The sequence below is a fragment of the Silvimonas terrae genome (assembly GCF_014202765.1).
GTDB classification, from domain to species: domain Bacteria; phylum Pseudomonadota; class Gammaproteobacteria; order Burkholderiales; family Chitinibacteraceae; genus Silvimonas; species Silvimonas terrae.
The window spans coordinates 1-56,783 of sequence record NZ_JACHHN010000002.1; the positions used below are offsets into that span (position 1 = coordinate 1).

Consider the following 56,783-nt stretch of genomic DNA (forward strand, 5'->3'; position numbering starts at 1 on the left):
CCCACGCCTTCCCATCCCGAACAGGACCGTGAAACGACTTAGCGCCGATGATAGTGCGGATTACCCGTGTGAAAGTAGGACATTGCCAGACACCCCATTAGAACGCCCGTACAGACAACTGTACGGGCGTTTTGCTTTGTGCCGTGCGAGCGCAATGCACTCTCCCTGCGCGTTCCACTCTGCCGGTCATCGATATTTCATTGCTTTCGTCAAATAAAATTTCCTTTTAAAACAATGGCTAATCAAAATTACAGCCAGAAACTGGTTTTGTTTGTCGATTTGTCAGACATAGATTCGTCGTACTCTTGAGCGCAGCAATTGAAGTGCTTGAATGCCGATGATCTTGAAGAACCAATGATGAAGGAGCTGAAGTATGGATTTCACGCCTTATCTGAACTTTGATGGCACTTGTGAAGAGGCTTTCCATTTTTACGCCAAAGTATTTAATGGCAAGATTCTGATGATGATGAAACATGGCGACATGCCGCCGGGTAACGAACCGCCGCCGGAGTGGGGCGAGAAGATTGTGCATGCCCGGCTTGAAGCCAACGGTCGTATCTTGATGGGTTCGGATGCACCACCGCAGTATGCAAAGAAGCCGCAAGGCTTTGCCGTATCGGTTTTGCTTGATACACCGGAAGAGGCCGATCGGGTTTATGCAGCGCTGTCCGCTAATGCCGAAGCTATTGATATGCCGATCCAGGAAACATTCTGGGCACAACGCTTTGCCATGTTGACCGACCGGTTTGGTATCCCCTGGATGATCAACTGTGAGAAGCGCGGTTAAGTGAACCGGTTGAAGGTTTGAGTCAATAAAAATGCCGGCAGTGCTGCCGGCATTTTTATTGGGCGCCCGGATTTACCAGGTTTGGCGGGTAAAGCTGTAGCCAAAGCGCACGATATTGCTGTGCTGCTTGTAGTCCAGCATGTTCTCGCCATATCCGGAGAAAACATCCGCAAAGAAATAGCCGCCTACAGCCGGCCACAGGCGGGTGAGCGGGTAGGTAAATTGCAGTTCTGCACTACCGTAGTCGGAGCTTGTGCCCTTGCGCAACGTGGTGGCGAGTTGCCAGCCATCGGGTGTGCCATAGATGATATCCAGATCAACAAAGCCACGATAATCGCGCATATCGGGGTTGTCGCTGCCTGGCGGGTAGTAATAGAGCTTGGGAGCAACAACCCATTCGCCTTTCTGGGGATCACCAAAGTGCAGAATCGGGCGTACAAAGGCGTAATTGATGCTGCGAGAGTCATCGCCGGCTTTGCCGTTGGACTCATGCCGTAGCCCGGTTTCCAGGCCCAGGCGGTTATACCAGCTGGCTTTTACACCGGTATCTGACACGTAGTAGAACAGGCTGGGCATGTAGCTGCTGTCTTCGAACGGGTGTGAATCCTCCGAGAGATTCCACATTGAGCGTTCAGTGAAGCCAAAGTACAGGTTATCCAGAAAGCTGCGGGACGCCGGGTTTTCCGGCAAACCCAGGCGGTATTTGAAGCTGATCTGGAATTTGGACGTGACATCCCCATTCTTGCCAACCCCAAAATACATGGGTTCATACGCGGAAAGACGTGACTCCGCCGCCCGCAAGAGCGTGGGGGAGGCTGCCGTTTGCTGGCCAGGTGTGGCGACGGTGGCCGATGTCGCCGGTGTACCGTCATCTTGTGTGGTCTGTTGGGGCGCTGGGTTAGCGTCGGTGATAGAGGCGGGGGCGCTGTTTTGAGTATCTTTACCGGTAGGCATGACGCCCAACGAAATCAGCACGGGGGCGGTATCAAAGCCGCCTAGCTGCACGCGGATGGTGCCGCGCAGATTGGCGGGGAGTGCAGCCTCATAAGCCACTTTGCGATAGGCCCCAGGTGCCAACTTGATGGTCTCCGGGCTGTTTGCGGCGCGTTGCAGATCAAGGGGCACCACCGGAAAATCGGCGCTGCTGACCATGGCTTTCAGTGTGGCGGGCAGGGCGATGGTGGTGTCGTGTTGCCCGGGGTTATCCAGCAGCAGCGTAAACGAAAGCGGGCTGCCTGCTTTGAGTGTGCTGGCCGGGTGCAAAACGGTGATTTCGGCGTGGGCTGGCGTGTACAGCAGAGCCAGTGCCGCGGTAAGTGGGCTCAGTACCCACAGGCTGAGCGCGCGATTGCAGCAGGCATGCACGGCAGTTCTCCCTTGGTTGCTATTGCCTGCCGCTTCACCGCAATGCGCGAGTGTTACGCAGGTTGATGTTGCCCTGCGTCAATCTTCTGTCAGCCTGACCTACGGTGTAGTCAGTAAGCTGCGCAATGCCGTGAAGGAATATTCCTGCACGTCGCGGCGGATCAAGCCCTGGCCAGGATTGTCCAGGTCCAGCGTGACATACACCACCATCGCCGTTAACAGCGCAAACCCCAGATATCCCGCCCAACTGAAACGGCCATTGGCGCCATGCACGTACCCGCTGGTATAGGCGGTGGCGATGGCCATGATGAACAAAAGCCAGACGATGGCATGGGGCATGCGCGCCTGTGCGGCAATTTGGCGGCTGGCGGCCAGTGAAAAAGCCCGATCCAGCGCATTGGTGGTCTGGGTACTGGCAAAAGCATTGGCTGGTTCACGTGACCACGCGGCTACCTTTTGCCAGATTTGCGCCTGCAAGATATCGCTGCGCGCGGTGATGGCGTTTCTGGCAGCGGCATCGTGTTCCTGCTCATAAAAGGCAATCTGCGTTTCCAGGTAGGCACGCAGATCCGTCCGCAACGCATTGCGTTCGGCCGGTGGGTACAGGTCCGCCCGCAAGATCACACCGTGTAGCGCGTTGGCGGCGTCCACCAGCAGGCTGGCGCGATTGTCAAAGCGGGAGGCCGCACCAGAAAACGTAAACGCCAGCAGCAAGCCCAGCAGACCAAACAGGCCGGTCTCGACCGCAGATAAACCATTGGGTGAGGTGGTGTCGCCCTTGTTGCAGCGGGCGGACCATGTTGCACCGGCCACGGCGGCCAGAAGCATCAGGATGGCAAGGAGTAACGCGATGAGGGTGCTGCTCATGGACAAGACAAAGCGGAGTGTGTGGGCGCCAATGCGCGATACGGCCAGAGACGCGTCATTTACCAGGTGCTAAGAAAGTCGTTGATGGCTGTGTCAAAGTCTGCCTGGAGTGCCACAAATCTGGGATTGGCCAGTTCTGGGGGCTCCGCGATCTGCGGCGCATCCAGTTTTTGTGCTTCATTCAGACCACCCGCCCACAAATTGGCGACGTAGACGAGATCAGCCAGGGAACGCAGCTGGTCCACCGGCGTGGTCCGTGGAAAATCGTGGTCCGCCGCAGCTTCGACCACTTCTTCTGGCAAACCCAGCGCGTCGAGCAAGATCACGCCAATACTCTCATGCCATTGCGCCACAAGGTATTGCACGGTATCCGGCCGTTCTACCAGTTCCGGATAACGCACTGCGTGGTGCAGGATATAAAACGCGCCCAGATCATGCACCAGCCCGGCCAGCAGGGCTGTGTCGGCATTCAGGTGCGGTGCCAGTTTCTGCGCCAGCACCCGGGCAATGGCGGCTGCTTTCAGGCTGTGCGTCAGGATCTCTCGCGAGAATGCTTCAAACGGCGATACCGCTTTCGATTGCGACATTTGCTCCATGGCACAGGCCAGCGCCAAAGACCGCGTAGCCTGCATGCCAATACGCATCAGTGCCTGATTCAGGTCAGTGACGGTGCTGCCATTGGGGTTGTAGGTGACCGAATTGGCCAGCTTCAATACCTTGGTGGTGACGAGTGGGTCTTTCTGGATTTCGATGGCAATTTTTTGAATGGTGGGCGCCTTGCTGCGCATCACCAGGCTGATTTTGGCTGTGATTTCAAAGCAGACCGGGAAAACGATATTGCCGCCCATTTCCTGGGCAATCTGTTCCAGGATATGAAAGCGTTGCTCATTGAGTTTGGTGCCGGAAATATCGGGTGCTTGGTGTTCGGTCGTCATCTTTTGCAATCAGGCAGCTAACAAGACGTTTTATTCTAGTTCATAAGCTACAAAGCGTGCAGGCGACATGAAATCTGGTGTCAGGAACTGTACGCTGGCCGCAACGGTCGGGAACCCCGGCGGTTTTCTGGTATCACAACGCTGTTTGCGCCGGGCTTTTGCCGCTCCGGCGTGCCATGGTGGAAGGGGGATCATTATTTCTGCTCATACTCTGGCGCAAATCCAGCGCGCAGCGTTCGGTTACTTTGAACACGAAACCAACCCGCAAAATGGCCTGGTGCTCGACAAGACAGCGCCAGACTGGCCGGCCAGCATTGCCGCCGTGGGCATGGGCCTAAGCTGTTGGCCGGTGGCGGTATTGCGCGGCTTTGTGGCACGCCCCCAAGCCGCAGAAGCGGTGCTGACCACGCTGCAGTTTTTCTGGCATGCCCCCCACGGGCCAGAGCCAGATGCCACGGGGCACCATGGTTTCTATTACCACTTTCTGGATATGCAAAGCGGACGGCGGCATGGCGGGTGCGAGCTCTCTACCGTCGATACCGCGTTTTTGCTGGCCGGGGCGCTGACCTGTGCGCAATTTTTTGATGGCGATGATCCGGCCGAGGCGCAAATCCGCACCTTGGCCGACGCGTTATATCGGCGCGCAGACTGGGTCTGGGCGATGGGGCCGTATCCTGCGGTCTCGATGGCCTGGACGCCGGAGGCGGGGTTTTCTCCGTCGCTGTGGGAAGGCTACGACGAAGCTTTGCTGCTGTATGTGCTGGGGCTGGGCTCGCCAACGCACCCGCTGCCGCCAGACAGTTACCACACCTGGACCACGGGTTATCAGTGGCAACATAACTACGGGCAGGCGTATTTGTATTCCGGCTCCATGTTTACGCATCAGCTATCGCATGTCTGGGTGGATTTTCGGGGCATCCAGGACGAATTCATGCGGGGCAAAGGGATCGACTATTTTGAAAACAGCCGGCGTGCCACGCTGGTGCAACAACGCTACGCCATGGATAACCCGCGCGGTTTCAAGCATTACGGCCCATTGTGCTGGGGTATCACGGCCTCGGATGGCCCCGGCCCGGCACGTAAGGTGGTCGATGGTGTCATGCGCGAGTTCTACGACTATATTGCGCGGGGGGTGCCGCATGGCCCGGACGATGGCACCCTGGCGCCGTGGGTCGTGGTGGCCTCTTTACCTTTTGCGCCGGAGATAGTCCTGCCGTGCATTGATCATTTTGTGCATGAGCTGGATCTGCATAACGGCAATCCGTACGGTTTCAAGGCGAGCTTCAACCCTACCTGGCCTGAGCCCTGCAATGGCCCCTTCGGCTGGATTTCGCCCTGGCATTTCGGCATTGATCAGGGGCCGGTGGTACTGATGATCGAGAACCATCTGCACGGCACCGTATGGCAGTGGATGCGGCAGTGCCCATATATCGTTCAAGGGCTGCGCCGTGCCGGTTTTAGCGGCGGCTGGCTGGAGTCGGCGGAGCGAATTGCGTAAAACTTGTCATGCTGACGTCACAATCGGCCCTTAAGATGCACGCATTCCCAAGGGAATGACTTGAGCAAGGCTGAGTCCGAGATGCCTTGCACCAGATACCTGTACAAAGCCCCGCCAATGCGGGGCTTTGTGTTTTGGCGGCGTGTCAGCGTTTCAATTCACTGCAAACGTATGCTTGCCGCTTGCCTTGGCGCGGTACATTGCCGCATCGGCCACGGCCAGCAACTGTTCTGCTGTCAGCATGCAGGCACCCGTGCAGGTGGCGATGCCAATGCTGGAGCGCAAGGCCACTACTTTGCCGTCGATATGGCTAACCTCGGCAATCCGCGCCAGCACTTTGCTGGCAACGTGACTGGCGGCCCCTTCCGGGCTGTCCAGACCTTCCAGGATGATGGTGAATTCATCCCCGGCCAGCCGCGTGACTACATCGGTTTCCCGCACCGTATGGCTGAGGGTGGTGGCAAAGGTTTGCAGTACCTTGTCGCCAAACTCATGTCCCAGCGTATCGTTGATCTGCTTGAAGCCGTCCAGATCAAGAAACAGCAGCGCCACACCCAGGGCAGTACGACGGCTGCGGGCGATGGTGTCATGCAAAATGCGCATGAATGCACGCCGGTTGGGCAGGCCGGTCAGCGGGTCGTGTTCTGCCTCAAACGCCAGCCGGTTCTCCAGGTTTTTGCGCTCGGTAATGTCTTGCGAGAGTAAGTAAAACCCTTGCACGTAGCCATCACCCCGGATGTCTGGCACCAGCGTCGTGTGGGTATAGCGTGTGCCTTCAGCGCGGGTCACGCAATTTTCATAACTGACCTGCTTGCCCGCCAGCGCTTGTGCAATATAGGGGCCAGCCACGGTCATGGCGGTCTCATCGACCACCTCAAGCATGTGCTTGCCGATCAGACTGCCATTGCTGCCACCAAACCAGTTCTCGTAGGTGCGATTGGTAAACTGATAGTGCAGGTGTTCGTCTACATGGCAAATCAAGCCGGGCATGTTGTCGGTCAGCAAGCGCAGGCGCCAGCGGCTGGAGAGGATTTCTTGCTCATCGGCCTTGCGCTGGGAGATATCGCGCAAAAAGGCGTTGACGATACGCTGGCCTTCAATGGTGTTTTCCGCCAGCGTCAGTTCGGCCGGGAACTCGCTCCCATCTTTGCGTAACGCCGGAAACTGCATGTGCCGGTGATCGCTGGGCCGGGTGTCGATAAACTGATCGAACCCTTTGCGGCCAGAGACACGCAGGGCCGGTGGAATGATCAGATCGCGCACCGGCTGGTGCAGCACTTCATCCCGGGTCCAGCCCAGAACCTGTTCCGCGGCCTGGTTCCAGGCGGTGACATTGCCTTGCGGGTCCAGCTCGATAAACGCGTCAGTGGCGTTAGCCAGCGTCAGCCGGAAACGTTCTTTTTCCAGTTGCAGCGATTGCTGCATGGCCGAGCGCAACTCCATTTCTTCACGCAACTGTGCAACAGCGGTAGAGAGTTCCAGCGTGCGTGTCATGACGCGCTGCTCCAGTTCGCCTTGCAGCGTCAACAGCTCGCTTTCCATGATTTTGCGTTGCGAGATATCGTTGATGATGGCGATGAACGAGCGTGTTTTGTCGAACTCGTCATGCATCAAGGACACCGTCAGCAAAATCCAGACGACATGTCCATCGGCATGGAAATAGCGCTTTTCCAGCGTATAGGTCGAAATTTCGCCTGCCAGCACCTGACCCACCAGCGCCAGGTCCTTGGGTAGATCATCCGGGTGGGTGATGTCCTGGAAGGTTTTTGCCAGCAATTGCGCTTCGGTGTAACCCAGCATCTGGCTGAGTTGCTGGTTCACGCGCAGCCATTGGCCCTCTGTGGACACAATGGCAATCCCCACGCCGGCATGTTCAAAGGTTTTCTCGAACAGGGTTTGCGTATGCGCCAGTTCGCGCTCGGCGCGATGGGCCCGCATAAAGGATTCTTGCTGCTGGAAATACTGCTCCACAATGGCCGCCAGATCGCGCAGCGTCGCAGCGTCCGTGTCTGAAAATTCGCGCGGTTGCGGGCTGATCAGGCACAGCGTGCCGATGGGCTGGCCTTCCAGCGAGCGGATCGGCTGGCCAGCATAGAAGCGGATGTGGGGTTCGCCGGTGACTAGCGGATTATCGGCAAAGCGTACGTCACGCAGGGCATTGCGCACCACCAGAGCGCCGGGCGCCAGAATGGCGTGGCCACAAAACGAGATATCCCGCGGGGTTTGGGGCGCGTCCAGGCCCACTTTGGATTTGAACCACTGGCGATCGGCATCGACCAGAGAGACGAGCGCGATGGGCACGTCAAACAGACGGCCGGCCATGCGGGTGACGCGGTCCAGTTCGTGCACCGGCGGCGTATCGAGCACACACATGGTCTGGAGCGCTTCCAGCCGGGTTTTTTCCTCTGGGTGCAGGGCAGGGGCAATCAAGTCATGTCTCTCCCGAAAGTACAAGATCATGATAATCAATCCGTTGCAAATTCCCAGCTTTGCACGGCGTATAGCGGGACAAGTGTCCGGACCGCACCACCTTGCCAGACAATGACTGACGCAAGAAATCGTCGCGTGCTCACAGTCGGCCTTGCTTGCACCCCGTAGGATGGTTCACGTGCAGAACAGCCGCTGCAACGGATCTGGCGGTTGTAGCAGAACTGCATTTCCTGACGAACCATCCAAAGAGGAAAGCATCATGAACAAAGATCAAGTGAAAGGCCGCATCAACGAAGCCAAGGGCGCCGTCAAGGAAACCGTGGGTAAAGCCACTGGCAACCCGGGCACCCAACTGAAGGGCAACCTGCAAAAGAATGCTGGCAAGGTTCAAGCCGCCGTGGGTGATGCCCGCGAAGACGCAAAGCAGACAGTGCGCGGTACCAAGCACTGATATCGCTGCCATGACTGCACGGGGTGGCCCCAACAGGCTGCCCGACTTGCACCCGACCTGACCGCTTTGGCGGTTACCTCTCCTTTGTCCGGGTGCCGCCGCGCTGCAAGAGCCGCCATCTTGTAGCGCGGCTTCTTTTTGTCCGTCGATTTGTCTGCCCATGTCGTCCAGATAACGGGCTAACCATTTGAAGATATGAGCAAATGTAGGATGAGGACGACAAAAGAATGGATGGCGCAGTGACAGGCGCAGTGTGGGCGAGCAGTTACATTGGATTCACGCAAAGCGGTACGTCACGGACTACCGCCAGCCCCACACTACAAGGAGAGTTGTCATGAAACGCGCTTGCATCGTTGCCGCTTTGTTGGTCGTCGCAACCCTGTCTGCCTGCAACACCGTCAAGGGTGCAGGTCAGGATATCCAGAAGGGTGGCGAGAAAATCGAAAATTCCGCCGAGCAACATAGCTGATCACAGCGGCCGGCCAGATCAGGACAGCACCTTCGGGTGCTGTTTTTCTTTGGAGAATGTACGGGGCAGCAGCACACGGGTGAACAGCCCTTTACCGGGTTCGCTGCGAAACTCCACCTTGCCGCCTATGGCCGTTGCCCGATGGCGGATGCCCTGCAAACCGTGGGTATCGCCCGGCAGATTATCCAGGTCGCAACCGGCACCGTCGTCCTCGATCTCCAGCTTCATGTGTTCGTCATCGACCATCAGACCAATCGATACCTTGCCCGCTTTGGCGTACTTGGCCGCGTTGGACAGGCTCTCTTGCACAATGCGATAGATGATCAGCGCCAGTGTTTCGTCGATCGGGGTGTCATCATCCGGCAGGGCGAGTTCCATTTGCCAGTTGCTGCGCTGGCCCGCGTCTTCAGCCAAAGAGCGCACGGAGGCGATCAGGCCGAACGTCGACAACAGGGAGGGGTGCAGTTCCTGTACCACCCGACGCTTGAACTGAATGCCCTGGTCCAGATTGCGCAGCGTGCGCTTAAGCTTTTCAAAGATGGCCGGATACTGCTCCTTGATTTCTCGCTGGACCCAGGAGATATCCATTTTGGTGGCCGTCAAAATAGAACCCAGTTCATCATGCAGATCGCGCGCCAGCTTGGCACGCTCGCGCTCCACGCCCATCTGGTAATCCATGGACAACGCTTTGAGTTCGTCGGTTTTTTCGTTGATGCGGGCATCAAGCACGGCATGGCGTTGCGTCATGTCCCGCGCCTGACGGCTCTTTTGCGCCAGCAGGCTGGAGAACAGCAACAGCAAACCCAGATTCAGGATTAACACCAGCACCCAGGCGGTAGCCACGGCAAGGCGCACATACAGCACCACCCGCAGCCGCGCGCTGCGCTCGGCCTCCAGAATGGTGTGTTCATTGCTGAGCAGTTCGTCGATGTGCCGGCCGATCGACGCCGCCAGTTCAAACCCGCGGTTGGTGTTCACCAGTTCCCGCCCGCGCTCCAGGTCGCCATTGCGGGCATAACCGACACCGATGTCCATCTCGGATAGTTTTTCGCCAATCTCCACCGACAATTGCTGCACTTTGCGTGCGTCACGCGGCGGGCCATTGCGCGGTACTTCGGCATAACGATCGACCATTTGTCCGGCCAGCGCCCGGATTCTGGGCACGGTCTGGTCGTAGTTCATCTGGTATTGCAGGTCGCCGTTAACCAGAAAACCGCGCTGCGCAGACTCCGCCTCCAGCAAGAGGCTGCGCAAATCCTGGAACGCCAGAATGCGCTGGTGGGTCGCCACAATGCTGGCGTTGTCTTCCTCCGCCTGGCCGATCCAGGTATCGCACAGCACTGCCGCCACCACGGGCAGCAGTACGGCCAAGGCTAGCCCCGCCTGCAAACGCCAACCCAGCGTCATGAGGATGCCAGGCAGATTACGCAGCATTTTCTTCATGGGATCAATGAACTCCAGTACGCGAATCAGGCATGCATCATGCCCTGGCCAGCGCATTGCACCCGCCCGCGCGTTGCCGTTTGCCGTGTAGGAATAAGCCGACAGCACCTTCAGTGGCGTCCGCATACGGGGGGGCAGGCAAGGTGCCTATAGTGGGTTTCAACACCACTGATGTTTGTATGCCACCTGGCTGCCGCATCAGATGTCCCCCATTTTACACCACAGCGCGCAGCTCGCCGCGCGCCATGCTTTGGAGTCCATCATGTCCCATACCGATGATTTTGTGCTCGATATCGGCGAGATCCGGGAAAAGGCGCGCAAAGATGTGCTCGACGGCGCCCAGACCTCATCGTACTCGGGCGACGTTGCCACGGTGATCCGCTTGTTGAATGAAGCGTTGGCAACGGAACTGGTTTGCGTGTTGCGCTACAAGCTGCATCACTATGTCGCCAAGGGCATCCAGTCTGAAGCCATTGCGGCGGAGTTTGCCGTGCACGCTACCGAAGAACTGGAGCACGCCGACAAACTGGCCGCCCGTATTGTGCAGTTGGGCGGCAAGCCGGATTTCTCGCCCAAGGGCCTCGCCGAGCGAGCCCACTCGGACTACGCCGAGGTGGATACCCTGCACGACATGATCCGCGAAAATCTGGTGGCCGAGCGCATTGCCATTGATGTGTACCGTGAACTGGTGCGCTTCATTGCCGACAAGGACCCGACCACACGACGGCTACTGGAAGACATCCTGGCGGTGGAAGAAGAACACGCCGACGAACTTTCAGACTGGCTGGTCAAAACCAGATAATAATCCGTTATCCAGATAGAGAGGCAGCGGGGCGGTTCAGGCATCGCCCCCGAGGAACAACATGGTGAACAGCACGAATAAACGACGCATTTTGCTGGTGGATGACCACGGCATTGTCAGATCGGGTATGCGCTCACTGATCGAGCTTGAAGATGATCTGGAAGTGACGGCGGAAGCGGCCTCCGGTATGGAAGCGCTGCAACTCATCCGTAAACAGGATTTCGATATTGTCTTGCTGGATATCTCCATGCCGGACAAAAACGGCGTGGATACTCTGCGCGACATGCAGCGTATCAAGCCAGAACTGGCGGTACTGATACTGTCTGGCTATGCCGAAGAATTGTATGCGCTGAACCTGATCCGCTCGGGTTGTCGGGGTTATTTGTCCAAGGACGCAGACCCCTCCGAGATCATCAAGGCGATCCGTACCATCTGCAACGGCCGCCGCTACGTCTCGGTAGAACTGGCCGATTTGCTGGCTAACGAGCTGATCAAGCCCAGCGACAAACGGATGCACGAAATGCTCTCCGAGCGAGAGTTCCAGGTGTTCTACAAGCTGGCCAGTGGCAAATCGCCGACGGATATCGCCAACGAATTGTTCCTGAGTGTGAAAACCGTGAGCACCTACCGTGCCCGCGTGCTGGAAAAGATGAATCTGAAAACCAACGCAGATCTAACCTATTACGCGATCAAGAACGAACTGATCAACTGATAAGGGGCGACGCAGCGCACGAAGGGGAATGCGTTGAAAGTCCAACCAGGGTCACCACGATCAGACGACGGCGGCAGGCGGCGCTTTGAAGGCCGCTCTATGCACAACAGCCATACCGGCGACATGGCCGCAGGCTGCCAGAACAATGAATCAAGCTGTCGGAACAGATCATGAGTACAGAACTGACCTCTCCACCCGCTGAAACCGGTACGGCGCCGGTGGTGACCGCTTTGCTGGTCGAAGACTCCGTTTTGATCCGCGAAGCGCTGGTCGAGGCACTGTCTGCCAGCGGCCATGTGGTGTTTACCGCTTTTGCTGCTACTGCCAACGACGCCATCGCCGCACTCAAACAACAGCGTTTTGATCTGGCGGTGATTGATCTTGAATTGCTGGAGGGCACCGGTTTTGATGTGCTCTCTTACATCAAGAACAACGAACTCAATCCGCCGGTGCGTGTGGTGCTGACCAACCACGCATTCAGCCTGTACGAACGACGCGCCCGCATGCTGGGTGTCGAGCACTTCTTTGACAAATCCATGCACTTTACCGAGGCCGTGCAGACCATTGAGAATGTGCGGCCGCGTTTGCCGGATTTACCCGCCTGATATTGGTGCACGTGTCCCTCCCGCTGGTGCTGGCTGACAGCGTTGGCGGGGCGGTGTCAGACAACCCCCACAAACGCACCGTCTGGGCCCTACAGGGCAATCAGGACCAGAGGGACAGTGCGTGACCCCGCGCCGCCGTACAGTGGAATCACCGAACGAAAACATCAAGGTGACGACAATGGCCAAATATCTGGTTGCGTGGTTTCTGGGGGTCCCGTTCTCTTTGTTACTGCTGTTTTATCTGCTGTTCCATTGAGTGCGGTTTGCGGTCTGGTGTGAGCCGTGGCCACGCTGACCAGCCCCGATCATCTTGTCCCTGTTTGTCCAACGCGCTTCTTAAGCAAAGGAGTTATCCCAATGCCCATCCAGCGTATTTCGATGTCCCTGTTGATCGCGTCCGTGCTTGGCATGGGCGCACTGGCCGGTTGCCAGAAACATGAAGATACCGAACCCCTGGCCGCGTCCAGCGTGGCCTCTTCGGCGGCCATGACCGCATCGACGCCAGACGCACCCGTCAGCACAGAACAATCGGGTGCCAGCGATTCTTCTGCCTCAGCCAAATTGCAGGACGCTGCATCTGATGTTGCCGCCGCGGCATCCAGCGCCAAAGATGCGCTGGCCGAATCTTCTGCCAAAGCGGGGGCCAAACTGGACGACGCGACGGTGACCACCCGCGTCAAAGCCGCGCTTGCCAAAGACGCCGGCCTCAATACGCTGGCGCTGAATGTGACCACTACTGCCGGCGTGGTGACGCTCTCTGGCAATATCAATTCTGAGGCCAAGCATACGGAGATCAAATCGGTGGTCTCGGGCGTGGATGGGGTAGGGTCGATTGTTGATAACACCACGGTGAAGGGGCAGTAGACCGCTTCCCCCTTGGTCGGATAAACGCCAGTGCCCATGCGCTGGCGTTTTGCTTTGCGAGGGTCAACTCCCGCCGGATAATGGTGGTTTACCCGTGCCTGAAGCGTACCGTGTCCTCTGCCATTCTTTACACCTTCCGCCGTTGCCCCTATGCCATCCGCGCCCGGCTGGCGCTGGCCGTCAGCCAGGTTGACGTCGTGCATCATGAAGTTAGCCTGCGCGACAAACCTGCTGCCATGCTGGCGATTTCCCCGAAAGGCACCGTGCCGGTATTGCAGCTGGCAGATGGACACGTGCTGGAGCAAAGCCTGGAGATCATGTTGTGGGCGCTGGCGCGGCACGACCCCCAAGGCTGGCTGACCGGCGCGGGCTGGGACGCAAGCGCGCAGCAACTGGTGGCCCGCAATGACGGTGAATTCAAATGTGCGCTGGATCGCTACAAGTATCCGGAACGCTTTCCCGAGCAGGATCAGGTCTGCTATCGGCAGCAGGGTGAAGCTTTTTTACTGGCGCTGGAGCAGCGCCTGGCCGGGCAGCCCTGGTTGGCGGGTGCGCAAGCCGGTGTGGTGGATATGGCAATCCTGCCCTTTGTGCGGCAATTTGCGCATGTTGATAAGGCGTGGTTTGTCGAGGCACCTTACCCAAAGGTGCGCCAATGGCTGACCGCGTTTCTGGACAGCGCGCTGTTTTTGGGGGTCATGGAGAAGACGGGGGCGTAGTGACCATCGCTGCGCTTCGGATCCGCCCTGGAGAACGTAGATGCATCGCAGCTGGCTTCCGGGGGCCGCAGAGGACCGGAATGACGGATCAGTGGAATGTGCATGGCCATAACACCGTAGCCCGGATGAAGGCCACAGGCCGGGAATCCGGGGTGGCTATACCGGAAAAGAACACCGCCCTGGTCAACATTGCCACCCCGGATTCCCGCTCCGCTTCATCCGGGCTACGTGACCGGATTCCGGCGCAAGGGGGCTGCCGAGGACCGGAATGACGGATCAGTGGAATGTGCATGGCCGTAACACCGTAGCCCGGATGAAGGCCACCGGCCGGGAATCCGGGGTAGCTATGCCGGAAAAGAACACCGCCCTGGTCAACATTGCCACCCCGGATTCCCGCTCCGCTTCATCCGGGCTACGTGACTGGATTTCCGCTCAAGGCCGGAATGGCGAGTCCGTGGGATGGGTGTGGGGTTGGCCGTAACCTGGTTACATGTTCCCGCCGGTATCAAACGATTTTCAACGCCGCACCGCAAGGCGCCAGCACGAATTCTCCGGCGCAAGCCCACCGCCACCCACTGGCCCAATCCCGCGCCCAACACAAAAAAAAACCGGATAACCCATGACGGGAAATCCGGTTGCCGAAGTAGAGCAGGGAGGGAAAACAGGTTTGGCGGCGCTACCAGCCGCGCATAAAGCCCAGCACAACGCTGACCAGAAAAATCACGATAAACAGGAAGAACAGAATGCGGGCAATTTCCGCGGCGCCAGCAGCAATGCCGGTAAAACCCAGCAGTGCCGCGATCAGGGCAATAACAAAAAAGACAACAGCGTAATGCAGCATGACGGACTCCTTTGCGGTTCTGGCGTTATTGGAATAACGGTCGGGCCGGTGCACGCGCAAGCTTATGCGGTGCGGCGCTCGGATTGCGGACGTAATCTGCCGGCGCTGGCCAGCAGGGATGGGCGAACGGGCATTTCAGCTTCCATGGCATTGATACTGGCGTTGAGTGCGGCGCTTTGCCCGAAGCCGAACTCAATCTCGTTCAGTGCAAACAACAATTCGTCACGGCAAGAGGCCACCATCTCGCACACGGCGCCACGGTGGATGGTTTTCCAGCCTTCCAGGCAACGCATGGCGGGCATGAACGGACGGGTTTCAGCGTTCAACTGGGCGACCAGTTGTCGTGGCCAGTTTTCGCGCAGTTCATCTTCATGCTTGCCCAACAGGTACGGCATGTAGTCCGCCACGGGATTGCGCAGGTGACTGCATGCCAGGTCCTCTTCCAGCCAGGACGGGATCATGTCGGTGGGGACCAGCATGGCTTCAATCACGAGTTCATTGCCTTGCAAACGCACCCAGGCTTGTGCGCCCACCACCCGGTACTCTGGCAGCGCGGCGTCATCGGGATAGCCATTCAGTTCATGGTCGGCCCAGCGTTGCACCCGGGCATTGCCGGCGGCAATGGCGAGGCGTTGCGTGCGCTGCAACAGGTTCACCAGGCTGGTTGTCCGGTTATAGAGTGCGTCCCGGATGGCTTTGCATTCACTCATGATGTGCTGCCTTTCTCTATGGGTGTTATGGGGTGTCAAACAGGTTTTTGTTGCCATGAATGCATGGTACGGCGACCCCGGTCAGCGCAATGTCGGGTGGCGGGCGCGACGTGCTGTCGGCAGGGCCGTCAGGTTTGGTAGGTGATGTCTGACAAGGGCAGCGCTCTGTCCGGGGCGCAAAAAAACAGCCACCCGCGTTTGTGCGGGTGGCTGGTCGTCGTCAGTGCGTGGCCGCATTAGTGCGGCAGATTGTCTTTCCAGTACGGATCAGCCTGGTAGTAGCTGTGCAGATTGCTGGACCATTGCTCGTCGGCAAAGGTCGGCCAGTGGTCCTTGTCGAACCCTGGTGCGTTCTTGAGTGTTTCTTTATCCACGCCGATCAGCGTGAATTCCTTGTTGACCTCATCGAGCTTGATTGAGGACCACGGCAGGGCGAACAGTTTGTCGCCCATACCCAGAAAACCGCCGAAGGACAACACGGCATAGGCCACGCGGCCATTGGTGACATCCAGCACAAACTGGTCAATCTTGCCCAGATGTTCGCCTTGTTCGTTAACCACCTTGTAGCCTTCGGCCTCGTGGGAGGCAATAACCTGTGCGGTCAGGCCGACTGTGCTGGTGGTAGTGCGCGGGGTGGAGGTATACGACTGATTGCCAGGCAAGGTCATGATGGACTCCTTGGTGAGTGGATTAACAACGCGCCAGGCCAAAGGGCTGCTGTTCTGTCTTTACAGCGGGTTTCTGACCCGACGAGTTCATGGTGAACCGTGGGCGTCAGGGGGAATGTCGGTGCTGGACGGGATTGGTGTGCGGGAAAGGGCAATGGCGGGAGGGGGTGAGGACTACATGCGCCAGCCCTCAGAAAAAACCGAAAAAAACAGCCCGCCGGACTGGCACGTCCATCGCGGGCTGGCAGGGGCAGGGTCAGGCTGATCGTGCAAGCGGGCCGGGTGGCCCGCTTCAGATCAGGCGCAAGCCTTCTGGCTGTACCAGTTCCTGTTCATCATTGACCTGTAGTGCGGGCTGAACTGTCAGCGCGCTTTGTTTCTGGGGGCAACTGGCAGGCAGGCTTAAAACATCGCCTGCGGCAATGGCATGTTCTGCCAGCAGATAGCGACCATAACCTTGCAGCAGCGGTGAGGCAGATTCCTCAATCGGTTTGCAGGCGGCCCGTGTCGCACGGGGTTGCACAATCAGGCCGGCCGGGGTGATTTGGGCTTGTTCAATACCGGGGGCGCTGGCCGTGGTATCTGCGGCATCAGCGATGTTCATGGCCTGGTTGACGGCAAGCACAAACGCCGCTGCCGCCAGCATGTCCAGCATAAAACCAGCTGCACGGCCGCCAGCACGCTGGCGGCGCAGGGTTGAAGTGTCCATGACAGCATCTCCTCGATCCTGAAACGGCTCGTTATTAAAAAAGAACATGGGATTGACCATTAAAAATGGGGTAAAGCGGGCGCGCTTACACCACGCCCAGAACCAGCAATACGATCAGAACCACCAGCAATACGCCGGTGCCTCCGCTTGGTCCGTAGCCCCAGTTACGGCTGTGCGGCCAGGTGGGCAGCGCGCCGATGAGGATCAAGATCAGAACCACCAAAAGTATCGTGCCTAACATTGCGGTCTCCTTTGTGTGTTGTTGGTTTTCCGCAGGAAAGCCGGCAGCGCGGCTTTTCCACGCTTTGCAGCTTACATACAGGGCTGGCCGGAGCATGTCGGTGGCATACGCGGCATGCCAAAGAAAGCCTCGCGTCGCTATGTAGGACGGTGCTGACGTGCCAGTTGATGGTGGTGGATAGGCGTTTTCCTACACGACAAGACGTACCGCCCGCATGGCTTTACCCGAATGGGGGGCGAATAATCAAAAGCCGGGGTTCAACACAGCAAAGCTGCGGGGTATCCGCTTCATGAGCACAAAACGCAAAAGAATATGGCCCGTCGTCCTGGCGGTGATCGTGGCGCTGATTGCGCTGGCTATTTATCTCTTTAACTGGAACATGTTGCGTGGCCCGATTGCGCAGCGCGTATCAGACAAGCTGGGCCGGCCATTTGCCATTACCGGTGATCTGCACGTGCGCCTGGGCTGGACGCCGACCATCACCGCAGAGGGGCTGACGTTGGCCAATGCGCCCTGGAGCAAGACCCCGACCATGGCGACCTTGCAAAAGCTGGAGTTCGACCTGCCGCTCAAACCCTTGCTGCATCAAGAAATCCAGTTGCCTCGCGTGGTGCTGACCGCGCCGGATGTCACGCTGGAACAAAACGCCCAGGGCCAGAATAACTGGACATTCGACCAACTGACCAGCAGCCCGGCTGCCAGTAAGGCCAGCGCCCCGGCGGTGAAGTTGGGGCAAGTGAATGTTGATCATGGTCATGTGCACTACCTGGATGCAGAGGGCTCTGACATTCATGCCGCAGTGTCTACCCGCAATGGCCTGCAAGGCGCGGATGCGGCGATTGATGTCGCCGCCAAAGGGGCATTTCGCAAGCTGGGCTTTAATGTCAGCGCCACCGGCGGCGGGGTGCTGGACTTGCGCTCAGCCGATCAACCCTACCCGCTGGCCGCATCCGGTACTGTTGGTCAAACCCGTTTCAGCGCCAAAGGCACCGTCACCAATCCACAAAAACCAGGTGTTTTGTCGCTCAATTTCAATTTGTCTGGTCAGAGCCTGGCGCAACTTTTCCCTATTCTGAAACTGCCACTGCCGGCCACTCCACCGTACCGGCTGGCCGGGCATTTGCAGCATGAAAACCAGGTATGGCAGTTGCAGCGCTTTAATGGGCAGGTGGGTAGTAGTGATATTGGCGGCGATTTTGCGGTTGATCTGGCCCCAAAGACCAAAATGATCACGGCGGATCTCAGCTCGCGCCGGGTTGATCTGGCGGATTTCTCCGGCTTTATCGGGGCCCGCGCGGAAAGTGGCCAGCCGGCCCCGCCCAAGGGGGATCGGATATTGCCGGACAACCCGTTCAGCGTGGAAAAAATCAACATTGCCAATGCAGATGTCAAATTCAAAGGCGCACAAATTGTTAATGCCAGCCTGCCGCTGGATAACGTGCAGGCGCATTTGCTACTGAATGACGGTGTGCTCAAGCTTGATCCGCTCAATCTCGGCGTCGCCGGGGGGCATGTGGTCGCGACCCTCAGTCTGGACAGCACGGCGACGCCGCTTAAAACGGCGGTTGACGCCGCGGCTAGCCGCTTGCAGCTCACCCAACTGGTGCCAGAACTGGGCAAGAGCAAAGAGGCCAGCGCGGGTCTGGTGGGGGGCAAGGCGCGGCTGGATATGCAAGGCAACAGCGTGGCCGCCATGTTGGGATCGGCCAATGGCAATGTGGCGGTGATCATGGATGGTGGCCAGATCAGCAAACTGTTGATGCGGCTGACCAATCTGGACATCGCCAATCTGGTGCCCATCTTGTTCACGGGCGACAAGCCGGTGCCGGTGCGCTGCATGGTGGCTGATCTGGGCGCAACCCACGGCGACGCCACCATCAAAACCCTGATTCTGGACACCGATAAACAGGTGGTCACGGGCAGTGGTCATGTCAATTTTCGCGACGAACGTCTTGATATGGCGCTCAAGACCAATCCCAAGGACATTAGTCTGGTCGCCTTTCGCGGGCCGATCGAGATCACCGGCACCTTTAAAAAGCCGTCGGTAAGACCATCCTTGCCACAACCTGTGGGCCGCGCGGCGGTAGCGGTGGGGCTGGCGTTGATCTCACCACCGCTGGCGCTGTTGCCCCTGGTCGATATTGGCACGGCCAAAGACACGCCCTGCGGGCAGTTGATGCAGCAAGCCAGTGCGCATGCCACCCAGACTCCCGCCACGGCTCACCCCGCCGCGCATTAATGGTCGGCCGTGCCAAACTGGGCCTGGCAGCACTGCAGCCAGCTCCGGCCGGCGCGTGACAGGTAATCTTCACGCCAGACAAAACCCAGCGCCCACACCAGATCCGGGTCTGAGAGCGGCCGTAATGCGACGCGGGCCGGGTCCAGTTGCCGGGCAATGGGCTCGGGCAAAATGGCGATGCCAATCTCGGCGGCCACCAGTTCGCCGATGAAATCCCAATGGCGGCTATGTCCGGCCACTTGCGGGGTAAACCCGGCGTTTTCGCAGGCCTGGCTAATCATATGAGCCAAGGCAAAATCATCTTCGTACATCACAAAAGGCCATGCAGCCAGCTCTGCAATGGCCACCGGCGCGGTAGAGGCGGGCGCTTGCGCGTGTGGGTACACCACCACCAGCGACTGGCGGGTGACCGGCAATGTAGCCAGGCCGGGTGTGACTGCAGGCAGCACGGTAATGCCCAGATCCAGCTCGCCATTGACCACGCTTTCTTCCAGCGCGCGGCCACCTTGCTCTTGCAAGCGCAAAGTCACGCCGGGGTAGAGTTTACGAAAACGTCCGATCACCGGGGCCAGATAGCGGCCAGCCATGGGGGGAATACCCACCTTCAGTTCCCCGCGTGCCATGCCATCCACTTCTGCCACTTCCTGGCGCAGCCGTGCGGCTTCGGCCAGCACCGCCAGGGCACGGGCGTAGGCCACCTTGCCGGCATCGGTCAGCAAAACTTTGCGGCCTTCGCGCAGTAGCAAGAGCCCACCCAGTTCGTCTTCCAGTTGTTTGACCATTTTGCTGACCGTCGGCTGAGTGACAAACAGCGCCGTGGCGGCGCGGGTAAAGCTTTGCTGGCGAACCACTTCAACAAAATAACGCAGGGCGCGGATATCCATCTTGCTATTCCAATATGGAATTGATCCGGTAATTATTATTCATTTTATATCTGGATGGCGGGTTTTTATACTGAGGGCATCGTCGTCGCATGACCCTTGGTTTACCTATCATGTCCAGTTCCATCACATCAGCCACTTACCTTGCCCCGGCGCCCGCCAGCCCGCTCTGGCAACGGGCCCGGCAATTTTCCAGCGCCACTTTGCAAGTCGTGGCACTTTCTGCGCTGTGGCTGCTGGCCGCCTGGATGCAGGCGCGCTGGCATGTGCCTATTCCGGCCAGTTTGCTCGGTTTGCTGCTATTGGCGGCATTGCTGTTTGCCGGCGTGGTCAAAACAGGCTGGATACGGCAGGGCGCCAACTGGTTGCTGGGGGAAATGCTGCTGTTTTTTGTGCCGGCCGTGCTGGCGGTGGTGAATCACCCGGAACTGCTGCATAGCCAGGGCTGGCGCGTGTGCACGGTGATCGGTTTATCCACCGTGGCGGTCATGGTGGTGACCGCATTTGTGGTCGATCAGGTCTACCGGGTGGAACTGATGCTGGCCCGGCGCCGGAGCAACCGTCATGTCTGATTCACTGCTCGCTGCGTTTTGTTTTGTGCTGACGGTGGGGCTGTATTACGCCAACAAACGTATCTATAACCGCAATTTGCGCGTGATATTGATGCCGCTGCTTGTGACACCCGCCATCTTGATCGCCATTGTGCTGCTGGCCGGTATTCCGTATCAGGACTATATGGCCGACACGCACTGGCTGATGTGGCTGCTGGGCCCCACCACCATTGCCTTTGCGCTCCCCATTTACGACAACCGCGCCATGGTGCGCAAACACTGGTTATCCATCAGCGCCGGCGTGATTGCCGCCGTGATCACGTCGGTGGTGAGCTCCGTCATGCTGGCGCGCTGGCTGGGTCTGTCTGTCATGTTGCAAAAAGGCCTGGCCGTGCGTTCGGTGACCACGCCATTTGCGATCGAGGCGGCCAAGTCTCTGGGTGGGCCGGCGGATCTGGCGGCCGTGTTTGTCGTGATCACCGGTGTGCTGGGCATGGCGATTGGTGAAACCGTGCTGGCTTGTTTGCCCATGATCCGCAGTCGTCTGGCGCATGGGGCGATTTTTGGTGCCGCAGCACACGGTGCCGGCACAGCCAAGGCGCGGCAGATTGGGGAAGTGCAGGGCGTGGTGGCCAGTCTGGTGATGATGACTGCGGGGTTGATCAGTGTTTTGGCTGCACCGCTGATTGGACGGTTGTTTTTTTGAGCGGTGGAGTGGCAGGGAATCCGGAGTGGCGATATTTGCAGGTATGGGATGCTGACCTGGTGTCGGACTCGTTATTCCGGTGAACGCCGGAATCCAGTGGGGGCCGTTCCGGCCCCGTTCTCTGGCGAGAACCAGTGTGTAGCCCGGATGGAGCGGTAGCGGAAATCCGGGGTGGCGATATTTGCAAGTATGGGTTGCTGGCCTGGTGACTGGCTCGTCATTCCGGCGAACGCCGGAATCCAGTGGGGGCCGTTCCGGCCCCGTTCTCTGGCGAGAACCAGTGTGTAGCCCGGATGGAGCCGCAGGCGGGAATCCGGGGTGGCGATATTTGCAAGTATGGGTTGCTGGCGTGGTGACTGGTTCGTCATTCCGGCGAACGCCGGAATCCAGTGGGGGCCGTTTCGGCCCCGTTCTCTGGCGAGAACCACCGCGGCTGTTAGCGCCTTCGGCGCAGGGTTTAAAAACATTTGATACCCGGGGTGCCGGGCCCACGTCACTTTCTTTGCTTCGCCAAAGAAAGTAACCAAAGAAAGGCGACCCCAGCCGGGCGGCCCTCCGGGCTTCCCTCGGTTGGTCGGGAGCCTAAGGGCTCCCTCCACGCCCTCGGCGCTGGGCTTTAACGGGGAAATAAAATCAAAAACAACCCCCACCCCAACCCCAACTGCAACGGCAACTGCAACGGCAAAGGCAACGGCAACGGCAACCCCAACTGCAACTGCAACCCCAAACCCGCTTATCCTGGTTGCCCGTCCGCTCTGGGTTGCCAGTACATCGGCACATACCGCCAGCCCCATGCCGCAATGGTGAACAAACCGGCCACGGCTGCAACGCTGAACCAGAGTGTCGCCTGATGCGTAAAGAACTCGCCGGCAATCCGTGCCAGTACCACCGCGTGCATCAACCAGTACAGCATCCAGGTCACTTTGGCCACGGCCAGCGGCCGGCCAGAGTGTCCCAGTGATACGCGGGTCACAAAGCCCAGCAAAGTGCAGCAAAAGAACCCGATCGTGAGCGCGTGCAAAGGGGCAAGGCCACCCGTATAAAGCCCCGCCCATGCAGCCAGACCTTGGGCCGTGTATAAAGCCAGGGCAATGCCGGCCCACAGAAAGGCGGCATGCAGCATCGCCAGCAGCGGCACTTTGAAGCTGCGGCGCAAAGACCAGCGATAACTGGCATACAACAGCAGGGCGGCAAAGACCAGATCGGTCAGGCTGCTATTGATACGGCTATCAAACCAGCCAGCAAGGCTTAAGCCTGCGTGGGCCAGCGCCAGGAGCAACCAGGCATAAAGCAGCCAGAATGGCCGCCACGCTACGTAAGGCTGCAAGACGGATGAAGAAAAGAACGGCACCATGCGGTGACTGACAATCAGGAAAACGGGCAGTAAAAATGCCCAGATACCGATCTGGATGGCGCTTTGTACCCACAGCGCCGCCAACGGGCCGGCGGGGTACAGGCTGGCCGCCAACTGGCATGACAGGGCCGGCAGTGCCATGACAAAAGCCGCCAGCACCAGCCAGGCGTGGCGGCGATCCGCAGCGGCGCTGGCCCGGATGCGATCTGCCCAGATCCATACGGCAAATGCCCAGGCCACAAGATGCAAGGCGTCTCCGGTTGCATGTAAGGGCGGGATGAACCCGGCCAGGGCAATCAGCAGAGAACCCGATGCATAAAGGCCAATGCTGCCGAGCCAGTACGCTTTGGCTGGCGCAGCAACGCTCAGCCATTTGGGGCCGGCGGTGTTGATAAAACCCAGCATGAAGAGCGGGAAGAACCCGAAGACCATCAGGTCTGCGTGCAGCCAGGCTGGCGGCGTAGCGGATGACAGGCTCACCCCGGTCAGGCGCAGGACCATTACCCAGGCCCACCACGCCATGGCGGCCAGCAAGACAAGGCTGCCGCTGAAAAAGCCCACGCGGTGCGGGGCGGCCAGCAAGGAGGGGTTACGCATGGTGAGGCTTCCTGTGGTGACTCAAATAAAAAAGACCATCCGGCCAGGCCGGATCCGGATGGTCAAACGCGGCCAGGAGGCGCGTGGTGGTTGGATGGTCAAAGCAGATGGTCCAGCAATTCCGGGCCGAACACTTCACGGTGGATACGGTCTGGCGAGACCCCCTGTGTCAGCAAGGCTTGCCATTGCTGCTTCATGAAACCAATTGGCCCGCAGAGGTAGTACTGCGTGTCGGGCGTATCGGCGTCCAGCACGCTGGCCAGGCTCATGCGGCCACCATGCGTGAAATCCAGACCTGCGCGGTCTTTATCCTGCGGCGCTTCGTAGAAGGTGATATCACGCAGATGCGGCATGGCCCGCCGGGCCAGGGCGACGTCATCGCGCAGCGCGTGCTGATCACCATGCCGCGCACCGTGGATAAACGTCGTGGTACGGCGCGGGTTGTGTGCCACCAGCGTGTTCAGCACGGACACCATGGGGGTGATACCGACACCGGCACTCAGCAGCACGATGGGGTTGTTCCCCTCAATGACCGGATGAAAATCGCCATAGGCCACCGTGGTGGAGACCAGATCACCGGGACGCAGGTGTTGATGCAACCAGCTGGATACCTGGCCCGCCGGGGTGACGTCGTTACCGTCTTCGCGTTTTACGGTTATGCGCCACCACGGCTTGTCCGGGGAATCAGACAAGCTGTACTGGCGGCGCTGGGTGAGATCCTGCTCATCAAACCGCACTGAGACGCTGATGTACTGGCCCGGCAGAAATGCCCCGGGCGAGCCGCCCTGCGGTTTTTCAAGGTAATACGACACCGCATTGCTGCTTTCGCGGCGAATTTCCATGACGCGGAGCGTTTGCAATTGACCCGCCTGTGCGCCGGATTGCTGATAAAGGCGAGCTTCGGCGGCAATCAATTCTCCGGCCAGCAGCCAGTAGGCTTCATCCCATGCGCTTAGGAGTTCTGGCGTGGCGGCGTCTCCCAGCACTTCGTGAATGGCGGCAATCAAATGGCGGCCGACAATGGGGTAGTGCGAGGGCTTGATCCCGACCGCAGCGTGCTTGTGCACAATACGTTCCAGTACCGGCCCCAGCGCTGCGCTGTTATCGATATTGGCCGCATAGGCAAACACGGCCGCAGCCAGTGATTGCTGCTGGCTGCCATTGGCCTGGTTACCCATATTGAAGAGGTTGGTCAGTTCCGGATGGGCCGCAAACATGCGGGCGTAGAAATGTCGCGTGATAGTCAAACCGTGTTCACGCAAGACGGGAACACTGGCCTCGATATAGGGTCTGGAAGCTGCTGATAGCATGGTTTGTGTCCTTGAAGTGGAATTTAATATGCATATTTTGAGGGGAAGAAAAAGGCCGTTCATGACGACCTTTTCTCTTGTGGCTGACTAGCCCCCTATGTGGCAAAAAATGCGGCACTGTTTGCTGCTGTGCGTACAGCGTATCAAATATGCATTTTGTATGCAATAAATAACGGCGGCCTTTTTGCGCCAGCGCGGTTCAGGCCACCAGCGCCGCCTGGTTTTTATAAAGCGCGGCCAGTAAATCGGATTGCGTGATCATGCCCACCAGCCGCTCACCGTCCACGACGGGCATATGATGCAGGCCCCGGTCAGAAAACAGTGTCACCAGTTCATCGATCGGCTGATCGGCTCTGGCGCTGAGCACGCGCGTGGTCATGATACTGCTGACCTTGTCTTGCAGCCCGACACGCCGCAACTGCGGCAGGGGTTGCCTGGCTACGCTATCGACCAGGAAATCGTGCAAGGAGACGATGCCCAGCACCTGTTCCTGGGCATTGGCCACCGGCAGCGCGGTGACCTTGTGTTCGGCCAGCAGCGCCCAGGCCTGGCCGAGCAGGGCGTCTGGCCGTACCGAGACCACATCCCGCGACATGATTTCGTCACACCGCACAGTACCAAAGTGACGTCGATGCGCCCGCAGTTCGGCGGCAAACAGAATGTCTTCCAGATCCTCCCGGCTGATGTCCACCTCTTCGCCCCGGCTTTTGAGTACGGCTTCCAGATCGTCTGGCGTGACGCCGATTCGCAAGGTGGGCTTGGGATCAGAGGTGTGATGCACATTGGGTTGCACATGCGGGCGATGCGGGTAGCGGCGCTGCAGCGCGTTGTTAAAGATCAGGGCAAAGGCCAGCAGCAGCAGAGAATTGAGCAGCACTGGCCAGATTACAAAATGAAAGCCCAGGTGCGCCACGGCCGGCCCGCCAAGCACCGCCGTGAGTGCCACGGCACCACTGGGCGGGTGCAGGCAGCGCAGTTTGAACATGGCGCCGATGGCCAGCGCACCGGCAAGACCCGCAGCCAGACCGGTGTGGCCGAGCAGCAGGCCGCAGGCCACGCCAATGCCGGCCGCCACCAGATTGCCGCCAATAATGGACCACGGCTGCGCCAGTGGGCTGGCAGGCACCGCAAACAACAGCACGGCAGAAGCGCCCATCGGCGCGACAAACCACGGATTAAGGGTGCCCAGTGCGTGGCGGCTGATGGCCTCCGTCACCAGCAGGCCCAAACCCGCACCCACGCAACCCAGAAGGCGTTCGCGGAGGCTGGCGGTGGAGGGCGCGGGCACAAAGCTCCGCAGCCATTGCAACAGATGCATCATTTCAGTGAATTCCAGAGGCAGAACGTACGTTGGCGCAAAGCACACGCCTGGTTTTTATGTTAGGCCCGCAAATATATCATATTGTGATATAAATGACGCTCTCGAATTGCGGGGCAATCCATGCTCACCAAAAAACACTACGAAGCGTTGTCCGAGTTTCGCTACCAGTTACGCCGTTTCATGCACTTCAGCGAAACCGCAGCCAAACAAGAAGGGCTGACACCGCAGCAGTACCTGTTGTTGCTGCACGTGCGTGGTTTTCCGGGGCGGGACTGGGCAACGGTGGGTGAACTGGCAGAGCGTCTGCAATTGCAGCACCACGGTGTGGTGGCACTGGTTACCCGCTGTGAAGAAAACCAGCTCGTCACCCGCAAAAAAAGTGAAACCGACCGCCGTCAGGTCGAAGTCCATTTATTACCCACTGGTGAAGCCTGCCTGCAACGCCTGGCCGCCCTGCATGAGGCTGAACTCCAGTCACTGCAAGGCGTGTTCCGTGTTGCGCAGATCACGGCCTGGAACGATACCGATAACGGCCACCGACATGAGGGATAAACCAATGAGTCATGCCAGCATCAAGCATGCGCCGCGGCACGGGCACATCGACACCCGACGTAGCGACGCCCGCCGCGATTACACGGTCGATCACCGCTTGCTGCTCCTGGCCGGGCTGGCCGTACTGGTGGGCGGCCTGGGGACGCTGGCTGCGTTTGTGTTGCTCAAGCTGATCTATTTCTTCACCAATCTGTTTTTCTTTCAAACGGTGTCTTTGGTGGAACAGTCGCCCGCGCAGCATCACCTTGGCATGTGGGTGGTGATTGTGCCGGTGATCGGCGGTTTGATCGTCGGTCTGATGGCGCGTTTTGGCAGCGACAAAATCCGTGGGCACGGCATTCCGGAAGCGCTGGAAGTCATCCTGTTTGGTAAAAGTCGCATGTCTGGCCGCGTGGCCGTTCTGAAACCGCTCTCGTCCGGCATTGTGATTGGCAGTGGCGGCCCGTTTGGCGCGGAAGGCCCCATTATCATGACGGGTGGCGCACTGGGTTCTTTGCTGGCGCAATACCTGCACCTGACCGCATCGGAGCGCAAAACGTTGTTGGTGGCGGGGGCCTGCGCGGGGATGACGGCCATTTTTGGTACGCCCGTGGCCGCGGTATTGCTGGCAGTCGAGTTACTGCTGTTTGAACTGCGGCCGCGCAGCCTGCTGCCCGTTGCCGTGGCGTGTGCAGTGTCGGGTTTTGCCCGGCCTTTGCTGTTTGGCGCCGGCCCGCTGTTTGCCCTGCAAACGCCACCTGCCAGCGATATGGCGCTGGTGTCGTGCATCATCGCGGGCCTCTTGAGTGGTGCGCTGGCCGCCGCAGTGACGCTGGCGCTGTACAAGACCGAAGATTTGTTTGGTCACCTGAAACTGCACTGGATGTGGTGGCCGGCCATTGGCGGTCTGGTGGTCGGCCTGGGCGGTTTGATCGAACCGCGCGCGCTGGGTGTCGGTTATGACGTGATTGGTGATCTCTTGAACAACCGGTTGGCGCTGAGTGTGGTGGTCGCCCTGTTAACCGTGAAAGCCATTATCTGGGTCGCCGCGCTGGGTTCCGGCACATCTGGTGGCGTACTGGCACCACTACTGATGATAGGCGCAGGTCTGGGTGTAGCGCTGGCCCACGTGTTGCCCGGTGGCTCGCCACAGTTATGGGCGCTGGTGTGCATGGCTGGCGTGCTGGCCAGTGTACTGGGGGCGCCGCTGACTGCCATTGTCTTTGCCTTTGGCCTGACGCACGACACCGAAGCGCTGTTGCCGCTGTTGCTGACCACGGTGGTGGCGTATGGCTTTACCGCCATGGTGCTACGCCGTTCCATCATGACCGAGAAGATTGCGCGCCGTGGTCTGCATATCTATCGGGAATACGGCATTGACCCGCTGGAAAGCCAGTACGTGGCGGACCTGATGTCCCGCAAGGTGGTCACCGTTGATGGCACCGAACCCTGCGCGGCCGTGTTTGAACGCCATTTTGCCGGCCCACAAGGCCACCGGCGCTACCCGGTGATTGAGGCTGGCCGCTTGATCGGCATGCTGGACCGCGAAGCCTTGCGTGGCCACGAACATAGCCTGCAACCGTGCGCGGATTTGTTCTCTGGTGTACCGGCGATTGCCCGCCCGGAAGAAACGGCCCGGGCGCTGGCGGGGCGGATGACCGAACTGCGGGTATCCAGTTTGCCCGTGGTGGCGGATGAGGCATCCAGGCGCCTGGTGGGGGTGATTGCGTTGAGTGATTTGTTACGGCCGCAGCATGCGGTGGTGGTGGAGGAGACGGTGCGGGAGCGGTTGAGGTAGGGGAATTTGTGAGATGCAGGTGTGTAGGGTGGATTCGGAACGTTAGTGACAATCCACTGTGGCTGGTTTAAAACCTGAACCGCTGTTAGCGCCTTCGGCACGGTTGGTTTTGATGCCGGCGGTGGCTGGAGCACGTTAAGTTGCAGCACACATTGTATCGTGCAACTTGCTTCGCCACCTCGGCGGCCCCCCGTACTTCGCTGCGATGCTCGGCGCGGAGGTACGTCAAAAGCCACTCCAGCGTCAAAGACAACTCCAGCTTCAACAGCAACCCCGCTGTACGCTAGAACGAACTGTCTTGCCCTCCACCTCGTCATTCCCGCGGACGCGGGAATCCAGTCCGCAGCCCAACGGGCCGCCTAGGGTGGATTGTCGCTGTGCTCCGAATCCACCCTACAAAACTATCTTGCCTACCACCTCGTCATTCCTGCGGAAGCAGGGATCCAGTCCGCAGCCCAACGGGCTGCCTACGGTGGATTGTCGCTGTGCTCCGAACCCACCCTACAAAACTATCTTGCCTACCACCTCGTCATTCCTGCGGAAGCAGGAATCCAGTCCGCAGCCCAACGGGCTGCTTACGGTGGATTGCCACCATTACTCCGCGAATCCACCTTGAATAACGAGCATGCATTGCAGCTGGATTCCGGCTCAAGGCCGGAATGACGAGTCAGTGGAGTGCGTGTTGAATTGCAGTTGCAGTTGTTTTTGACTTTCCTCCCCCATTAAAGCCCAGCGCCGATGGAGTGGAGGGAGGCCTTAGGCTCCCGACCGACTGAGGGGGCCGCCGAGGTGGAAGCCCGGAGGGCCGCCACCCCGCTGCAACTGCCATTTGGTACGCCAGTGGCTTTGTGGGGGTACCCACCAAGGGGCAGGCTGGGGTCGCCTTTCTTTGCCTGCTTTCTTTGGGGCCGCCGAGGTAGCGAAGCACCTCGGCGGCCCCAAAGAAAGTAGGGTGCTCCGGCCACCGCCGGTATCAAATGCCTTTCAACCCCGCGCCAAAGGCGCTAACAAAAGTGGTTCTCGCCAGAGAACGGGGCCGTCGCGGCCCCATCTATTCACGCCGCAACCAACACCTCACTCCGCACCACATCACTTTCCCCCACAGCACTCCCCACCAGAATAATCGCCGGGCTACCAAACCCTTGCTGCTGACTACAGGCCGCGAGCTGATCCAGCGTCGTCAGCAACCGCCGCTCTACACTCGTACTGGCGTTTTGCACCACAGCCGCTGGCGTAGAACCGGGCAACGTGCTCATCAAACCGGAAGCCAGGCTATCGATCCGGCTCATGCCCATATAAATCACCAGCGTGGTGCCGGTGGCCGCCAGCGCGTGCCAGTCGGGTTCGCTGTGATCTTGCATATGCGCGGTCACAAACGTCACCCCCTGACAGTGTTCACGGTGGGTGAGCGAGATATTCATTGCCGCTGCGGCCGCCAGGCCGGAAGAAATCCCGTTGATGATCTCGACCCTGATATTGTGCTGACGCAACCAGGCAATTTCTTCGCCGGCGCGGCCAAACAACAACACTTCGCCGCCTTTCACGCGGACAACGTGTTTACCTTGCAGTGCATAACGGCGCATCAGTCGCTGGATGAAGTCTTGCGGGGTAGATTTGCACCCGCCGCGCTTGCCCACGCGGATCACCCGTGCTTGCGGCGCCAGTGTGGTGATGTCGGCATTGGCCAGATCATCCAGTAGCAAGATGTCGGCGGCGGCCAGCGCGCGCACGGCTTTCAGGGTCAACAGTTCCAGATCGCCCGGGCCTGCGCCCAGCAGAGTGACTTTGCCGTGATCCATGGTGTTCTCCAGTTTTTGTCTTTATGTTTTACGACGCGACAGCGGTGGCGCTGCACATGCGTTTAAGTTCCGGCACACAAGAGCCGCACACCGTGCCACAGCCCAGCTTCGTTTTCAGGCCATCCACATCCGCACCCAGTACAACCAGCTCGCGGATTTGTGACTCCTTAACCTGTTTGCAGTTGCAGACCACCCGGTCACGCGTGGCGTTGCCGGTTTTGGGGCTGAATACGGTAATGCGTGCGCCTTGCCAGGGTTCACCGGCAATCAGTTGTTCCAGCAACTGGTCTGATCCGGTGACATCGCCGGCCCAGACAAAACCGTGCAGCACGCCGTCTTGCCAACCGACGCGCTTGACCATGCCACGGCGGGCGTCGCGGTATTCCAGTACGTCCGGGCCGGGCTGCAGTGCAAGCGCGGTAAACAGTTTCTCCAGCCAGCCCGCAGGGGCAGAATCAGCCGCGGCTTTCAGAATGGCGACATCATCGCCGGCCATGGTGATGGCGGCATAAGCGCAGTCTTTGAGGAGTGGTTGCAAGGCGGCTTGCAGGGCCTGGGTATCACCCCGGCACGCGGCCGTCAGGCGCCACGGCAAGTCAGCCCGTTCGACCCGGACAGCGGCGTGTTTAAGCTCTGGCTGGAACGATTTGCGATCCACCGCACCGATGGTCGATTCATTGATACCACCACTGTTGAGAAACTGGCCGTTCCAGTGCATGGCGGCAAAGACGCTGCCGGTGGTGACTTCGTCCGACAGACCCAGCGGCAGGATCAGCCCGCCACGTTTGCTGGACACCTTGACCAGTTCACCCGCTTTCAAGCCCCGGCGCTCGGCATCCAGCGGGTTCATGGTCAGCGCAGCTTCTGGCGTGTGGGCAAACAGGCGCGGTACGCGGCCCGTGCGGCTCATGCCGTGCCATTGATCCCGCAGACGGCCCGTCAAAAGATGGAAGGGGTAACGCGAGTTGGTCGGCTCGGCCACGGGCAGGTACGGTGTGACATTGAAGCGGGCTTTGCCATCCGCCGTGGCAAACACGCCATCCTCGTAACGGCGGGCCTGGCCGCGTGTTTCGCCATAGGCCTCCACAATCGGCATGGGCCATTGTTGCGGACCGTGGCTTTCCAGAACGCCATAACTCAGCCCGGTGATATCCAGGTCTTTACCCTCAGTCAGGCGGCGGTGTTCGTTAAACACCTGTTCTTCATTGGCAAAACCAAACAGGCTAAAGCGGGCCGGGTGGATTTGCGCTTCCAGCCGGCGGGCGACTTCATTGGCAATCCACCAGTCGCCACGGACTTCGCCCGGCCCTTGGATGGCCGGGCGCACACGGCTGATACGGCGCTCGGAGTTGGTGACCGTGCCGGATTTTTCGCCCCAGGTGGCGGCAGGCAAAACCACATCTGCGTAGGGCACGGTGTCGGTGTTAAGGAAGGCTTCCTGGACAACCACAAACTCGGCTGTATCCAGCGCTTCGCGTATCAGATTGAGATCCGGCATGGAATGGACCGGGTTGGTACAGGCAATCCACAACGCCTTGATCTTGCCTGCGCGGATGGCGTTGAACATCTCCACTGCGGGCAAACCCGGTGTGGGGGAGAGGCGTTCGGTATCGATGCCCCACAAGCGTGCGATTTCCGCGCGGTGATCGGCATTGGTGATGTCGCGGTGCGCCGCCAGCATGGTGGCCATGCCGCCCACTTCACGCCCGCCCATGGCGTTGGGTTGCCCGGTGAGTGAGAAGGGGCCGGCGCCTGGTTTGCCAATCTGGCGGGTGGCCAGGTGCAAGTTGATCAGCGCCAGGTTTTTGTCCGTTCCATGCGCCGACTGGTTCAGACCCATGCAGTAAAGCGAAAGGGCACCCTGACTGCGGCCAAACCACTCGGCGGCGGTCATCAGGTCGGCCTCGGTAATCCCGCAGATTTCTGCCGCCATGCGCGGCGTGTAATCGCGCACCAGTTGTTTAAGCTCGGCAAACCCGTCGGTATGCTCGGCCACAAACTGTGGGTCGATCAGGTCTTCCCAGATCAGGTGATGCAGCATGCCGTTAAAAAGGGCGACATCCGTCCCCGGCTGGATTTGCAGATGCAGATCGGCCATGGCTGCGGTATCGGTACGGCGCGGATCAATGACGATCCATTTCACATCGGCGCGGGTGGCTTTGGCGGCTTCCAGCCGGCGGTACAACACCGGGTGTGCCCATGCCATATTGGACCCGGCAAACAGTACGCAGTCGGCCAGTTCCAGGTCTTCGTAACAGGTGGGCGGGCCGTCAGCGCCCAGGCTGAGTTTGTAGCCCGACACCGCGCTGGACATGCACAGGCGCGAGTTGGTATCGATGTTGTTGGTACCGATCAAGCCCTTGGCCAGCTTGTTGAAAACGTAGTAATCCTCGGTCAGCAACTGGCCGGAGATATAAAACGCCACGGCATCTGGCCCGTGCTGGCGGATGATGTCGGCAAACTTCAGCGCCACGGTGTCGAGTGCGGTATCCCAATCTACCCGCTGCCGTTCGCTATCGCGGTTGATGCGGATTTCCGGGTAGAGCGCCCGGTTGGTTTTGCTGGCCACCGTCAGTGGCAGAGTCATGCCTTTGGTGCACAGTCGGCCATAGTTGGCCGGGTGGGCCGGATCGCCCTGGATGCCGGTGATCTTCTCGCCATCTGATTCAATCAGTACGCCACAGCCGACGCCGCAATAGCAACAGGTGGATCGGGTGATGGTTTTCATGCGGCCTCCAGAGCCGCCAGTACAACCCTGCTGGCGGCGTTATGCTTGCTTGTCGTACCCACTTGTACTGCCTGCGCTTCGCATGCCTTGCCCGCACCGTTGCACTGGGCTGTATTGGCGGCTTTCGTCATGTCCGTGTGTCCGCTCAACAATCAGGACAGGCTCACAAACACCTGGCCGTTTTCCACCTTGGCGGCAAACCGCCGCGCGCAGCCTTCATCCGGCGCACGAGCCTGGCCGCTGGCGAGGTCGATATTCCAGGCGTGCAGCGGACAGGTCACGCTCTCGCCATGGACGATGCCCTGCGACAGCGGGCCGCCCTTGTGCGGGCAGTGGTCCAGCAGCGCAAAGACGCTGTCGGTGGCGGTACGGAAGATGGCGACATTGCCAGCCGGGCGTTCCAGCACGCGGCTGCCGAGCGGGGGGATGTCGTTCAGGGCGCAAATTTGTACCCAGGGTGTGGGGGTGTTCATGTTCATGCTGGTGGTCATCCTTTGTTGTTCCTGGTTGTTGTGCCCGGTATGCCAGGGATAGCTGAATCTTTGTTAGCGCCCTTCGGCGCGTTGTTTACAACCCGGCGGTGGCCGGAGCACGTTACTTTTCTTTGCTTCGCCAGCCTCGGCGGCCCCAAGAAAAGTAACCAAAAGAAAGGCGACCCTGCGACAGCGCCCTTCGGGTTCCCTGCGCTTCTCGCGAAGTCCGGCTGGCTCCAGCCCCGCTGCAACGACCATCTGGTGCGCCTGTGTCTTTGTGGGGGTACCCACCAAGGGGCAGGAACTCGGGCTATGCCCTCAAACACCCTTGCGCCGAAACCCCGGACTTCACTGCGATGCTCGGCGCTGCCGGAGGGGAGGTACGTCAAAAGCAACAGCCACATCAACAGCCAAACCAAGCCCTGCAAACCGTCTATTTGCAAGAACGGTTCACCAGGCACACCACTTCGTCATTCCCGCGAAGGCGGGAATCCAGCCCGCAGCCCAACGGGCTGCATACGGTGGATTGTCGCTACGCTCCGAATCCACCCTACAAAAGCCAGCGCACAGACGATTTGGCCGTTGTCGTTGGGGTTGTTTTTGACTTTTCTCCCGTCAGGGCTCAGCGCCGAAGGAGTGGAGGGAGACCTCAGGCTCCCGACCGACTGAGGGAAGCCCGGAGGGCAAAAGTCCGGGGGTCGCCTTTCTTTGGTTACTTTCTTTGGGGCCGCCGAGGTGGCGAAGCAAAGAAAGTGACGTGGTCCGGGCACCCCCGGTATCAAACGCCTTTCAAACCCGCGCCGAAGGCGCTAACACCCCACCCCCGCACAAAAATCAAGCGACCACCTTCAACGGAATAAACTCATTCCTCTGCTTACCCGCAATCCGCTCCGCCCACGGATCCCGCAGGCCTTCCAGCGAATACAGCAACCGTTCATACAAAGCCTTGCGGCCAGCCTCGTCCTCGACCACTTTTTGCTTGATGTAATCCAGCCCCACGCGCTCGATGTAATGCACCGTGCGATCCAGGTAATACGCCTCTTCCCGGTACAGTTGCAGGAAAGCGCCGCTGAACTCCTTCACTTCTTCAGCCGTCTTCACCTTGCACAGGTACTGCGCGACTTCGGTCTTGATGCCGCCGTTGCCGCCGACATACAGCTCCCAACCGCTATCCACCGCAATCACGCCAACGTCTTTGATACCGGCTTCGGCGCAGTTGCGCGGGCAGCCAGAGACGGCCAGTTTTACCTTGTGCGGGCTCCACATATTGGCCAGCATGGTTTCCAGATCAATCCCCATTTGCGTGCTGTTCTGCGTACCAAAACGGCAGAATTCGCTGCCGACGCAGGTCTTCACGGTGCGGATGGATTTGCCGTAGGCGTGGCCGGATTGCATGCCCAGATCGGCCCACACGTTCACGAGGTCTTCTTTCTTTACGCCCAGCAAGTCAATGCGCTGGCCGCCCGTGACCTTCACCATGGGGATGTGATACTTGTCCGCCACGTCGGCAATGCGGCGCAGTTCAGACGGGTTGGTCACGCCGCCTTTCATTTGCGGGATCACGCTGAAGGTGCCGTCTTTCTGGATGTTGGCGTGGGCGCGTTCGTTGATAAAGCGGCTTTGCGGGTCGTCCACGGCCTCTTTGGGCCAGGTGGACAGCATGTAGTAGTTCACGGCCGGGCGGCAGGTGGCGCAACCGTTGGGGGTCCGCCATTCCAGGAATTCGTACACCGCTTTGTGCGTCAGCAGTTTGTGCTCGCGGATCGCCTTGCGTACCTCGCCATGCGTGCGATCAGTACAACCGCACACGGCTTTGGTCTTGGGCGTCTCCTGGAAGCTGGAGCCCAGCGTGTTCATCAGAATCTGTTCCACCAGACCGGTGCAGGAGCCGCAAGAACTGGCGGCTTTGGTGTGCTTCTTCACGTCATCGACCGTGAACAGACCCTTGTCCTTGATCGCCTTGACGATGGTGCCTTTGCAGACACCGTTGCAGCCGCACACTTCGTCTTTGTCTTGCATGGCGGCGGCACGGCTCTGGCCTTGCACGCCAGAGTCGCCAATGGCGGATTCGCCAAACATCAGGTGATCGCGCAGGTCATGAATGGTGCGGCCTTCCCGCAGCAGCTTGAAGTACCAGCCGCCGTCAGCGGTATCGCCATACAAACAGGCGCCGACCAGTTTTTCGTCCTTGATCACCAGTTTTTTGTAGACACCGCCGGCGGGGTCAGACAGCACGATGTCTTCGGTGCCTTCGCCGCCCATAAAGTCGCCGGCGCTAAAGAGGTCGATGCCGGTGACTTTGAGCTTGGTCGACAGCACCGAGCCCTTGTACTGGCCGATGCCCAGATTGGCCAGGTGGTTGGCGCAAACCTTGGCCATTTCAAACAACGGGGCAACCAGACCGTAAGCGACGCCACGGTGGTTCACACACTCGCCCACGGCGTAGATGCGCGGGTCGTAGGTTTGCAGGGCGTCGCTGACCACAATGCCGCGGTTGCAATGCAGACCCGCCGATTCGGCCAGCGCGGTGTTGGGGCGGATGCCGACGGCCATGACCACCAGATCGGCGGCGGCTTCGGTGCCATCCTTGAAGCGCACGCCGGTGACTTCGCCGGCCTCGTTGCCAATGATCTCCGCAGTTTGTTTTTGCAGCAGAAAACTCAGGCCACGTTCTTCCAGCGATTGTTGCAAGAGCTTGCCGGCGGTGACGTCCAGTTGCTTGTCCAGCAGCCATTCGCCCAGGTGCACCACTTTGACATCCATACCGCGAATCTTCAGCCCATTGGCCGCTTCCAGCCCCAGCAAGCCGCCGCCAATCACAATGGCGTTACGCTTGACCCTGGCGGTATCGATCATCAGTTCGGTATCAAAGATGTCTCGATAGCTGATCACGCCGCGCAGTTGCTTGCCCGGCACCGGCAAGATGAAGGGCATGGAGCCCGTGGCCAGCAAGAGGCGGTCATACGGCACCACCGTGCCATCGTCGGCCACTACCTCACGGCGGGCGCGGTTGATCCGGGTGATGGTCTTGCCGGTATGCAGGGTGATGCCGTTGTCGGCATACCAGGACAGCGGGTTCAGGATAATGTCCTTGAACTCTTGTTCCCCCGCCAGTACCGGCGAAAGCAAGATGCGGTTGTAATTGGGATGGGGCTCGCTGCCGAAGACCGTGATGTCGTAATGGCCTGGCGCGAGTGCAAGCAGTTCTTCCACCGTGCGGATGCCGGCCATACCGTTGCCGACGACGACGAGTCTGGGTTTGTTCATGGAGCGCTTTCCTGTTGCGAAAATCTGTGAGTAGCGGTAGCCCGGATGAAGCGAAGCGAGAATCCAGGGTGATATCGATGGCAGATGCTTCGTGGCATGGCCCCCGGATTCCCGGCCCCTTGGGCCTTCATCCGGGCTCCGTGCATTTGCGTCAAACCCGTGCAGCGGCGACGGCCCAACCGCTGCGCCATTTGGTTTTGACTTGCGACAGGCTGATCCAGCCCAGCGCGGTCAGGCAGGCAAACAGCCACAGGCCTGCGGCATAGCTGCCGGTGCCTTGCTTGATGGCGCCCAGGCTGGCGGTCAGCAAAAAGCCACCCACGCCACCCGCCATACCAATCAGGCCAGTCATGACGCCGATCTCTGCTGAAAAACGCTGCGGTACCAACTGGAACACCGCGCCGTTGCCCGCACCCAGGCACAGCATGGCGCCAATAAAGAGCGTGATCACGCCTGCCGCGCCGCCCATGTTGAAACCGGCTGCGGCAATCAAGACGGTGACGGCGGCATAGACCGACAACAGCGAACGGGTGCCGCCAATCCGATCTGCAATCACGCCGCCCAGCGGGCGCATGGCGGAACCGGCAAACACACAGGCGGCGGTACACCAGCCGGCGGTTTTGGCATCAAACGCAAACTGGTCATGGAAGAACCCGGGCAGGGCGCTGGCAAAGCCAGAGAACCCGCCAAAGGTCAGCGAGTAAAAGAACATGAACCACCAGGCATCTTTGTGGCCCAGCATCTTGATGTAGTCGCCAAAGGTCTTGGGTTTGACGGTGGAGGGGGCGTCTTTGGCACACGTCCAGTAGTAGCCCAGCACCAGCACCAGCGGAATACACGCAATGCCAAACACGTTCTGCCAGCCAAACGCGGCCGCCAGGGTGGGGGCAAACAGGGCGGCCAGCACCGTGCCAGAGTTACCCGCACCGGCAATCCCCATGGCCGTGCCCTGGTGTTGCGACGGATACCAGCGTGAAGCCAGCGGCAACGCCACAGCAAACGACGCACCGGCTACGCCCAGGAAGAGGCCCAGCAGCAAGGCGCCCGCCATGGTAGAGAAGCCCATTTGCCACGCGGTCAGCAACGCACCAATCACAATGAACTGGCCGAGCAAACCGGCGCGCTTGGCACCGATACGATCACTCAACACGCCCATCACCACGCGTAGCACTGCGCCAGCCAGAATCGGCGTCGCCACCATCAGCCCACGTTGCTGGGTGGTCAGATGCAGCGTTTGCGCAATCTGGATCTGCAGCGGGCCCAACAGGTACCAGACCATAAAACTCAGATCGAAATACAGAAAGGCTGCGAGCAGCGTGGGGGTATGACCAGAACGCCAGAAACTACGATCCATGTGCGTATCTCCAGGTGCCTTGGGTTGCCCGTGTATCCGGGCATGCCTGCGGGCGTTGGTGTGGCTGAAAAACAAAAACGGCGTCCGATCCGCTCTGTAAAAAGAGGGAAGGGACGCCGTTGTCCGTGAATGACCCGCCGCCTTTGGCCGATCACCCGATAAAGTAATCTGGTGCACTGCTTTCACCCATCACGTCGTTGTGACGGGCTGCTTGATGCTTAGCAAGGGACGTGCCAGGTCATGCCAAAGTCATGGAGACTGGCTTGGGTATTGGCTTGCAGGGGTTTTCTGGGTTGGTGCAGGGGGCAGGATGTAAAGATTTGTTGCACTGCGGTGGTGCTGATTGCCCATCATTTGTGCGGAGGAAGCCCGCAGCGTTCAGGACGAAAGAAGCGGAATAAGGGAAGTTGGCATTGGTGTTGGTGTTGAAGTTGCAGTGGTTGTTGTAGTTGTTTTTGACTTTCCTCCCCCATTAAAGCCCAGCGCCGAAGGAGTGGAGGGAGACCTTAGGCTCCCGACCGACTGAGGGAAGCCCGGAGGGCCGCCAGGCTGGGGTCGCCTTTCTTTGCCTACTTTCTTTGGCGACGCAAAGAAAGTAGGGTGCTCCGGCCACCGCCGGTATCAAAATCACCGCGCCGAAGGGGCTGACACCCGTAGTGGTTCTCGCCAGAGAACGGAGCCGTTCCGGCTCCAGACTGGATTCCCGCCTACGCGGGAATGACGAGTCAAGGGGGCGGCAGGCAGATCATGCTTGCATATATTGCCACCCCGGATTCCCGCTATCGCTCCATCCGGGCTACAAAGTGCTATGGCAAAGGGTTCCCACGAATCCGCGCCACCTGCGCATACAAATCCACCTGATTCACCCGCGCTGCCACCGCCGCCGGATCAACATGCTGATCAGCCAGCAACCCCCACCGCAAAAACTGCTGCACAAACCACGCCCCATCAGCGGTCCGGGGCGGGTTCACCGCGCCGTCGGCAAAAAAGCGCACGCCCGGCGGCTGGGCCAGTGCGTTGCCATAATCGCCCAGCAAACGCGGGGTGATCAGGTCGGCGGGGCAATGGACATATTCCGGGCGTGCCAGCACAGCGGCCGCTTCCCGGCGGTTGGCCGGGACATCCAGCCACTGGCAGGCGTCCAGCAAGGTGGCAATCAAGGCGCGTGCGGTATTGGGGTAGAGCGCGGCAAAGTCGCGCCGGCAGGCCAGCACTTTTTCCGGATGATCCGGCCAGAGCTGGCTGGTCGCCAGCAAGGTGTGCCCTACCTGTTCACTTTCTGCCTTGGCCGGCCAGGGCTCGCCGGCGCAAAACCCGTCCAGCAAGCCACTGGCCAGCGCACCGGTCATTTCCTGCGGGGCGATGACCACACTGCGGATCTCCCGCATGGGGTCAATGCCTTCCCGCGCCAGCCAGTCATATAGCCACATGGCATGGGTGCCGGTCGGGAAGGTTTGTGCAAAGACCAGGGGTTTGTCGGCGGCATCGGCAATCTGGCGCAAGGTGTGGCCGCTGCGCAGCAAATCCCGCAGACGATTGGAAACCGTGATGGCTTGCCCGTTCTGGTTCAAGGTCATCAACACCGCCATATCGCACTGCGGGCCGGCGATCCCCAGTTCCATGCTGTAGGCCAGGCCGTAGAGCGTATGTGCGGCATCCAGTTCGCCAGAGATCAACTTGTCGCGGATCGCGGCCCAGGAGGATTGGCGCACCAGGTCCAGTTGCAGCCCGTGGCGCTGGGCCAGTTGCAAGGTGTGGGCCATCACCACTGGCGCGCAGTCGGTGAGTGCCATGAAACCCACGCGCAGGCGGTTTTTTTCTGGCGTGCCGTGTAGGGAATGATTGGGTTGGGGTGAGGACATCCTGTTTCTCCGTCAGCCGAGCAGATCGGCCATGGCAATCACCTGGCGGGCCATCTCGGCCAGGGTAATGCCTTGTTTCATGGCCTGCGTGCGCAGCATTTCAAACGCGGCGGCCTCGCTCAAGCCGCGTTTGTCCATCAACAGGCCCTTGGCCCGGTCGATCAGTTTGCGATCTGCCAGTTGTTGTTCCACCTTGGCAAGGCGTTGGCGCAGTTTGTCGTCTTCGGCAAAGCGCACCATGGCGACTTCAATAATGGGCGAGAGTTTGTCCGCATCCAGTCCGTCCACCACATAGGTAGTGACGCCCGCGCCGACGGCCGCGCGGATGTGCTGTTGGTCTGCGTCAGGGGTAAACATCACCACCGGACGCGGCGCGAGCGAGTTCATGACCGACAATTGCTCCAGCGTATCGCGAGAGGGACTTTCGGTGTCGATGATCACCACGTCTGGCCGCTGGCGCTCGACACTGCTGAGCAGTGCCGTAGAACTGGCTGCATCAGTGAGTACGTCGTAACCCTGTTGCAGCAGGGTTTCGCGTAACTCGCCGATGGGCTTGGCGGTGTCGGTAACAAGCAAGATGCGCAGCATGAATCTATATGAAAACCTGAGAGGAGCACCGCAAATTCAAGCAAGAATCCGGCCAGGCGTAAATCCGCTGCCGGTCGGTGGCAAAACCCGCCGTGCCAGTGCGGGTCAGCCTGGCGGTACCTGATGTTACGTCAGCAAAGACGGCTTACCACCACGCGTGAAAATGGTGCACCGGACCAATGCCATGCCCCACGTCCAGCCGGTCTGCCGCCTTGAGCGCTTCTTGCAGCCAGGCGCGGGCTGCGGCGACGGTATCTTCCCAATTGTCATGCTGTGGGCGGAGTGCGGCCAGCGCGGCAGAGAGCGTGCAGCCAGTCCCGTGCGTATTACGGGTGGCAATGCGCGGGTTGGCAAAACGGGTTTCGGCATGCGGGGTGATCAACCAGTCCGGACTTTCCTCGCCGCCCAGGTGGCCGCCCTTCATCAACACGGCTTTGGCGCCGCCTGCAATCAAGGCGTGGCCCTGGTGACGCATTTCGGCTTCGGTGGTGGCGACCGCGCACTCCAGCAAGGCGGCGGCTTCCGGCAGGTTGGGCGTAATCAGGGACGCGATCGGTAGCAAGCGCTCGCGGATGGCACTGACTGCATCGCGGACCAGCAAGGGATGACCGCCCTTGGCGATCATCACGGTATCAAGCACCACATGGGCCGGCTGATAGCGCAGCAGCCCGTCTGCAACGGCTTCAATAATGGGCGCCGTCGCCAGCATGCCCAGTTTTACCGCATCGACGCGGATATCGCTGAATACGGCATCCATCTGCGCGCCAACAAACTCAGGCGGTACCGGGTGGACGGCGCTCACGCCCTGCGTGTTCTGCGCGGTAAGTGCCGTCAGCACGCTCATGCCATAGGCACCCAGCGCAGAAAAGGTCTTCAGGTCGGCCTGGATGCCGGCACCGCCGCCAGAATCCGAGCCCGCAATGGTCAAAGCATGGGCGATCATGAACGTGCTCCGGTAATTTCATCGAGTAACTGGCGGGTGGCGATCGCGGGATCTGGCTGGCCACAAATGGCCGAGACCACCGCCACGCCATCTACGCCGGCCGCAATCAGCGGTGCGGCCATGCCAGGTTTGATTCCGCCAATGGCCACGGCGGGGCATGCTTTGGCGCGCATCAAGCGGGCACACTCGGCCAGCCCGATCACGGGTGAGGCATCGGGCTTGGTGCCAGTCGGGTACACCGGGCCGACGCCAATGTAATCGACGATATCCAGCGGCACGGCGGCGAGTTGTTCGGCATTGCTGGTCGACAGGCCCAGGATTTTATGCCGGCCAATCAGCGTGCGCACCGCATCGGGTGGCAGATCAGCCTGGCCGACATGCACGCCGGCCGCGTCGACGGCCAGGGCAATATCGATATGGTCATTGATAATCAGCGGCACGTGGAGTGGGTCCAGCACGGCCTTGAGTTGCCGGGCCGCTTGTAGCCACCAGCGTTTTTTCTGGTTGGGCGCCCGTAGCTGGACTACGGTGGCACCGTGCTGTGCCGCAATGCGTGCGGTCTCGACCATGTTCTCCAGCCCGCCGCACAGGTCCGGGTCCAGCACCAGATAGAGCGTCAGATCAATCTGGTTCACGCGCTGATCTCCAGCAGGTTTTCGGGCTGAATGTGATACAACGCATCAAGGAACGCACCCTTGAATGAGCCCGGCCCATGACTTTGCTTTTGTGCGTACTGACCTGCCATGCCGGCCATGGCGCAGGCACTGGCGACGGCCTCCAGCCGGTTGGGCGCGCCAGCCGTAAAGGCCGCGACCAGGGCCGAGAGCGCGCAACCGGTGCCCACTACGCGCGTCATCAGCGGGTGGCCCCACGGCGTAGCCAGGGTGGTTTTACCATCGGTGATGTAGTCGGTCTCGCCCGTTACGGCGACGATGGCGCCGGTTTCATGGGCCAGAAAGCGTGCGGCATCCAGCGCGGCATCCGAGCCAGAGGTGCTATCCACGCCACGGCCGCCTTGGCCGGCACCGGCCAGCGCCATGATCTCTGACGCATTACCGCGAATGGCAGTGGGTTTCTGGCGGATCAATGCCTGGCAGGCATCCGTCCGGTATTTGAGTGCGCCCACGGCCACGGGGTCCAGCGTCCACGGTACACCAGCCGCGCTGGCGGCGGTCACGGCTTGTTGCATGGCGGCAAGGCGGGTGGCGTGCAGGGTGCCGACGTTGATGAGTACGGCGCCGGCAATCGCGGCAAAAGTGGGGACTTCTTCTTCAGCCACAATCATGGCGGGCGCAGCACCCGCTGCGAGCAACACGTTAGCGGTGATTTCCTGCACCACTTCATTGGTCAGCACATGCACCAGCGGGCAGGCGGCGCGAAAGCGCGCAAGTTCCTGGGCCAGCGTGGCCAGTGGCAAAGTGGTGGGGGTGGATGCGGACATCTTGAACAGGCTCCTTGGCGACGCGCGCGGGCAGGGGAGCCATAAGACTTCCCTACGCCAGCATGATCTGGATCAGGTAACGGGTCTCTCTCAGCCTTTGCTTTGCACAAAGACACCCCGAGTCAGAGCGGGATTGTCCGCCCATGTGGCCTGCCAGGGCAAGCCGAACCGCCAGGTCGGGACAGTGATTATTCAGTTGAACAGTAAAGTCTTTCAATTTCGGGCTGGATTATCCATATCCAGGATAAGGCCTAGACTTCGGGTTATTCCAACGCATCAATCACACCAACGGGGTGGCGATCATGGCTTCTTTTCAGCAGCAACGGGTACTGGTTATTGGCGGTAGTTCGGGGATCGGTTTTGTGGTTGCGCAATCTTTTGTTGAGGCCGGAGCCAGCGTGACCATTGCCTCGCGCTCGGCAGACAAGCTGGACAAAGCGGCGCAGGAAATCGGCGGGCAAGTGGCGGTTGCCGCTCTGGATACCGGGGACAACGCCGCCGTTGAACGCTTCTTTGCAGACACCGCACCGTGGGATCACATCGTGATTTCTGCTGCGCAAACACCGTCGGGCCCGGCCCGTGCCCTGGCGCTGGAAGATGCTTACCGCGCCATGGATAGCAAGTTCTGGGGTGCCTACCGCATTGCCCGCGCAGCCCGTTTTGCGCCGGGCGCATCCCTGACCTTTGTCTCCGGTTTTCTGGCCGTGCGCCCCAGCAAGAATTCGGTATTGCAAGGTGCCATCAACGCCGCAATTGAGTCTTTGGCGCGAGGGTTGGCGCTGGAGTTGTCGCCGGTACGGGTGAACACCGTCTCGCCGGGCATGATCGTTACGCCATTGTGGGACAAAATGCCGGAGGCCGATCGCCAGCAGGTCTTCGAGAAAGCCGCAGCCAGACTGCCGGCCGGGCGGATTGGTCAGCCGCAGGATATTGCCAATGCCGTGTTGTACCTGGCCGGCACTCCGTTTGCCACCGGTTCGACCGTGCTGGTCGATGGCGGCGGGGCCATTGCGTGAGTAAGCCATCTGCGCCAGAAAACAGCGCTGTCCGCTGGGTGGCCTTGCTGGTGGCGGCGTCCTTTTTCATGGAGAACCTGGACGCCACCGTCATCACCACTGCATTACCGCAAATGGCGCAAAGCTTTGGCATCGCTCCGGCGCGCTTATCCGCCGGTTTGAGCGCTTATATGCTGGCGCTGGCGGTGTTCATCCCGCTGAGTGGCTGGCTGGCGGACCGCTTTGGCCCGCGCCGCGTGTTCGGTGCGGCGATCTTGCTGTTCACGCTGGCGTCTTTGTTGTGCGGTTTGTGCACCAGCCTGGCGCAATTTGTCATGGCGCGCGTGTTGCAAGGCCTGGGCGGGGCCATGATGGTGCCGGTCGGGAGGTTGGTGGTCTTGCGCAATACCCGGCCGCACGAATTGGTTCGCGCCATTGCCACCATTACCTGGCCGGGGCTGGTGGCGCCGGTGATCGGGCCACCGGTAGGCGGGCTGATCACCACGTGGCTGTCCTGGCACTGGATTTTTCTGTTGAACGTACCGCTGGGGCTGATCGCGCTGGTCTTTGCCTTGAAACTGGTGCCACCCGGTGGCGCGGGGCAGCGGCCGTTTGACCTCTGGGGTTTTATCAGCAGCGGCATCGGTTGTAGTGCCTTGATGATGGGGCTGGATGCCGCCAGCCACCAGCCGCTGGATATCGCCCTCACTGCGGGTTTGCTACTGCTGGGCGTGGCTGCGCTGGCGGTGACGGCCTGGCATATGCTCCGCGCCAGCCATCCCCTGGTGGATCTGACCGCTTTGCGTATCCCGACCTTTGCCGTGACGGTGGTGGGTGGATCGTTGTTTCGGATCGCCATTGGCAGCGCGCCGTTTTTGCTGCCGCTGATGTTCCAGTTGGCCTTTGGCTGGAGCGCAGTGACTTCCGGTTTTCTGGTGCTGGCGCTGTTTGCCGGCAATCTGGCCATGAAGCCGGGCACCACCTGGATCATGCGTCGCCTGGGTTTTCGCACGGTGATGGTGGGCAATGGCTTGCTCGTTGTGGTGGGTTTTGCCTTGTGCGCCACGTTTACGCCCACCTCGCCGCTGTGGTTGATCTGCCTGGTGCTGTTTTTTTGCGGCTTGTGCCGCTCCATGCAATTTACCGCGCTCAACACGATTGGTTTTGCTGATGTCCCGCAGCCGCGCATGACCGGGGCGGCCACCTTGTTCAGTGTGTTGCAGCAAATGAATTCCGGCATGGGGATTGCTTTGGGAGCAGTGGCATTGCGTTTGACCCAAACCTGGCTGGGAGATACCACGCCATCAGTGCTGGCTTTCCGGCTGTCGTTTGCGCTGATTGCGGTGGTGGCGCTGCTGGCCGTCATTGATAGCGTCAGGCTGGCACCGGATGCCGGGGCGGCGGTCAGCGGGCATGGCCAACAAGATGCCCAATAAATATGAGGGAACTGTCATAATGCGGATCGCATAAGAAAGGCAGACTACTGCCGCAATAACACTAATCGACTGGTCAATTGGCACTGGCGGCGCCGTCAACGCGCCGGTAACAGGAATACACGATGTACCTTGCACTCTTGGCGCTGGCCGCCGCTGCGTTCGGAATCGGCACGACCGAATTCGTCATCATGGGCCTTCTGCCCGAAGTCGCCAAAGATTTTGGGGTATCCACTCCCGCCGCCGGCATGCTGATTTCTGGCTACGCCATCGGGGTGACAATTGGCGCGCCGATTCTTGCCATCGTCACCGCCAAATGGCCGCGCAAACAGGCGCTGGTGGGATTGATGGGCTTGTTCATTGTGGGTAATGCGCTGTGTGCGCTGGCGCCTGGCTATTACGCTTTGATGGCCGCGCGGGTCATCACCGCGTTTTGCCATGCGGCGTTTTTTGGCATTGGTTCTGTCGTGGCGGCGGATCTGGTCCCGCAAAACAAGCGGGCTCAAGCGGTGGCGTTGATGTTCACCGGCCTGACCGTCGCCAACATTGTGGGTGTGCCATTTGGTACCGCGCTGGGCCACGCACTGGGCTGGCGTTCTCCGTTCTGGGCCGTGGTCGGCATTGGCGTGCTTGCCGCAACCGCACTGACGGTATGGCTGCCCCAGGTGCCCACGCCCAAAGGCGATGGCATTCTGGGCGAGTTCCGCAAGATTTTGCACACGCAAACCCAGCTTGCGCTGCTGACCAGCACGCTGGCCTCGGTCAGTATGTTTAGCGTGGTGACCTATATTGCCTACATTTTGCTGGATGTCACCGGCTTTACCGCAGCGCAGGAAAGCTGGGTGCTGTTGCTGTTTGGCGCGGGCATTACCGTGGGTGGTCTCCTGGGTGGGCGCCTGGCAGACTGGAAGCTGATGCGCGGCATGGCGATCACCTTCTTCATGTTGGCGGTGATCCTGGCTATCTTCTCCTGGGCGTGTCATTACAAGGTGCCGACGCTGGTGGTGGTGTTCCTGTGGGGCATGTTCTCGTTTGCCGTGGTGCCCGCCGCGCAGGTGCGCGTGATCGACAAGGCACAAGGTGCGCCCAATCTGGCGCCCACGCTCAATCAAGGCGCATTCAATCTGGGTAATGCCTCTGGTGCCTGGCTGGGCGGGGCGATGATCGGTGCAGGCTATCCGCTCTCTAACCTGCCCTGGCTGGGCGCAGGCGTGGCGTTGATTGCCATGGCGGTGGTGGTGTTTTCTGGCATGCTGGATCGCAAACCCGTACCCGCAATGGCGCATTAACCAAAGGCAGAGCGGGCATGTACGGGAATCTACGGACTCTTTCCTGTGTCAGATCGATATGATGAGAACTGTATCTATCTGCATGGGTTTCCCGCTCTGATAATGCCGATGTATGGATAAGCTCGACCCGGTCTGCATGACCTTGCCCCGTTCCCCTTCTGATGGCGCTGCTGCCCTGTTGTTACGCCACGCGCTGACCCAGCAAGGCTATTGCTTTGTGCCCGCCGCACTCAGCCGGGCGCTCTTGGGCGCTGATACGGTGTTTGAAGCGGCCTGGCCCGCATTTGCGGCCAGTTGGGACGACCTGGTGCTGGACGAATACATGGCCGATGGCGGCAAGTACCGCCGGCGTCGCCATGCCACACTGAGCATGGCAGCGGGAGAGGCGACGTTCTGCGTGCAACCGCACCGGCCACATTATCAAAGCCTGGAATACAACCCGCTCAATGGTGGCGTGGCCCGGCATTACCAGCCGGTGACAGAGGCGGTCTTGCAAAGCCCGGTGCTGGCGCATTTGATGGCGGCGGGCAGTCAGGTCTTTGGCACGATCCGCCCGGGTACGACGTGGCAAGTGGAAATGCACCAGTTCCGCATCACGGCCGATGGCAGTAACGTGGGGCAGCCCACGCCAGAAGGCATGCATCGGGATGGCGTTGATTTTGTCTTGATGGTGCTGATCAACCGCCAGAACGTGCAGCAGGGCGTCAGCACAGTCCAGGACCCGGCGGGCAAGCACCTGCAAACGTTCACCTTGATTGAGCCGCTGGATATGGCGGTGGTCAATGACGAGCGTGTACGCCATGGCGTATCACCCATCCGCCCGGAAGCGGCGGGCCAACTGGCGGTACGGGATATTCTGGTGCTGACCTTTCGCCGCGCACCTTTGCCCGCAGCACGCTGATCACATTACATATTCATGGGCGGGCTGGTCGAGCCCAGCAGTGCCGCGCAGGCAAACACGCCCGCAAAGGCCAGAATCTCAAGCCAAAGCAGAGCCAGAAAGCGGCGCTGGCCACTGACTGCTTGCAGATCCAGCGCGGGCAGCACGCTCCAGCGGTTGGTGGCACCCAGCAAGACCGCCACGCCCACCAGCAGTAATTTCACTTTCAGAATCACGCCCCATGGCTGTTGCCAGAATCCGCTCACCAGCGGGCCGGCCAGCATGCGCCAGACATTGGCCGCACCGGTCAACGCAATCAGCAAGAGAGCCCATGCCGCCAATTGCGACAAGCGCCGGGCCGCATGCGTATCAAAGGTCCGGCCTTGTCTGGTGTGGCGGGTGACAAAGACCAGCGCACTGCCAGCCCAGGCGCCGGCCGCCAGTAAATGTACGGTGTGAACGGCGGCGGCGATACTGAACATACCCGCATCAGCAACATGCCCGGTACGGGCGCGCAAGTACACAAAGCCGGTCAAGATCACGCCGCCCGCCAATCTGGCTGGCACAGGCCGTAGTGCCACCGTCAGCAACAGGGCCATCACCACCACGCCAGCCAGCCAGACATAGCCAAAGTGGGTGGACAGAATGGCCGGCAGGGCGGGCAAGACGGCGGTGATCTCCACCCCCGCCATGCCCGCGCCGTTGACGGGCAACAGGAGCAGGAATGCCAGGCAGGCCAGCGCCGCCAGGCGCCAGTTAATCCTGCCGTGATCCAGCAACCACTGGCCGACCAGTACCGCCGTCAGGCTATCGAGCAGCGCTGCCAGCGCAAACGGGCCAGGGCCAGCCCATTCCATGTTCATGTTGTGTCTATCCGTGCCTGGGTCTGCTTATCTATCTGCTCATTTGCTTATTTAACGCTAAAGCTGTACTTGCCGGTGGTGCGATGGCCGTCTTCTGCCACCGCCACCCATTCCACCGTGTACTGGCCGGCGGCCAGTTGTGGCAAGGGCAGGTGCAGCACTTTGTGATCCGCCGCGTCGATGACCGCTTTGTCGGCCAGCGCCTTGCCGGACCGATCCAGCAGTTTGATGCTGGAGAGTGAGGGTTCCAGCGCTTCGGTATACGCAATTCGCACTTCTGGCGGGGCACTCACGGTGCTCTCCGGCGCCGGGTTTTGTTCGTGGGGGTGGGCGTGGGCACTTGCGAGGCCAGTCACCAGCAAAAAGGTTGTGGCCAGGAGGGAACGGAAGATTTTCATGATGAGTCTCTGTGTTGCAAACAGGGGATAGGGCTGGCCGCAAGGACAAGCCGTTCGGTACGCAGCGTCAGTCTGCGCACGATACAAAATCAGCGGTTCGCAGGCGGGGCGCGAGCGGGCGGGGAGGTAAGGGCCGCCACGATCAGGCGGGCCGGTGCCGGTGGCAATGACGGCCATCCGCTATTGCGCGGGGCCATGAATGTCACTTGGGGCAAGCCGGGCAGGGTGGGGGCATGGCAAAACACCGAGCACATGGGGCAGCTTTGCCCCTGACCAGACTCACCCGCGTGCTGATGTTGCTGCTGAGAGCAGACCGACCGCTCACGCTGGCTGTCAGTGGTAGTCAACTCCACCGCCACCGGGTTGAGCATCTGCATGACCGCAGGCACCAGCACAGCCGCCAGCATGGCTAGCAGGGCGGCAATCAGGGCAAGGCGGAGCAGATGCAATTGGCGGTACATGGTGGAGAATTGTGCCGTTATAAAGACGGCTTGTCGAGAACGGTTCTCATTGAATAACTTGAGCCGGGCAGAGCTAGTGGCCTGCTTCAGATACCGATATTTGTATCGCAAAGTACCGGTTGGCGGATTGTACTGGACAGGCGTAGCACTGGTTTTGGGGTTTTCATTGAAAAAACAACGGATAACATCAACAGGGTTTGATGATTTACTCCCGTGCCGGGCGTGCCGGTTTCAATCATTCAATCCGGTTTTTATATCCATGTTTATATGACGTCATTGCAATTGAGATTGGTATTGTTGATTGAAATGAAATTGTTCCTCTGCCGACAGAGTATGGCTGTTTTTAATTTGGTATTTGAACTGGTCGTTAATGTGGATTGACTGGATTCAGGGAGCCGATTTGCATTCCCGCCGTATGCCTGCCACTTGTGACAGGCAGATTCCAGCGGGCTGTTCGGGCACAATCTGCTCAAGACATACGGGATAGCCCATCAGCCAGATGGCGATGCATCATGGGCAATCCGTTACCACCAACGACAGGCAAATAAATACAAAGCCGTTGTTGCGGAGCCCGATAAGCTGCCCCGCAACAAGCTGAGATCAAAGAGGGACTGCTGCCAGGCAATTAAAGCAAACCGCGCAATGCGGCCTGGACCACGGCAGAGGTTTTATTGGCCGCATTGAGTTTGGCCAGCGTGCTGTTGACATGAAAATTGACCGTGCGCTCGGCAATATTGAGGATATCGCCAATCTCCGCAGATGTTTTGCCCTCGGCGGTCCAGCGCAGAATTTCTGTTTCACGCGGGGTCAGTTTGACTTCCTGCCCATAGGAGGAGTGTTCAAGAAAAAAGCGCGACATGCCCACATGCGTCACTTGCGTGAGGTAGGCCAATAGCGGTTCTTTCTCGCCCAGCTCTACGGCGGTGATGGGTTCGCCGGAGCGGGCCACCGTCATCATGCCCACGACGCCGTTGCCATCGCGGCAGCCTTGGGCCCAGCCATTGCGCAGGCCGTAGGAACGGGCGTCTTCCCAGAGTTCACGGGCATCAGCGAACAATTCATCGCTCCAGACCAGCGGCACCATGGAGCGTGAACCGTGCGCGACGGTTGGGTCTTGCGTGATGTACTGGTGCTCGGAATAGCACTGCTGCCACGCGGCCGGATAGTTGTTGACCATCTCGGTCCGTGGCGCACTCAGCGGAAAAGGCATGCGTGCGCCATAAGCGCAATATTCAAAACCGATGGCCTGCGCAAGCTGCGTAATCTTGCTGAAATACAGCCTTGGATCGTGAATGCTCAGCAAAGAATGCAGGTTTTCTTCAACAAATGGTGACATGACTTAACCCCCGTCCCGTCGGACCCGCCTTGTGTCATCGCTGGACTACTGACAACTCTGACACTGGTTCCGGTTTAGTGTTTTTTTTAAACTGGCTAACCCCGTAATACGGTAAGGCAACAACAAATGGCAGCTTCCATTATTTTGCAATCCGGCCGCATATTGGCTGGTTCAATGGGCCTGTGCCAGGACGGATATGTCCGGCTCGATTGCAATGCCCTCCAGGAAATCGAGTTGATTCACCTGGTGTCAGGACTTGACGACGATCCCACCGCTGTTTTGAAATGTGGTTCCGGTGTGAGCGCCATCAGCGGATTCACCGAGTGGATCAGTACGGTGCGTCCCGTATTGTCTATTGGTTGGGACTGGGTGATTGGTTCACACAACGGTCATGCGCAATACATGATGGTTGGCAAACCGCGCAGCAATATCATGCTGGTCAATGAAGAATCTCAGGATCTGGGCTTTGAAACCACCGCAGATTTGCTGATTACCCGGCTTGACCGTTTATTCTGGCAAGAAGCTACCAGCGCCGCTATCACTTCCCGATACGCTTAGAAACTGTCGCCGTTGACAGTTTTCCTTTCCGCATCACAGGCAAATTATTTCCCCTGCTTTAGCAACATATTCTATTGCGGGGTGATATGCATATATTGTCTGGACAGTCGGCACAACTTCCTGATGGTGTTGCCCATTCATTGTCTGTTTACCGCCACAAGGTTTTTGTGGACATGCTGGGGTGGCAATTGGATACCCCGCCCGGAATCGAACAGGACCAATTTGACCGCAGTGATACGGTGTATATCGTATCTCATGATGAAGGGGGCCAGATCAACGGCTGCGCACGCCTCCTGCCCACCACCCGGCCGTATTTGCTGGGCGATGTATTTCCGCAATTGCTCAATGGCCTTGTACCACCATGTTCGCCTGATATCTGGGAGTTATCCCGTTTTGCCGCAGTTGATTTCAGCGGGCAAACGCCAGTAGCCAGTGGCCAGTTCAGTTCTCCTGTCACCGCGCAATTGTTGCATGAGTCAATTCGGTGCGCTGGTCGGCTGGGCGCAAAAATGGTCATTACCGTATCGCCATTGGGTGTGGAGCGTCTGCTGCGCAAACTGGGTTACACGGCTCGCCGTGCCGGCCCGCCAATGGTCATTGACGGCTACCCGTTGTTTGCGTGCCTGATTGAGGTGCCTGAGTGTTTGCCAAAATAGTCAGCCTGCTTACGCAAGTCAGGTGACACCTACACAGCGGTGCCCATTGTCTTGCAACAGGCTGCAAAACCGGATGACTGGCCGCACGTGGCGTCCCGTGTACTGTGGGGACGTGGCAAACGTGCGCGGCCAGTCATCTTTCTTGCCCCGGTTCGTGGCTGGCGATGGTGCGCCGTTTGCCCTTTTTTCCTTAGAAAAAAAGGTGCCAACATGCGTCAACTTGCTCTGAATTCCCTGATTGCTGCCACGCTGATGGCCGCCCCTGCACTGAGTTTTGCCAAACTGGCTCCAGACCAGTACAACGCCCGCAAAGACGAGATCTCCCATCGATATGACGCCGCCAAGGCTCAGTGCAAGACACTGGCCGGTAATGGCAAGGATGTCTGCGAGGCCCAGGCTGGCGCCGACAAGAGCATTGCACTGGCCGATCTGGACGCCCAGGACAAGTCCACGGACGCCGCCCGGATTGATGCGGCCAAAGAACGGGCCAAGTCTGGTTACGACGTGGCGGTAGAGAAGTGTGGTCGCCTGGCCGGTAACGACAAGGATGTCTGCAAGCAGACCGCCAAGGCGGATCGCGACAAGATGCTGGCCGACATTGATGCCAACAAGGCCCGTTACAAGGCGGACAACCAGGCAGACCAGGCCAAGCGTGAGGCCGACTACAAGGTCGCCGCGCAAAAGTGTGATGCCTATAGCGGTGATCGCAAGGATAGCTGCGTCGCCCAGGCCCGCGGTGAATACGGCATGTAAGGCCGTTTGACCCTGGCGCTATCGCGTCAGCCTGGCGCTTTTCCACAACCCTCCCGCACCCTTGGTGCCGGAGGGTTTTACGTTTTCTTTGCACTTGGAGAGATTGCAACTTTCAACAAATATCGATTAACTCTCATCGATAAATGACGATGTACTCATGTTTGATTTACGTCAGCAAGCGTGATGACCAGAAACGCGGCTTGTCATTGTTTTTGCTGGGTTTTTTCTGGTTTGTGCGCCATGTATCGGTGGCGTGTAAAGCCATTGTAAAGATAGTCAACGCAATGTAACGGATTGCGTTGTGCAGTTGGAGGCGCTTTGATGCACTGCAAAAGTCAGTGCCGCGAACGTCTTTGCGGCTGCCCAGTGGTTGTTCATGCTGCGCCAGACAAGCGTAACGTGAACAGACAGCGGGGCCAGACCCGCAGATAACCCCGGTTTCTAACGTATCGATGGGGCAGGTGGCCTGAGCCGCCGCGTCATCTGGTATTAAAAAACAGGCGCCATGCTCCAGCCTGGCCCAGCACAAGGTGTGAACAAAGTCATGACCCGGCAAAGAAAAACCCAATCTGCCATCGCCATCGCGTCAATCCTTGTGGTTGCCGGCGGGGTAGGTCTATGGAGCAGCACCCGCAAGGCCGATGCCTCTACCCAGCCCCCGCCCGCCGCCCCGGCGATTCGGGTCACGACGGTTAAAGCGGGCGATGAAACCGTGCCGGTGTACCTGACCGGCGTTGGCACGGTACAAGCCAACGCCTCGGTGACCGTCAAGGTGCGCGTGGACGGGCAACTGCAGAAAGTGGGTTTTCAGGAAGGCCAGGACGTCAAAAGCGGTCAGATGCTGGCCCAGATTGATCCCAGCCCGTTCCAGGCCCAGCTAGGCCAGGTACAGGCCGCCAAGGCCAAGGATCAGGCCCAACTGGATAACGCCCGGCGTGATCTGGCCCGGTATGCAGAATTGATCAAGCAAGATGCCACTACCCAGCAAACGCTGGACACCCAGAAGGCGTTGGTGGCGCAACTGGAAGCCGCCGTCAAGAACGATGATGCGCAAATCCAGTACGCCCAGGTGCAACTGGGGTACACCACGATTGTTTCTCCGCTGAGCGGCCGGACCGGGGCGCGTCTGGTTGATCCGGGCAATATCGTGCATGCCACAGATACGACCGGTCTGGTCGTGATCAACCAGATTGACCCCATTGCGGCGACCTTTACCTTGCCGGAAGACGCGTTGCAGCAAGTCAACAAAGCCACGCTGGGTGGCAAGCCACTCAAGGTGGTGGCTTATGCGCGTACCGGTGGCGAGGCACTGGCCCACGGCACGCTTTCGCTGGTGAACAACCAGATCGACACCACCACCGGGACGGTCTCGCTCAAGGGGGCGTTCCCCAACCCGCAACATGCCTTGTGGCCGGGACAGTATGTCAATGTCAGCCTGGTGCTGGGGGATCGTGAGCACGCGGTGACCTTGCCCTCGGCAGCGGTGCAGCGCGGAGTGAACGGCACGTATGTTTATACCGTGGATGGCAACAGCGCAGCGCAGATTCAGGCGGTGAAAGTGGCGCAGATTCAGGATGGCAAAGCCATCATCGACGAGGGCGTACATGCCGGTGATCGTGTCGTGATCGACGGCCAGTACAAGCTCAAGCCCGGTGCGGTTGTGGCCGAAGCCGAAAAACAGGCTGCAGCCAGCCATTAAGCCGGGACGTTATCGTGAGTATTTCTGCTGCATTTATCAAACGCCCGATCGGCACATCCTTGCTGGCGGCCGCCATTTTGCTGGTCGGTATCGCCGTATGGAGCCTGCTGCCGGTAGCACCGCTACCGCAGGTGGATTTTCCGACCATTCAGGTTTCGGCCAGTTTGCCCGGCGCCAGTCCGGAGACCATGGCCTCCAACGTGGCCCAGCCGCTGGAGCGCCAGTTCTCGCTGATTGCCGGCCTGTCACAGATGACTTCATCCAGCGCACTGGGCACCACCCAGATCACGCTGCAATTTGACCTGAACCGCAATATTGATGCGGCGGCCGTGGATGTTCAGGCTGCCATTAACGCGGCCACTGGCCAGTTGCCCAACAACCTGCCTAACCCGCCAACCTGGCGCAAGATCAACCCGGCCGATTCGCCCATCATCGTGATGGCGATCCAGTCGGATACCTTGCCGCTGACCGAGGTCAATGACTACGCCGACAACATCCTGGCGCAGCAGATTTCGCAAATCCAGGGTGTGGGTCTGGTGAATATTGGCGGGCAACAAAAGCCGGCGGTGCGTATCCAGATTGATCCGGCCCGCTTGTCGAGCATGGGCATGAGTCTGGAAGACGTGCGCAACGTCATCGCCACCACCACCGTCAATGCGCCCAAAGGCACGGTTGATGGCGAACGCCAGAGCTTTACCGTGTACACCAACGACCAGTTGTTGAAGGCTGGGCCATGGAACGACATGGTCATCGCCTACAAGAACGGCGCACCGGTACGGATCAAGGACATTGGCGTGGCCATTGATGGCCCGGAAAATACCAAACTGGCGGGCTGGGCCTATGCCGGCAAGGCCAGTCCGGCCGATTCAACCGTGTTGAGCGGGCAGCATTCCATTGTGCTGGCGATTACCAAGCAGCCGGGTGCCAACGTGATCGAAACGGTAGAACGCGTGAAAGCCGCGCTGCCACGCTTGCAGGCCGCCATTCCACCCACCGTTCACGTCAACATTCTGACGGACCGTACCCAGACCATTCGGGCGTCGGTGCGGGATGTGGAATTCACGCTGGTCCTGACCATCTTGCTGGTGGTGGGCATCATCTTTGTGTTCTTGCGCAACGTGCCGGCCACGCTGATCCCCAGTGTGACCGTGCCGCTGGCCTTGATGGGCACGGCGGCGGTGATGTACCTGGTGGGCTTCAGTCTGGATAACCTGTCGTTGATGGCGTTGACCATCGCGGTGGGTTTTGTGGTCGATGACGCCATCGTGATGCTGGAGAACATCTACCGCCATGTGGAAGACGGTATGTCGCCCATGGATGCCGCCTACAAGGGGGCGGGCGAGATCGGCTTTACCATCATTTCGATCTCGGTCTCACTGGTGGCGGTGTTTATTCCGCTGTTGCTGATGGGCGGGATTGTCGGGCGCCTGTTCCGTGAGTTCTCCATTACCGTCACGCTGACCATTGCGGTGTCGGTGGTGATCTCGCTGACCCTGACGCCCATGTTGTGCTCGCGCTTTTTGCATGATCATCATGGCGAAAAACACGGCAAGCTCTATCAATTGTTTGAACGCGGCTTTGACGCCATGCTGGCCGGCTACCGCCGTGGACTGGATCTGGTGATGAAGCACCAGTTCATTACGCTGTGCGTGTTCCTGTGCACGGTGGCGCTGTCGGTGGTGCTGTTCATCTTCATCCCCAAGGGTTTTTTCCCGCAGCAAGATACCGGCTTTGTCTTCGGCTTTGCTGAAACCGCTCAGGACTCCTCGTTCAAAGCCATGAACGAGCGCATGCAGGCGCTGGCCGAGGTCATCCGCCAGGACCCGGATGTGGCCAGCTTCGCCATGGTTGGCGGTCAGAGCACCTTCAATACCGGTAACTTCTATATCAACCTCAAGCCCAAGGATGAAGGTCGTACTTTGAGTGCGGATGAGGTGATCACCCGCCTGCGCCCGAAACTGGCCAAGGTGGAAGGGGTGAACCTGTTCCTGCAAGCGGGCCAGGATATCAACGTGGGCGGTCGCCTGTCGCGGACGCAGTATCAATACACGCTGACCGATTCGAACCTGGATGAGCTCAATACCTGGGCGCCAAAACTGCTGGAACGTTTCCGCAAGGTGCCGCAACTGACTGACCTTGCCTCTGACCAGCAAAACGCAGCGGCCACAGCGGTGCTGACGATTGATCGTGCACGCGCTTCCAGCTTTGGCATCTCGCCTTCGGTGATCGATGCAACGTTGTACGACGCCATTGGCCAGCGCCAGGTGGCGCAGTACTACACCCAGGTGAACACCTACCACGTGGTGCTGGAGGTCAAACCGGAACTGCAACTGGACCCGGCGCTGTTCGACAAGCTCTATATCACCTCGCCGCTGACCAACCAGCAAGTGCCGCTGTCGACCTTCGTGCATATCGACACCAACAAGACGGCGTATCTGTCGATCAGCCACCAGAGCCAGTTCCCGGCGGTAACGATCTCGTTTAACCTGGCCAAGGGTGTGTCGCTGGGCGAGGCGGTGGACGCCATCGGCAAGGCTCAGGCAGAAATGGGCGTGCCGCAAACGCTGACCGGTGCATTCCAGGGCACAGCCAAGGCGTTTGGG

52 protein-coding genes, 1 rRNA gene and 1 riboswitch (1 of these 54 running past the window's edge) are annotated in these 56,783 nt (G+C 59.6%); of the genes, 25 read left to right on the plus strand and 28 right to left on the minus strand.

Going from position 1 to position 56,783, the window contains the following annotated elements; genetic code table 11:
- Positions 1-91: ribosomal RNA gene (gene rrf, locus HNQ50_RS22585) — 5S ribosomal RNA — on the plus strand; the annotation flags it as partial.
- A 282-nt stretch (positions 92-373) separates the two neighbouring features.
- Entirely contained in the window at positions 374-787 is a 414-nt protein-coding gene (locus tag HNQ50_RS04210; protein ID WP_184097961.1) for a VOC family protein, read from the plus strand.
- 72 nt (positions 788-859) lie between these two features.
- Here the strand turns inward: HNQ50_RS04210 and HNQ50_RS22455 are convergent, their stop codons facing one another.
- The 3 genes from HNQ50_RS22455 to HNQ50_RS04225 form a co-directional block, all read right to left on the minus strand.
- A complete protein-coding gene (locus HNQ50_RS22455) occupies positions 860-2,152 on the minus strand; it encodes a phospholipase A (RefSeq protein ID WP_184097963.1) in 1,293 nt (430 codons plus the stop codon).
- A gap of 99 nt (positions 2,153-2,251) precedes the next feature.
- A complete protein-coding gene (locus tag HNQ50_RS04220; RefSeq protein WP_184097965.1) occupies positions 2,252-3,019 on the minus strand; it encodes a bestrophin-like domain in 768 nt (255 codons plus the stop codon).
- Positions 3,020-3,078: 59 nt separating this feature from the next.
- On the minus strand, positions 3,079-3,954 hold the full coding sequence (locus HNQ50_RS04225; RefSeq protein WP_184097966.1) for an HDOD domain-containing protein: 876 nt from the start codon (positions 3,952-3,954) through the stop codon (positions 3,079-3,081).
- Between the two features lie 67 nt (positions 3,955-4,021).
- Between HNQ50_RS04225 and HNQ50_RS04230 the strand changes: the two genes are divergently transcribed.
- The gene (locus HNQ50_RS04230; RefSeq protein WP_184097969.1) at positions 4,022-5,452 is read left to right on the plus strand and encodes a glucoamylase family protein; all 1,431 of its coding nucleotides are present in this window, start codon (positions 4,022-4,024) and stop codon (positions 5,450-5,452) included.
- A gap of 153 nt (positions 5,453-5,605) precedes the next feature.
- Here HNQ50_RS04230 and HNQ50_RS04235 read toward each other — a convergent pair whose 3' ends face one another.
- Positions 5,606-7,912, minus strand: coding sequence for a PAS domain S-box protein (locus tag HNQ50_RS04235; RefSeq protein WP_184097971.1), 2,307 nt, complete (start codon positions 7,910-7,912; stop codon positions 5,606-5,608).
- A 229-nt stretch (positions 7,913-8,141) separates the two neighbouring features.
- On the opposite strand from HNQ50_RS04235, the gene HNQ50_RS04240 reads away from it, so the two are divergent.
- Positions 8,142-8,333 (plus strand): CsbD family protein, encoded by a 192-nt coding sequence (locus HNQ50_RS04240; protein ID WP_184097983.1) that lies wholly within the window; start codon positions 8,142-8,144, stop codon positions 8,331-8,333.
- Positions 8,334-8,667: 334 nt separating this feature from the next.
- Positions 8,668-8,802, plus strand: a complete 135-nt coding sequence (locus tag HNQ50_RS04245) for an entericidin A/B family lipoprotein (RefSeq protein ID WP_184097984.1) — start codon at positions 8,668-8,670, stop codon at positions 8,800-8,802.
- An 18-nt stretch (positions 8,803-8,820) separates the two neighbouring features.
- Here HNQ50_RS04245 and HNQ50_RS04250 read toward each other — a convergent pair whose 3' ends face one another.
- Positions 8,821-10,371 carry a CHASE3 domain-containing protein gene (locus tag HNQ50_RS04250; RefSeq protein WP_184097986.1) on the minus strand — a complete coding sequence of 517 codons (1,551 nt, stop codon included), beginning with the start codon at positions 10,369-10,371 and terminating at the stop codon, positions 8,821-8,823.
- Between the two features lie 136 nt (positions 10,372-10,507).
- On the opposite strand from HNQ50_RS04250, the gene HNQ50_RS04255 reads away from it, so the two are divergent.
- From HNQ50_RS04255 to HNQ50_RS04280, 6 genes are all read left to right on the plus strand, one after another.
- Entirely contained in the window at positions 10,508-11,047 is a 540-nt protein-coding gene (locus HNQ50_RS04255; RefSeq protein ID WP_184097988.1) for a ferritin-like domain-containing protein, read from the plus strand.
- Between the two features lie 61 nt (positions 11,048-11,108).
- Positions 11,109-11,759 (plus strand): response regulator, encoded by a 651-nt coding sequence (locus HNQ50_RS04260; RefSeq protein WP_184097990.1) that lies wholly within the window; start codon positions 11,109-11,111, stop codon positions 11,757-11,759.
- A 170-nt stretch (positions 11,760-11,929) separates the two neighbouring features.
- Positions 11,930-12,364 carry a response regulator gene (locus tag HNQ50_RS04265; RefSeq protein WP_184097992.1) on the plus strand — a complete coding sequence of 145 codons (435 nt, stop codon included), beginning with the start codon at positions 11,930-11,932 and terminating at the stop codon, positions 12,362-12,364.
- A 357-nt stretch (positions 12,365-12,721) separates the two neighbouring features.
- Positions 12,722-13,228 carry a BON domain-containing protein gene (locus HNQ50_RS04270; RefSeq protein WP_184097994.1) on the plus strand — a complete coding sequence of 169 codons (507 nt, stop codon included), beginning with the start codon at positions 12,722-12,724 and terminating at the stop codon, positions 13,226-13,228.
- A 110-nt stretch (positions 13,229-13,338) separates the two neighbouring features.
- Complete coding sequence (locus HNQ50_RS04275) at positions 13,339-13,947, plus strand: glutathione S-transferase (RefSeq protein WP_184097996.1); 609 nt, start codon at positions 13,339-13,341, stop codon at positions 13,945-13,947.
- Between the two features lie 268 nt (positions 13,948-14,215).
- Positions 14,216-14,428, plus strand: a complete 213-nt coding sequence (locus HNQ50_RS04280; protein WP_184097998.1) for a hypothetical protein — start codon at positions 14,216-14,218, stop codon at positions 14,426-14,428.
- Between the two features lie 195 nt (positions 14,429-14,623).
- Here the strand turns inward: HNQ50_RS04280 and HNQ50_RS04285 are convergent, their stop codons facing one another.
- The 5 genes from HNQ50_RS04285 to HNQ50_RS04305 all read right to left on the minus strand — a co-directional run bounded on the left by HNQ50_RS04285 (position 14,624) and on the right by HNQ50_RS04305 (position 17,116).
- Positions 14,624-14,788 (minus strand): DUF1328 domain-containing protein, encoded by a 165-nt coding sequence (locus HNQ50_RS04285; RefSeq protein ID WP_184098000.1) that lies wholly within the window; start codon positions 14,786-14,788, stop codon positions 14,624-14,626.
- A 62-nt stretch (positions 14,789-14,850) separates the two neighbouring features.
- On the minus strand, positions 14,851-15,498 hold the full coding sequence (locus HNQ50_RS04290; RefSeq protein WP_184098002.1) for an AbiTii domain-containing protein: 648 nt from the start codon (positions 15,496-15,498) through the stop codon (positions 14,851-14,853).
- A 236-nt stretch (positions 15,499-15,734) separates the two neighbouring features.
- Positions 15,735-16,166, minus strand: a complete 432-nt coding sequence (locus HNQ50_RS04295; RefSeq protein ID WP_184098004.1) for a PRC-barrel domain-containing protein — start codon at positions 16,164-16,166, stop codon at positions 15,735-15,737.
- Between the two features lie 292 nt (positions 16,167-16,458).
- A complete protein-coding gene (locus HNQ50_RS04300; RefSeq protein ID WP_184098006.1) occupies positions 16,459-16,875 on the minus strand; it encodes a hypothetical protein in 417 nt (138 codons plus the stop codon).
- Positions 16,876-16,960: 85 nt separating this feature from the next.
- Positions 16,961-17,116, minus strand: a complete 156-nt coding sequence (locus HNQ50_RS04305) for a DUF3309 family protein (RefSeq protein WP_184098008.1) — start codon at positions 17,114-17,116, stop codon at positions 16,961-16,963.
- 289 nt (positions 17,117-17,405) lie between these two features.
- Between HNQ50_RS04305 and HNQ50_RS04310 the strand changes: the two genes are divergently transcribed.
- A complete protein-coding gene (locus HNQ50_RS04310) occupies positions 17,406-19,355 on the plus strand; it encodes an AsmA family protein (protein WP_184098010.1) in 1,950 nt (649 codons plus the stop codon).
- Here the strand turns inward: HNQ50_RS04310 and HNQ50_RS04315 are convergent.
- On the minus strand, positions 19,352-20,239 hold the full coding sequence (locus HNQ50_RS04315) for a LysR family transcriptional regulator (protein ID WP_184098012.1): 888 nt from the start codon (positions 20,237-20,239) through the stop codon (positions 19,352-19,354). The genes HNQ50_RS04310 and HNQ50_RS04315 overlap by 4 nt on opposite strands.
- A 110-nt stretch (positions 20,240-20,349) precedes the next feature.
- On the opposite strand from HNQ50_RS04315, the gene HNQ50_RS04320 reads away from it, so the two are divergent.
- Together HNQ50_RS04320 and HNQ50_RS04325 are read left to right on the plus strand one after the other, a co-directional pair.
- On the plus strand, positions 20,350-20,808 hold the full coding sequence (locus tag HNQ50_RS04320) for a CidA/LrgA family protein (protein WP_184098014.1): 459 nt from the start codon (positions 20,350-20,352) through the stop codon (positions 20,806-20,808).
- On the plus strand, positions 20,801-21,493 hold the full coding sequence (locus tag HNQ50_RS04325; protein WP_184098016.1) for an LrgB family protein: 693 nt from the start codon (positions 20,801-20,803) through the stop codon (positions 21,491-21,493). The genes HNQ50_RS04320 and HNQ50_RS04325 overlap by 8 nt, the downstream gene beginning before the upstream one ends.
- 733 nt (positions 21,494-22,226) lie before the next feature.
- On the opposite strand, the gene HNQ50_RS04330 is transcribed toward HNQ50_RS04325, so the two are convergent.
- The 3 genes from HNQ50_RS04330 to HNQ50_RS04340 form a co-directional block, all read right to left on the minus strand.
- A complete protein-coding gene (locus HNQ50_RS04330) occupies positions 22,227-23,444 on the minus strand; it encodes an NnrS family protein (protein ID WP_184098018.1) in 1,218 nt (405 codons plus the stop codon).
- Positions 23,445-23,542: 98 nt separating this feature from the next.
- On the minus strand, positions 23,543-24,754 hold the full coding sequence (gene hmpA / locus HNQ50_RS04335; RefSeq protein WP_184098020.1) for an NO-inducible flavohemoprotein: 1,212 nt from the start codon (positions 24,752-24,754) through the stop codon (positions 23,543-23,545).
- 199 nt (positions 24,755-24,953) lie between these two features.
- Positions 24,954-26,075: an HPP family protein gene (locus HNQ50_RS04340; RefSeq protein ID WP_184098022.1), complete on the minus strand. Its 1,122-nt coding sequence runs from the start codon at positions 26,073-26,075 to the stop codon at positions 24,954-24,956.
- A 120-nt stretch (positions 26,076-26,195) separates the two neighbouring features.
- Here HNQ50_RS04340 and HNQ50_RS04345 point away from each other — a divergent pair, with 120 nt between their 5' ends.
- A complete protein-coding gene (locus tag HNQ50_RS04345; RefSeq protein WP_184098024.1) occupies positions 26,196-26,627 on the plus strand; it encodes a MarR family winged helix-turn-helix transcriptional regulator in 432 nt (143 codons plus the stop codon).
- Positions 26,628-26,631: 4 nt separating this feature from the next.
- On the plus strand, positions 26,632-28,404 hold the full coding sequence (locus HNQ50_RS04350) for a chloride channel protein (RefSeq protein WP_184098026.1): 1,773 nt from the start codon (positions 26,632-26,634) through the stop codon (positions 28,402-28,404).
- A 1,055-nt stretch (positions 28,405-29,459) separates the two neighbouring features.
- Here the strand turns inward: HNQ50_RS04350 and cobA are convergent.
- The 10 genes from cobA to thiM form a co-directional block, all read right to left on the minus strand.
- The gene (gene cobA / locus HNQ50_RS04355) at positions 29,460-30,203 is read right to left on the minus strand and encodes a uroporphyrinogen-III C-methyltransferase (protein WP_184098028.1); all 744 of its coding nucleotides are present in this window, start codon (positions 30,201-30,203) and stop codon (positions 29,460-29,462) included.
- 28 nt (positions 30,204-30,231) lie between these two features.
- Complete coding sequence (locus tag HNQ50_RS04360; protein ID WP_184098030.1) at positions 30,232-32,931, minus strand: nitrate reductase; 2,700 nt, start codon at positions 32,929-32,931, stop codon at positions 30,232-30,234.
- Positions 32,932-33,083: 152 nt separating this feature from the next.
- Positions 33,084-33,422 (minus strand): nitrite reductase small subunit NirD, encoded by a 339-nt coding sequence (gene nirD, locus HNQ50_RS04365; RefSeq protein WP_246428584.1) that lies wholly within the window; start codon positions 33,420-33,422, stop codon positions 33,084-33,086.
- A gap of 816 nt (positions 33,423-34,238) precedes the next feature.
- Positions 34,239-36,671, minus strand: coding sequence for a nitrite reductase large subunit NirB (gene nirB / locus HNQ50_RS04370; protein ID WP_184098032.1), 2,433 nt, complete (start codon positions 36,669-36,671; stop codon positions 34,239-34,241).
- Positions 36,672-36,822: 151 nt separating this feature from the next.
- Positions 36,823-38,025 (minus strand): nitrate/nitrite transporter, encoded by a 1,203-nt coding sequence (locus HNQ50_RS04375; RefSeq protein WP_184098034.1) that lies wholly within the window; start codon positions 38,023-38,025, stop codon positions 36,823-36,825.
- 806 nt (positions 38,026-38,831) lie between these two features.
- The gene (locus HNQ50_RS04380) at positions 38,832-39,887 is read right to left on the minus strand and encodes a CmpA/NrtA family ABC transporter substrate-binding protein (RefSeq protein ID WP_184098036.1); all 1,056 of its coding nucleotides are present in this window, start codon (positions 39,885-39,887) and stop codon (positions 38,832-38,834) included.
- A gap of 12 nt (positions 39,888-39,899) precedes the next feature.
- Positions 39,900-40,475 carry an ANTAR domain-containing response regulator gene (locus tag HNQ50_RS04385; RefSeq protein WP_221303004.1) on the minus strand — a complete coding sequence of 192 codons (576 nt, stop codon included), beginning with the start codon at positions 40,473-40,475 and terminating at the stop codon, positions 39,900-39,902.
- A 145-nt stretch (positions 40,476-40,620) separates the two neighbouring features.
- On the minus strand, positions 40,621-41,418 hold the full coding sequence (thiD, locus tag HNQ50_RS04390; RefSeq protein ID WP_184098038.1) for a bifunctional hydroxymethylpyrimidine kinase/phosphomethylpyrimidine kinase: 798 nt from the start codon (positions 41,416-41,418) through the stop codon (positions 40,621-40,623).
- A complete protein-coding gene (thiE, locus tag HNQ50_RS04395; RefSeq protein WP_184098040.1) occupies positions 41,415-42,053 on the minus strand; it encodes a thiamine phosphate synthase in 639 nt (212 codons plus the stop codon). Before thiE ends, thiD begins: the two co-directional genes overlap by 4 nt.
- Positions 42,050-42,859: a hydroxyethylthiazole kinase gene (thiM, locus tag HNQ50_RS04400; protein ID WP_184098042.1), complete on the minus strand. Its 810-nt coding sequence runs from the start codon at positions 42,857-42,859 to the stop codon at positions 42,050-42,052. Before thiM ends, thiE begins: the two co-directional genes overlap by 4 nt.
- Positions 42,860-42,891: 32 nt before the next feature.
- Positions 42,892-42,989: riboswitch (TPP riboswitch) on the minus strand.
- 172 nt (positions 42,990-43,161) lie between these two features.
- Between thiM and HNQ50_RS04405 the strand changes: the two genes are divergently transcribed.
- The 4 genes from HNQ50_RS04405 to HNQ50_RS04420 all read left to right on the plus strand — a co-directional run bounded on the left by HNQ50_RS04405 (position 43,162) and on the right by HNQ50_RS04420 (position 47,477).
- Positions 43,162-43,875 (plus strand): SDR family oxidoreductase, encoded by a 714-nt coding sequence (locus HNQ50_RS04405; RefSeq protein ID WP_221303005.1) that lies wholly within the window; start codon positions 43,162-43,164, stop codon positions 43,873-43,875.
- Positions 43,872-45,290, plus strand: coding sequence for an MFS transporter (locus HNQ50_RS04410; protein WP_221303006.1), 1,419 nt, complete (start codon positions 43,872-43,874; stop codon positions 45,288-45,290). The genes HNQ50_RS04405 and HNQ50_RS04410 overlap by 4 nt, the downstream gene beginning before the upstream one ends.
- A 122-nt stretch (positions 45,291-45,412) precedes the next feature.
- Complete coding sequence (locus HNQ50_RS04415; protein WP_184098044.1) at positions 45,413-46,576, plus strand: MFS transporter; 1,164 nt, start codon at positions 45,413-45,415, stop codon at positions 46,574-46,576.
- Between the two features lie 112 nt (positions 46,577-46,688).
- Positions 46,689-47,477, plus strand: coding sequence for a 2OG-Fe dioxygenase family protein (locus HNQ50_RS04420; RefSeq protein WP_221303007.1), 789 nt, complete (start codon positions 46,689-46,691; stop codon positions 47,475-47,477).
- A 5-nt stretch (positions 47,478-47,482) separates the two neighbouring features.
- On the opposite strand, the gene HNQ50_RS04425 is transcribed toward HNQ50_RS04420, so the two are convergent.
- The 4 genes from HNQ50_RS04425 to HNQ50_RS04440 form a co-directional block, all read right to left on the minus strand.
- Complete coding sequence (locus HNQ50_RS04425) at positions 47,483-48,319, minus strand: CopD family protein (protein WP_184098046.1); 837 nt, start codon at positions 48,317-48,319, stop codon at positions 47,483-47,485.
- A gap of 47 nt (positions 48,320-48,366) precedes the next feature.
- Positions 48,367-48,717, minus strand: a complete 351-nt coding sequence (locus HNQ50_RS04430) for a copper resistance protein CopC (protein WP_184098048.1) — start codon at positions 48,715-48,717, stop codon at positions 48,367-48,369.
- Positions 48,718-48,806: 89 nt separating this feature from the next.
- Positions 48,807-49,178, minus strand: coding sequence for a DUF2946 family protein (locus HNQ50_RS04435; protein WP_184098050.1), 372 nt, complete (start codon positions 49,176-49,178; stop codon positions 48,807-48,809).
- A 625-nt stretch (positions 49,179-49,803) separates the two neighbouring features.
- Positions 49,804-50,514 (minus strand): autoinducer binding domain-containing protein, encoded by a 711-nt coding sequence (locus tag HNQ50_RS04440; protein ID WP_184098052.1) that lies wholly within the window; start codon positions 50,512-50,514, stop codon positions 49,804-49,806.
- 126 nt (positions 50,515-50,640) lie between these two features.
- Here HNQ50_RS04440 and HNQ50_RS04445 point away from each other — a divergent pair, with 126 nt between their 5' ends.
- The 5 genes from HNQ50_RS04445 to HNQ50_RS04465 form a co-directional block, all read left to right on the plus strand.
- Entirely contained in the window at positions 50,641-51,072 is a 432-nt protein-coding gene (locus HNQ50_RS04445; protein ID WP_184098054.1) for a DUF4902 domain-containing protein, read from the plus strand.
- Positions 51,073-51,158: 86 nt separating this feature from the next.
- Positions 51,159-51,728 carry an acyl-homoserine-lactone synthase gene (locus tag HNQ50_RS04450; protein WP_184098056.1) on the plus strand — a complete coding sequence of 190 codons (570 nt, stop codon included), beginning with the start codon at positions 51,159-51,161 and terminating at the stop codon, positions 51,726-51,728.
- A 210-nt stretch (positions 51,729-51,938) separates the two neighbouring features.
- Positions 51,939-52,481, plus strand: coding sequence for a hypothetical protein (locus HNQ50_RS04455; protein WP_184098058.1), 543 nt, complete (start codon positions 51,939-51,941; stop codon positions 52,479-52,481).
- Between the two features lie 544 nt (positions 52,482-53,025).
- Positions 53,026-54,180: an efflux RND transporter periplasmic adaptor subunit gene (locus HNQ50_RS04460; protein ID WP_184098060.1), complete on the plus strand. Its 1,155-nt coding sequence runs from the start codon at positions 53,026-53,028 to the stop codon at positions 54,178-54,180.
- Between the two features lie 14 nt (positions 54,181-54,194).
- Positions 54,195-56,783, plus strand: partial view of a multidrug efflux RND transporter permease subunit gene (locus HNQ50_RS04465; RefSeq protein WP_184098062.1) — the 5' portion only. It continues 576 nt past the right edge of the window; the window shows 2,589 of its 3,165 coding nt (coding positions 1-2,589); it begins with the start codon at positions 54,195-54,197; its stop codon lies beyond the right edge, outside the window.

Excerpts from the sequence above, each read along its gene's own strand:
- thiD (WP_184098038.1), bottom strand. The coding sequence starts at position 41,418 with ATGATCGCCCATGCTTTGACCATTGCGGGCTCGGATTCTGGCGGCGGT.
- HNQ50_RS04310 (WP_184098010.1), top strand. The coding sequence starts at position 17,406 with ATGAGCACAAAACGCAAAAGAATATGGCCCGTCGTCCTGGCGGTGATC.
- HNQ50_RS04360 (WP_184098030.1), bottom strand. The coding sequence starts at position 32,931 with ATGAAAACCATCACCCGATCCACCTGTTGCTATTGCGGCGTCGGCTGT.
- HNQ50_RS04330 (WP_184098018.1), bottom strand. The coding sequence starts at position 23,444 with ATGCGTAACCCCTCCTTGCTGGCCGCCCCGCACCGCGTGGGCTTTTTC.
- HNQ50_RS04305 (WP_184098008.1), bottom strand. The coding sequence starts at position 17,116 with ATGTTAGGCACGATACTTTTGGTGGTTCTGATCTTGATCCTCATCGGC.
- HNQ50_RS04455 (WP_184098058.1), top strand. The coding sequence starts at position 51,939 with ATGCGTCAACTTGCTCTGAATTCCCTGATTGCTGCCACGCTGATGGCC.
- HNQ50_RS04380 (WP_184098036.1), bottom strand. The coding sequence starts at position 39,887 with ATGTCCTCACCCCAACCCAATCATTCCCTACACGGCACGCCAGAAAAA.
- nirD (WP_246428584.1), bottom strand. The coding sequence starts at position 33,422 with ATGACCACCAGCATGAACATGAACACCCCCACACCCTGGGTACAAATT.
- HNQ50_RS04230 (WP_184097969.1), top strand. The coding sequence starts at position 4,022 with ATGAAATCTGGTGTCAGGAACTGTACGCTGGCCGCAACGGTCGGGAAC.
- HNQ50_RS04285 (WP_184098000.1), bottom strand. The coding sequence starts at position 14,788 with ATGCTGCATTACGCTGTTGTCTTTTTTGTTATTGCCCTGATCGCGGCA.
- HNQ50_RS04300 (WP_184098006.1), bottom strand. The coding sequence starts at position 16,875 with ATGGACACTTCAACCCTGCGCCGCCAGCGTGCTGGCGGCCGTGCAGCT.
- HNQ50_RS04240 (WP_184097983.1), top strand. The coding sequence starts at position 8,142 with ATGAACAAAGATCAAGTGAAAGGCCGCATCAACGAAGCCAAGGGCGCC.
- HNQ50_RS04270 (WP_184097994.1), top strand. The coding sequence starts at position 12,722 with ATGCCCATCCAGCGTATTTCGATGTCCCTGTTGATCGCGTCCGTGCTT.
- HNQ50_RS04255 (WP_184097988.1), top strand. The coding sequence starts at position 10,508 with ATGTCCCATACCGATGATTTTGTGCTCGATATCGGCGAGATCCGGGAA.
- HNQ50_RS04235 (WP_184097971.1), bottom strand. The coding sequence starts at position 7,912 with ATGATCTTGTACTTTCGGGAGAGACATGACTTGATTGCCCCTGCCCTG.
- HNQ50_RS04290 (WP_184098002.1), bottom strand. The coding sequence starts at position 15,498 with ATGAGTGAATGCAAAGCCATCCGGGACGCACTCTATAACCGGACAACC.
- HNQ50_RS04315 (WP_184098012.1), bottom strand. The coding sequence starts at position 20,239 with ATGGATATCCGCGCCCTGCGTTATTTTGTTGAAGTGGTTCGCCAGCAA.
- HNQ50_RS04435 (WP_184098050.1), bottom strand. The coding sequence starts at position 49,178 with ATGTACCGCCAATTGCATCTGCTCCGCCTTGCCCTGATTGCCGCCCTG.
- hmpA (WP_184098020.1), bottom strand. The coding sequence starts at position 24,754 with ATGCTATCAGCAGCTTCCAGACCCTATATCGAGGCCAGTGTTCCCGTC.
- HNQ50_RS04415 (WP_184098044.1), top strand. The coding sequence starts at position 45,413 with ATGTACCTTGCACTCTTGGCGCTGGCCGCCGCTGCGTTCGGAATCGGC.
- HNQ50_RS04295 (WP_184098004.1), bottom strand. The coding sequence starts at position 16,166 with ATGACCTTGCCTGGCAATCAGTCGTATACCTCCACCCCGCGCACTACC.
- HNQ50_RS04425 (WP_184098046.1), bottom strand. The coding sequence starts at position 48,319 with ATGAACATGGAATGGGCTGGCCCTGGCCCGTTTGCGCTGGCAGCGCTG.
- HNQ50_RS04340 (WP_184098022.1), bottom strand. The coding sequence starts at position 26,075 with ATGATGCATCTGTTGCAATGGCTGCGGAGCTTTGTGCCCGCGCCCTCC.
- HNQ50_RS04325 (WP_184098016.1), top strand. The coding sequence starts at position 20,801 with ATGTCTGATTCACTGCTCGCTGCGTTTTGTTTTGTGCTGACGGTGGGG.
- HNQ50_RS04225 (WP_184097966.1), bottom strand. The coding sequence starts at position 3,954 with ATGACGACCGAACACCAAGCACCCGATATTTCCGGCACCAAACTCAAT.
- HNQ50_RS04440 (WP_184098052.1), bottom strand. The coding sequence starts at position 50,514 with ATGTCACCATTTGTTGAAGAAAACCTGCATTCTTTGCTGAGCATTCAC.
- HNQ50_RS04375 (WP_184098034.1), bottom strand. The coding sequence starts at position 38,025 with ATGGATCGTAGTTTCTGGCGTTCTGGTCATACCCCCACGCTGCTCGCA.
- HNQ50_RS04385 (WP_221303004.1), bottom strand. The coding sequence starts at position 40,475 with ATGCTGCGCATCTTGCTTGTTACCGACACCGCCAAGCCCATCGGCGAG.
- HNQ50_RS04220 (WP_184097965.1), bottom strand. The coding sequence starts at position 3,019 with ATGAGCAGCACCCTCATCGCGTTACTCCTTGCCATCCTGATGCTTCTG.
- HNQ50_RS04345 (WP_184098024.1), top strand. The coding sequence starts at position 26,196 with ATGCTCACCAAAAAACACTACGAAGCGTTGTCCGAGTTTCGCTACCAG.
- HNQ50_RS04280 (WP_184097998.1), top strand. The coding sequence starts at position 14,216 with ATGACGGATCAGTGGAATGTGCATGGCCGTAACACCGTAGCCCGGATG.
- HNQ50_RS04350 (WP_184098026.1), top strand. The coding sequence starts at position 26,632 with ATGAGTCATGCCAGCATCAAGCATGCGCCGCGGCACGGGCACATCGAC.
- HNQ50_RS04430 (WP_184098048.1), bottom strand. The coding sequence starts at position 48,717 with ATGAAAATCTTCCGTTCCCTCCTGGCCACAACCTTTTTGCTGGTGACT.
- HNQ50_RS04260 (WP_184097990.1), top strand. The coding sequence starts at position 11,109 with ATGGTGAACAGCACGAATAAACGACGCATTTTGCTGGTGGATGACCAC.
- HNQ50_RS04460 (WP_184098060.1), top strand. The coding sequence starts at position 53,026 with ATGACCCGGCAAAGAAAAACCCAATCTGCCATCGCCATCGCGTCAATC.
- HNQ50_RS04250 (WP_184097986.1), bottom strand. The coding sequence starts at position 10,371 with ATGCGGACGCCACTGAAGGTGCTGTCGGCTTATTCCTACACGGCAAAC.
- HNQ50_RS04265 (WP_184097992.1), top strand. The coding sequence starts at position 11,930 with ATGAGTACAGAACTGACCTCTCCACCCGCTGAAACCGGTACGGCGCCG.
- HNQ50_RS04320 (WP_184098014.1), top strand. The coding sequence starts at position 20,350 with ATGTCCAGTTCCATCACATCAGCCACTTACCTTGCCCCGGCGCCCGCC.
- HNQ50_RS04245 (WP_184097984.1), top strand. The coding sequence starts at position 8,668 with ATGAAACGCGCTTGCATCGTTGCCGCTTTGTTGGTCGTCGCAACCCTG.
- HNQ50_RS04405 (WP_221303005.1), top strand. The coding sequence starts at position 43,162 with ATGGCTTCTTTTCAGCAGCAACGGGTACTGGTTATTGGCGGTAGTTCG.
- HNQ50_RS04420 (WP_221303007.1), top strand. The coding sequence starts at position 46,689 with ATGGATAAGCTCGACCCGGTCTGCATGACCTTGCCCCGTTCCCCTTCT.
- cobA (WP_184098028.1), bottom strand. The coding sequence starts at position 30,203 with ATGGATCACGGCAAAGTCACTCTGCTGGGCGCAGGCCCGGGCGATCTG.
- HNQ50_RS04210 (WP_184097961.1), top strand. The coding sequence starts at position 374 with ATGGATTTCACGCCTTATCTGAACTTTGATGGCACTTGTGAAGAGGCT.
- HNQ50_RS04450 (WP_184098056.1), top strand. The coding sequence starts at position 51,159 with ATGCATATATTGTCTGGACAGTCGGCACAACTTCCTGATGGTGTTGCC.
- nirB (WP_184098032.1), bottom strand. The coding sequence starts at position 36,671 with ATGAACAAACCCAGACTCGTCGTCGTCGGCAACGGTATGGCCGGCATC.
- HNQ50_RS04445 (WP_184098054.1), top strand. The coding sequence starts at position 50,641 with ATGGCAGCTTCCATTATTTTGCAATCCGGCCGCATATTGGCTGGTTCA.
- thiM (WP_184098042.1), bottom strand. The coding sequence starts at position 42,859 with ATGTCCGCATCCACCCCCACCACTTTGCCACTGGCCACGCTGGCCCAG.